This is a genomic window from Methylorubrum sp. POS3 (genome assembly GCF_043352485.1).
GTDB classification, from domain to species: Bacteria; Pseudomonadota; Alphaproteobacteria; order Rhizobiales; family Beijerinckiaceae; genus Methylobacterium; species Methylobacterium suomiense.
The window spans coordinates 3738410-3796080 of sequence record NZ_JAPRBT010000001.1 but is presented as its reverse complement, the minus strand read 5'-3'; the positions used below and the strand labels follow the sequence as shown (position 1 = coordinate 3796080).

Sequence of the window (57671 nt, the reverse complement as noted above, 5' to 3'; positions counted from 1 at the left end):
GAAGAGCCCCCATCCGCCGGGTTCGTTCCTGAACTACGACAAGGACGACCAGATGGAGGTGGTGGACGACAACACCATCCTCTTCAAGATGGCGAAGCCCGACGGCGCCGCGTTCATGAAGCTGCGCGGCATGCATGTCGGCTCGAACGCCTTCTGGGACAAGCTCGGCTTCGTGAGCCCCACGAAGCAGTCGGCTGAAGGCAACTGGTGAGTCATCGACGCTGCCGGTCCGTGGGGGACTGGTCCGTTTGTGCTCGCTTCTGGTGTCTCTCAGCTCGATAAGCGCTCACCCGAAGTGGTGATGGAGCCCAACACCAAGTATTGGAACAAGGATCGCATGCCGAGCGTGCGGATCGTGTTCGACAACATCATCTCCAAGTCCGACGCGCTCAAAGCGGTCGCGGCCGGTGACGGCAAGGTCGATGTCGTGACGATGGTGACGCCCTCGGAGGCCATGGCCTTCAAGAGCGACAACGCCAAGATCGTCATGGCCAAGGCCAAGACGGTGCTCGTCGGCGTGTTCAATCAGAACAAGCCGGATTCGCCCTGGAAGGACATCAAGGTCCGACAGGCGATGAACATGGCGATCGACCGCAAGGCGCTGATCGAGAAGGGGGAAGGCGGCCATGCCGAACTGATCCCGGCGATGATCCAGCCCGGCCGCTTCGGCTACAATGACAGCCTCAAGCCCTACGCCCTCGACGCATCCAAGGCGGGTGAGGTGCTCAAGGCCGCCAAGATCCCGGACGCCACGGTGGCGATCGGCGCCGGCGAGGACCAGAAGGCCCTCTTCGATGCGATGACCGAGCAGCTCGCCAAGGTCGGCCTCAAGACCAAGATGGTCGATCCGAAGGGCGACGACTTCGACGTGAAGCTGGTGTGGCACTTCGATTGGTCGCCGCAATTCCCGGTGGGCGTCGTCCACCGTGAGTTCTTCGGCAAGGACGGGGCCTTCCGCGCCATGCCGGAGGATCCGCAGTTCGACGCGATGTTCGCCAAGCTGCTGGCGACGCCGAAGCTCGAGGATCAGGAGCCGATCGTGCGCGACATCGAGAAGTACGTGTACGACCAGGCCAATGTCCTGTTCCTCTACTCGCCGCACACCCTGTACGCCGTGAGCAACCGGGTGAGTTTCCAGCCCTACGACACGTTCATGCTGGAACTGGCCGAGACGAAGATCGTCAAGGGCCAATAAGCGACGTACCGGCCAACCCGGCCGGCGAAAGGTGGAAGGCCCCGGAGAGGCATCTCCGGGGCCTTCGTCATGGGGTCGCCCCAGGCGACGGGCACTCGCTCTTGATCAGCGCACCGATCTCCGCCGGGTGATGGAAGATCAGGGTGTAGCGGTCGCCCTGCATGCCGCCGGGCAGGAGCGCGGGCTCGCCGGGTGCGGGCCCCTCGGCGGAGCTGTCGACCCGCAGGCGCAGGTTGCGCTCCCACAGAGGCAGGGTGACGCCGTTCTTGAGCGTCACCCGGAAGGTGTCGCGGCACAGCCGCACCGCCTCGACCCGGCTCGCGCGTCCGAGCGTCTTGAGGTCGAGGACGGTTGTCTGCGGGATGGCGAGGCCGTCCGTCCTGCCATCGTGCAGGGCCTTCAGGTAGGCGATCAGGTCGGCCCGCACGGTCGCGTCGGCGACGAGATAGGTCATGCGGCTGCCCGGCACGAGCGCGGACGGGTTCGCGAGCCACGCGTCGAGCCGTTGCGGCGTCCAATCGAAGCGCGATGCCGCCAGCGCCTCCGAGTAGCGGTCGAAGCCCGCGACCTTGCCGGCCGGCGCCCCGTAGATGCCCGACAGGCTCGGTCCCGTCATGTGGCGGCCGGGTTCGAGGGCGTGGCACGAGAGGCAGGCCCGGAAGGCGGTGGCGCCCGCAACCGGATCGCCCTCGGTCTTTGCACCCTCGGCCTTGGCGGCGGATGCGAGGAGCAGGAGCGCGGCGGCGAGCCGGACCGGGATCATCGTGGATCCGAAGAGATTGCGTTGGCGGAAGCGGATGGGAATCGAACCCACCGTACGCTGTTGGCGTACCGCTGGTTTTGAAGACCAGGAGGGCCACCAGACCCCGTTCGCCTCCACTCTTGGATGTAGCAGCGTCGGTTTCGAGGGGATAATCACGTTTCCTCGCGTGACGTGGACGCAGACCCAGCCAACGCATCGATCTGGGCGAGGAAGACGGCCTCGTTCTCGAGGGTGCGCAGGTCGAGGCGCAACGCCCCGTCGCTGACGCGTCCGATCACGGGCACCGGCATGGCCCGCAGGCGGGCCGCGAGCTGCTTCAACCACGCGCCGGCGCGACGCTCATCGGCCGGCGGGCGGAAGGCGAGACAGGCGCTCGGCAAGGTCTCGACCGGCAAGGCGCCCGACCCGATCTGGCTCGTGCAGGGCTCGACGCTGATCGCCGCCCGTCCGGCGAGGCGCTCCGACACGCCGGGAAGCAGCCGCTCGCCCTGCGCGCGGATTTCGGCCTCCGGCCGGGTCAGGAGCCGCAGGGTCGGAAGCCGCTCGCGCAGGGTCTCGGGGTGCAGGTAGAGGCGCAGGGTCGCTTCGAGGGCCGCGTAGGTCATCTTGTCGACCCGAAGGGCCCGCTTCAGCGGGTTCTTCCGCACGCGGTCGATCAGGTCGCGCCGCCCCGCGACGATGCCGCATTGCACGGCGCCGAGAAGCTTGTCGCCCGAGAAGGTGACGAGGTCGGCATTGGCCAGCGCCGCCTGCACGGTGGGTTCGGGCGGCAGGCCATAAGCGGCGAAATCGATAAGGTTGCCACTGCCGAGATCGACCGCGAAGGGGATGCCGCGCTCCCGGCAAAGCCGACCGAGATCGGCCTCGGCCGCCTCCGCGGTGAAGCCGTGGATCGCGTAATTGCTCGGATGCACCTTCATCACGAGGCCGGTCCGCGGGCCGATCGCCTCGGCGTAATCGGCCAGATGGGTGCGATTGGTGGTCCCGACCTCGCGCAGCCGGCAGCCCGCCCGCGCCATCACGTCCGGCACGCGAAACGAACCGCCGATCTCGACGAGTTCGCCGCGGGAGACGATGACCTCCTTGCGCATGGCCAGCGCGTTGAGCACGAGCAGGACGGCCGCCGCGTTGTTGTTGACGACGACCGCCGCTTCGGCCCCGGTGAGCCGCTGAACCAGCGCCTCGACATGGCTGTCGCGCTCGCCCCGTTCACCCCGTTCGAGGTCGAATTCGAGGTTCGATGCACCGGTCATCACGGCGGCAACCGCTCGGGCAGCCTCCGGCGGCAGAAGGGCGCGACCGAGATTGGTGTGCAGGACCGTCCCGGTCAGGTTGAGGACGGGGCGCAGCGAGATGCGCTGCTCGGCGTCGAGCCGTGTCTCGGCGCGCGCCAGGATCACGGATTCCGGCGCCATCTCCGCGCGACCCGATCGGATCGCGTCGAGTTCGGCCCGGATCGCCTCGGTCACCGCGGTGCGGCCGTAGGCTGCGAGCGGCGCAGCAGCTCTGTCATGCGTGAGCAGACGCTCGACCGAGGGCGGTCGCGGCCGCGCGGGCGGCGGCGTCTCGACGGCGGCGCCGACGGACGGACGGTTCGCGGATCGGTTCATGGCAGGGCCGGTCCCATGGCGGCGGCGCCCTCGCCGGGCGTGAAGATCGTTTGACGGTTGCCGGTGATGCGCCGGCCCTCGCCGAGGCGCGTCGTGAAACCGGCGGCGTCGAAATGCTCGAGGAGCGGCATCGTGATGTGGCGGTCGATCCCCGCCGCCGCCCGGAAATTGCCCACGGTCAGAAGGCCTTCCGGATGCTCGCCGGCGACCGTTTCGGCCACGCCGGCAAGGTCGGCCACCGCTTCGGGCAGAACGTAATAGGCCTTCGAGACGCGTCGCAGCCACCCGATCCGTCCGAGCTTGTCGAGAAGCGGCCGGATCTCGTCCGGCTCGTGGCCGAGCCGCTCGGCGAGGCGACTGAGCCGGTGCTGATCGCGGCCCGCCGCGCGCTGAATCGCGCAGATCTGCTCCCACAGCTCGACATCGACCGGGGCGAGGCGGACGACATGGCCCGGACGATGGTGGACGCTCCCGCGCCGCAGGACGCGCCCGGCGTCGAGTTCGGCCTGCAGGGCGGGGCGCAGGGCCGGGTGCAGCATCCGAGGGAGCGAGCCGAGCAATTCCTCGTAGGTCAGTCCCGGATTGTCCGGCTCGTCGCGGTGAAGCGCGTCGAGCCGGGTGCGCAGCTGGTCCGCCACGGCGTCGAGGCGCTGGCCCGAGAAGCCCAGCCGGCCCGACGGACCGGGCACGACGCGCAGATCCGCGGATGCGAACAGGGGGGCCTCGGCGGCAGGCGCCACGTTGCGAACATGGCGGAAATGGTCGAGGTCGATCCCGCCCTCGGCCCCGGCCAGGGCCTGCGACAGGGCTCGCGCATCGTCCGGTTCGGACAAAGCCTCGAGCAGCGCCCGACGATTCGGGCTCCGCAGCCCGCGGCGTGGGCCGAACGGATCCACGACACGGCCCCCACCCAGGGTGCGCCGGGCGGAGACGTCGCGCAGCACGTAACGGTCGCCGCCGAGGGCGCCGAGCGGCGCATCGAGGGTCAGTTGGGCCAGCCCCTCGGCGCCCGGCTCGAGCGATGTCCCATCGAGCAGAAGAACGCGGCCCGCGACCGCGGCCGCGCCGAGATGGACCTGCACGGGCGTCCGGTGGCGCAGCGGGCCGGGCTCGGAGGGCAGCAGGCGCAGGCGCACGTCGAGGCGCGTGGCCGGCCCGTGAAGGTCAGGGGCGACGAGCCAGTCGCCCCGGTGCACGTCCTCACGGGAGAGACGGGGACCGACGATGTTGAGGGCGCATCGCTCCCCCGCCCCGCCCCGCTCGGCGTCCCGGTCCTGCGCCCGGATCCCGCGCACCCGCACCTCCCGGCCGCCCGGCGAGAGCAGGAGCCGGTCGCCCACCGCCACCGTCCCGGCATGCACGGCGCCGGTGACCACGAGCCCGACGCCCGGCACCGTGAAGTGGCGGTCCACGGCGAGTCGGAAGCCGCGCTGCCGCGCCCCTTCCTCCGCCGGCCCGACGGTCTCGACGAGATGTGCTGAGAGCGCCGCGAGGCCGGCGCCGGTCCGGGACGAGCAGGGTAGGATCGGCGCGTCCGCCAGCGTCGTTCCGGCCAGGAGGGAGCGGACCTCCGCGGTCACTGCGGCGAGGCGGGTCGCGTCGACGCGGTCGCTCTTCGTGATCGCCACGACCCCGCGCCCGATCCCGAGCAGGTCGAGGATCGACAGATGCTCGCGGGTCTGTGGCATGACGCCGTCATCGGCCGCGACGACCAGGAGGGCCCCGTCGACCCCGGTGGCGCCCGCCACCATGGTGCGCACCAGCCGCTCGTGGCCCGGCACGTCCACGAAGCCGAGGGTCGTTCCGGTCCGGCTCCCCGCGTCGTGACGATAGGCGAAGCCGAGATCGAGGGTGATGCCGCGCGCCTTCTCCTCGGGGAGCCGGTCGGCGTCGATGCCGGTCAACGCCTTCACGAGGGAGGTCTTGCCGTGGTCGATGTGACCCGCGGTGGCGAGGATGATGGGGGCACTCATCTCAGGTTCCCCCGCTTGGGCCGAGCGGCCGCGACAGGCGGGTCGGCAGGTCGGCGATGCGCAGGGAGCGGCGCAATGCCCGCGACAGGGCATCGATCGCCATCGTCATCAGGGCGGTCGCGGCGATCAGGACGACGGCCACGTCGAGCCGCAGCTCCGAGATCGCCGCATCGATGTAGAAGCCGAGCGTCGCGACGCCCAGCATGCCGAGGATCGCGCTCTCGCGAAGGATGATTTCCCAGCGGTAGAGCAGGTAGGCCAGGAACTGGCCGTAGAGCCGGGGGACGGTCTCGTAGGCGTAGAGGTTCAGGCCTCTCGGCGCATCCGGGCGGTAGGCCAGATCGTCGGCGTGGCGGCCCAGAAGGAAGCCGACGATCCCCGCATTGTGGATCGAGAGGGCCAGGATGGCGGGCAGCATCGAAGGACCGAGCAGCAGCAGCGCGACGTAGGCCAGCATGTATTCGGGGGTCGAGCGCACGGTGACGAGCAGGATGCGGCCCAGGGGTTGGCCGATGCGCCCGGCGAAGCGGCGCGAGACGAGGGGAAACAGCGCGAGCGCGCCGAGCGCGGTGGCCACCAAGGCGATCTGCGCCAGCATCAGGGTCTGCAGGACGCCCGGCCCGATCTGATCCGTGAGGATCGGCCGCAGCCACGTCCAGAGGCGAAGCCACGTGTCCGGATCCGAGAATGCCGCGCCGCGCAAGGGGACCGGCACGATGTCGTGGCCGAGAATGCGGGCGAGGCTCGCCCCGATCGCCGGGCTGCCGATCGTGGCGGGTAGCGCCATCAGGCTCGCCACCGCGAGGAACGGCAGGGTGAGCGGGCGCAGCCACAGCCGGCGCGTGCCGATCAGGACGTAGAACACGAGGAGCAGGGCGCCGGCCTCGCCGTAGCGACCTTGGCGGAAGGCGGATTCGAGGTGGAAGCCCATGGTCGGGAGGCCGATGAAGCCGAGCACCAGGGTCGAGCGCAGGCCGCATTCGAGCCGGTAGAGGGTGTAGTGGCGAAGCTTGTCCGCCACGTCCGGCAGGCGGGCGTAGAAGAAGGCGGACGCCCCGCCGGTGCCGGGCGGCAGGACGCGAAGTGCTGCGAGGTCAGCCTCCTCAATGATCTCCGAATAGACCTTGGCGCAGATGCCCGCGTAGGGGAGCGCGATGGCGAGGATGCCGGTGGTCGCCGAGAGGCCGAAGACCTGGATCAGCAGAAGCGCCCAGAACAGCTCGTGCACCGACCGCAGGAACGCGCAGAGCCCGCGCACCGTCCGGGAGCGCGCGAAGGGGATCGCCAGCAGAAAGCCGGATCCCGCCCCGAGTCCGACGCCCAGCACGGCGAACGCGACCGTGTGCACGACGCTCAAGGCCTCGACCGACGGGAGGTCGGCTTGGACGAATCCTGCAAGCAGTCGACGCAGCTCGGCCCAGGGCTGCAGGCTCGACACGTGGAGATCGGCTGCCAGCAGGGCGGCGAGCGCCAAGGCCGCGAACCAGCGGCTGATCGCGGCGTAGCCCGAGAAGGGCGCGTGCGGGGAGAGGCGCCCGAGACCGCTCACGCTGTCCCCGCATAGTAGGGGGTGAGCCGCGCCGCATCGAGCTCGCGGGCGGGCGCGTCGAGGACGATGCGGCCCGCTTCCAGAACGACGATGCGGTCGGTCGCGGCGAGCGCCAGGGCGACGTCGTGCAGCGCCAGCACCAGCGTCTCGTGCGTGCGGGCCATCTCGGCCAGAACGCCCTCGCCTTGCACGCGGTCGAGCGCTGAGACCGGCTCGTCGGCGATCAGGATCGGGCCACCATTGTAGAGGGCGCGGGCGACCGAGACCCGCTGCTGCTGCCCGCCGGACAACGCTCCGGCACGGGCACGGATCGTCTCGGCGAGCCCGACGCGGGCCAGCACCGCCCCCACCTCGCGCAGGTCGGCCGCCGCCGGACGGACCAGGGTGCGCAGGTTGTGCAAGGTCGAGGTCCGGTCGAGCCGGCCCATATAGACGTTGTGGAACACCGACAGGGTGCGCACCAGCGCCGTGGTCTGGGGCACCAACGCGGTGCGCCCCGGGGCCTGTGCGTGCAGGAGGCCGAGCAGGGTCGATTTGCCCGCCCCCGAGCGGCCCAGCAACGCCACGCGCTCACCGGCCCGGATCGTCAGGTCGATGCCTTGCAGCACCACCCGTCCGCCATAGGCGGCCGAGGCATCCGACAGGGCGAGAGCGGGAATGGGCACGGGCGCCTCAGTCGAGCAGCCCGGTGGATTTGGCGACCGCGATCAGCGGGTCGTAGGCGGTGTCCGTCACGGGAACGAATTTCGAGCGTCCGAACGGCTCGAGGATCGCCGGGTCCTCGATCGCGACGAGTGCCGCGGTCAGACGCTCGGTGAAACCAGCACCGTAGACGGTGTCCACGTCGCCGCGGACGGTCCACTGATAGTCCGGATAGGTCGGGCTCTCCCAGATCACCGACACGGCGGAGGCATCGACCTTGCCGGCTTTGGTCTCGAGGTCCCACACCGTGTAATCGACCGCACCGACCTCGAAGGCGCCGGACTGGACGAGCTGTATCGTGCGCGAATGGTCCCCCGAATAGCCGACCCGTGAGAACACCTGATCCGGCGTCTGTCCCGGGAAGGCCTGGCGGATGAAATGTTCGGGCATGAGGCGGCCCGAAGTCGAGGTGCGGGCCCCGAAGGTGAAGGTTTTCCCCGCGATGGCCTTGGGGAACTCCTTCGACGGGACGAGGCCGGTCCGGACATTGGCGATGAGGTAGGTCTTGAAGGTTGCGTCCTCCGCGCCTTGCGCGATGGCACGGGCGCCGGATGCCGCCCTCCGCGCCTGCACGCCGGTGAAGCCGCCGAACCAGGCGAGCTGCACCTGCCCGTTGGTGAAGGCCGTGACTGCAGCCGGATAGTTCTTCACCGGAATGTAGCGCACGGGCACGCCGAGCTTGGCCTCCAGATAGGAGGCCACCTTGCCGAAGCGTTCGATCAAGCGCCGCTCGTCCTGATCGGGAATGCCCGTGAAGACGAAAGGCGGGTGATCCGCCGCTTGAGCGGCCGCGATGCCCAGCACGGTCTGAACGACGGCGAACAGCGCCGTGAGCAGGCGCGTCCGCAGAGGCCGAAGCCTTGCGTCGATCATCGGCGTCTCCCTCCCACCGGTCCTGTTTCGGACCTTCGTTGCGTGCGACCCGGCGCGGCGGACGTCGGGTCCCGTCAGATTGTCTCGTCCTGCAGCTCACCGCCCTGGGCCGCCACACGGTCGGCGAGGGCCTTCAACTCCTGTCGCAGGTCGGCGAGGCCTTCCTCGGTCAGCCCGGTGCGGCAGACGACGGCCTGCTGCGCCGCGGCGACCCTGTCCTCCAGACGACGGCCGGCTTCGGTCAAGGCGACGAGAACGACGCGGCGGTCGGCGGCACGGGCGCGGGTCACGAGACCGGCCGCTTCGAGCTTGTCGACCAGCGGCGTGATGGCACTGGCGCCGAGCTTCAGCCGTGCGGCCAACGCGTGGGCCGGCGCGGCCCCATCCTGCCAGAGCGCGAGCATCACGAGATATTGCGGATAGGTGAGGCCCAGATCACCGAGCAGGGGCCGGTAAGCCCGCACCACCGCGTTCGTCGCGGCATAGAGCGAGAAACAGAGCTGATCGTCCAGTCTGAGACGGCGGTTGCGGTCGACCATCGCTGCGATATCCTTCGAGCATGAATGGTTCATGCATGAAGGATTATGTCAAGCCGCCGCTCACGAGTGCTGCTTGGAGTCGAAGCGACGGCTGAAAACGCATCCATTCGAAATCAGCGGACAGCCAAGACTCGATCATGGTGCCGGCATCCTGCAGCGGTGGTGTTGCATGCCGGAGCTGAGCCACCATCGCTATCAGGGTAGAGGCGACCGCCTCATCCAACAGCCGCAAGGCGTTTCGTAACGCGGGCCACCTGCATCGGGTACCAACGGTTTCCGCGGGCCGAGGGGATACCGAGAGCGTTGAGCGTGTGGGCGACCTGCTCCAGCGTTTCGACGCCGGCCGCGCGAATTTCCGTGAGAAGCGGCGCCACGTCCCGTGCGCGTTCCCAGCTCCGCGACGTTCCGGACCGCTGGTCCTCGATCTGGAAACGCGTCTCGGATCCGCGGACAGACATGTGACCCGACCCGGTCGCTGCGCATTTGCGACGCTCGGCGGTGAAGCGGGCATAGAAGTCGCGGCGGCGGGCAACGATCTCGGGCGTGCGGATCACGTCGAACCGTTCCTCCGCTTCCGTCACCGCAGCCATGATGCCGAGGGTCAGCTCGCTGGCCTCCGGTCTGTCCAAGGCGACGAAGCGGAGATTCAGGCGACGCAGTTCGTAGCCCAGTTTGCGCAGGAAGGCGGACTCATCGCCCCAGATGCCGAGTTCGGCCATCAGCAACGTTGCGCCGTGCCGATGGCACAGGCTCATCGCCTCGCTCAGGTCCGGCTCAACCGCACAGGCCGTGTCACCGATGATCTCGGCAGCAAGGCGCCCGCGGCGACCGAGATGACGGGCGATCGCCGCACGCTGCAAGGCGAGGACATCCTCGGCATCAGCCTCGGCAGACTGGAGGTAGGAAACGAACAGGTCTGAGGACATCGGCGTTCGGCCTGTGTGCCCATCGGATGGTTTCGGCGACGCGTGTCGACGTGACCCGGGGCGTTATGTCGGTCGCATCATGGGCGCGGCCCCGAACGGGGCCGTCATGTTGTGAACGACTGTTTTGAGGCCATCAATATGAACCCATATTCCAGATTGGGTCAGGCTGTGATGGCGCTCGGCCCCAGGGGGCTGGTTCGGATCGGCAGGAACACGCTGTGGCTGATCTGACGATGATGTTCGAAGCGATGGGCCGGACGGGCTCGGTGCAGGGCTATTCCGACGCGCTCGGTGTGTCCTCCCGCGCCGCCTGGGCCCGTCTTGGGGCTATCGCGCTGCGCTGACGGAGCTCGGCGCACCCCTGGCCGAGATCTTCTCCGACGCCTCGTCCGGCCTCGAGCGCGAGACCCGCGGTGTCGAGCAACGCTTGCGCCGGCTTCTGCCCGGCCGGACCGGTGCGGTGACGCCCGTCGCGAGTGGCTCCCTGATGCCTCGCTACGCGACGATCTGATCGCCGCCCATCGCTCCGGCGGCGCGCTCCCCGGCGCGGGAGCTTTTGCGGTGGCGGGGTCGATGTTCGGCTCGTGCCACGAGGCGAGCGGATCCCTGCCTCAGTGCCTCAGCCTCAGGGGCGGAACGGCGGGCACGCGCGGGATCGGAGGCGCTTCGGCGAGGACCGCCCCGATTCCGAGCCAGCTCGTCCGCACGGCTCGCGTCAGGCCATCGAGATCCTGGCCATCGATGGTTGCCAACGGAAAGGAGTCGAGGCCGAGGGATGCGAAGACGTTGGCCCGCGCGTTCTGGACGGCAGCATGGGCGAGATCGAATTTGACCTCGGCGATCAGGGTGTTCATCTCCTCGCGGATCAGGGTCTGCTCGCTCGTCGAGAGCGCCGCAGCGGACGCCCGCATCTGCCCCACGATACGGCGCTGGACACGGCGGAAGGCGGCGGCTGTCTCGAATTCCTTCATCGCCAGCGCGTGGCGGATCCGGCTGACATGGACCTGGGTCATCACCGCCATGGTCACGGCCAGTGCACGCTTGTCGAGGAGCGCGTCCTGCGCATCGATGAGGCTGGTCCGCTCGGGGTAGCGGAACACGCTCATCAGGTTCCAGCTCGCGCGCGCGCCCCAGCCAACCCAGTTCGAATTGTAGAGCAGGCGGTTCGAATCGGCGTTGGCGCCGACGATGACGTTGAAACCGGGCAGCATTTCCAGCAGGGCGGCGGTCGCCTCCCGCCCGTTGATACGCTGGCGATAGGCGACCTCGCGGAGTTCCGACCGGTTCTCCAGGGCAACGCGAACGAGATCGGAATCGGCGACGCCGAGCTTCAAACCCGCCTCGACTCCCTCCATCTCGGCCAGCCGGAACGGCAGATCGGGGGGGAGGTTCATCAGCGACGCGAGCTGACTGCGGGCGACGAGCAGGTCTGCCTCGACGCGCTGGGCCTCACGCCTGATCTCGATCAGTTCACGCTCGTAGGTGAGGGCCGTGATCGGCGAGGTCTGGCGCTCGTTATAGAGCCGACGGGCGTCACTGATCGCGTTCTGAGCGCGGCCTTCGAGGGCGCGCAGGCGGCTCGCAAGGCGCTCACTCGTCAAAGCGCGCCAATAGGCGGTCCGCACATCCTCGATGATGCGGCTCACCACCCGGCGGCGATTCTCCTCGGCGATGAGAACGGCATCGGCGGCCTGCCGCGCGCGCACATACGACAGACCGAAATCGAGGATGTTCCAGCTCAGCGACAAGTCGCCGAAAACGAAGTTCCTGTCCTGGCTATAGGAGGGTTCGAGCGACTGGCGCTGGCTCAGCACCGAGATCGAAGAACTCGCAACGTAGTTGTCGCGCCCCGCATAGGCGCTGTTGGCGACGAAGTTCGGCAGCATCGAATAGCTGGCGAAGCTCAGCTCCCGAGCTCGCACGGCCGTCTGCATGATTTCGACGCGCTGATCGAGATTGTACTTCAGAGCGCGGGCGAAGGCCTCGTAGAGATCGATGCGCGGTCCCGGTAGCGGCTGATCGGAACCGACGCGGCGCAGCTTGTCCGCCGCATAGGCACCGATTTCGGCCTGCCCGAGCGGTTGGGGCGTCACGGTGCAGCCGGCCGTGGCCGTGGCCAGCAGCGTCGCTCCAAGCCACGCGGAACCGATCCGACGCCGGTACCTGCCGTCGCTTGGCCGAACCTGCGCCATGATCCCCGCTTCCCCTCCGGGCTTAAGCGCCCTCGGGAAGCCCCGGGAGCCCGCTCTCGCGCTCCCCCGTTCTTTCAATCGGCATGGTAAACGAACCGTCAAAATGAGGGTTTTGGCCGGTGCCACAAATCAGTGAGCGCGGGCGAGTGCCTTTTCGATCAAGGTGAAATCGGCACGTCCGTCCCGTTCAAGGGAGGCCAGTTGGGCCGTAAACATCGGCGCTTCGCTGCGAAGCCCGAGATCGGGGGTCTCGATAGCCTTCGAACCGGCACCGAGACGTGCAGGTTTGGTCGCCAGGATTTCCCCGGTCTCCGCATCGACGGTCATCGGCCAGCGGACGACGCGTCCATCCCGGAGCGCGACGTCCACCTCGATGGCGACGAGCCGGGTCCCGGCCGGGGGCCGACCCCAGAAGCCGCCCCTGCCATCTCCCTCGATCCAGGCCGGGCCGGGCGTGCCGTCCGGCCCGTAGATCCGGACGGTGCCGATGGACGCGACGTCGGGCGTCCGGTTGCGCAGGTTGATCACCAAGATGTCGGGCCGTCGGATCGCCTCGATCAACAGGTCGTTCCGGTGCGCAACGGTATCATCGACCGTCGACAGGGCGAGGGCGAGCGAACGGCCGAGATAGGGGCTCGGCGAGAACCAGGGCCCTTCGCTGTCCGAGGCGCCTTCGAACTGCTCCCAGGCGAGCGACGCGATCCGATCGCCCATATCGAGCACCACGTCACGGTCGGTGTCGATCACCGTACCGTGCAGGTCGTCGACGCCGTTGACCGCGGCGACGACCGCACCGTCGGCCAGGATCACCTTTCCGATGGAGCCGAGCGGGTCGATCGCGGCGACGGCCGGTAGGAGGAAGCCGTTGGCACTGATCCCCGCTTCCAAGGCCGGTGTCGGCCACGGGGCCGGCGCATGGAGGATCGGCTGGGCGCCGGGCAGCGGGAGACCGAGCCCGGGCGGCGGCACGAGATCCCGATTTGCCCCGACCGTGACAGCAATCGTGACGCGCGCGATCCCGCCGCTGCCGTCGCTGACCTCGACCGTGAAACGGTCGCGGCCGCTGAAGCCGGTTCCGGGCGTGTAGGAATACGACCCGTCTTCCGCCAGGAGGACCGTACCGTTCGCCGGGTTTCCGGCGAGACGGAAGCCGAGGGAATCACCATCGCGATCCGTCGCCACGACCCGTCCCCTGCCGACCTCGCCGGCCGATATCGCGAGATCGTCGGCATGGGCGTCCGGAGCGTCGTTGACCGTGGCGACGGTCACGGGAATCGTGACGAGGGTAAAGCCGCCGGCTTTGTCCGAGACCCGAACGCTGAAGCCGTCGCCGCCATGGAAGTCCGTGTCGGGGGTATAGGTGAAGCTGCCATCGGGACGGAGCGTGACCCGGCCGGAGGCAGGCGGCGCCTCGATCGAGAAGATCAGGGTTCCGTCCTCCCGGTCGTTCGCGACGACGCGGCCATCGACGGGTGTGTCCTCGCGCGTCGTGACCGGAGCCGCGGTCGCTGTGGGCGCGCTGTCCACGAACGCGACCGTGAGATGGACCGTGGCCGTCGAGCGGCCGCCATCGGAATCGATGACCGCGTAGGTGAAGGCGTCCTCGCCGTGAAAATCGGCGTCCGGCCTGTAGGTGAAGCTGCCATCCGCTCGCAGGTCGAGTCGTCCGTGCAGGGGACCGGCGACGGGCTTCGGGTCGACCCGGATGGCGTCGCCGTCGGGATCCGCATCGTTGTCGAGCACGTGGCCTTCAAGATGGGTGTTCTCGTCGAGGGTCGCGGCGTCGTCGAGGGCGATCGGAGCAGGATTCCCGACCGTGACCGTGAAGCGCGCCGTGGCTGAGGCGCCGCTGCGATCGGTGCCGGTGAGCATGACCGCGTAGACGCCGCCCGGCACCCGGGTCGACGCGTCGGGAGCGAGGGTGCCGGAGATCAGGCCGGTCGCGCGATCGAGGACGAGACCGGGGGGCAGGCCATTCGCCGAGAACGAGAGGACGTCGCCCTCGTCGATGTCCCTGAAGGCGCTTCCGGCCGGGATCGACACCCGTGCGGCATCCTGGGCCGACCAATCGGCGATGGCCGATGAGGTGGCATCGAAGACGGGTGCATCGTTGACCGGGTTCACGTCGATGGCCAAGGCGGCCGTGGCGAAGCCGCCATTGCCGTCGGTGACCGTGTAGACGATGGTGTCGGTACCGTTGAAATCCGGGTCGGGCGTGTAGCGCAGGCTGCCGTCCCGGTTGATGGTGACCGTTCCGTGATGGGCCGTGACCGAACCGGCGACCACCGAGAGCGGATCGCCGTCGGGATCGTGGTCGTTGCCGGTCACATCGATGTCGACCGGGGTATCCTCGTCGGTGGTGAGGACGTCGTCCGAGGCCGAGGGCGCGGGATTCGTGACCGTCCAGGCGAACTTACGCGAGACCGTGAGGCCATTCGGATCGGTGGCGGTGAGCGTCACCACGTAGGTGGCCTGCCCGCTCGAACCCGAGGCGTCGCGGTTGATCGTCCCGCTGATCTCGCCGGTTGTCGGATCGATCGCCAGGCCCGGCGGCAGGCCGGTCGCGGTGTAGGCGAGGCGCGCTCCCTCGGGGTCGACGACGAGATGTCCGAACGGCACGCGCACGCTCTCCCCATCGACCGCGTTTCGGGCCGAGAAGGTATCGGGGGCGACCGGGCGCAGGTTCTCGGGCGTCACCGTGACGGTGAGGAGCCCGGTCGCCCGCAGGCCCTGCGCCGTCTCGACCGTGTAGACGACGGTGTCCGTCCCGGAAAATCCGTCGTCCGGCACGTAGGTGAGCAGACCCGTCGCGGGATCGACCGAGACGGTGCCGTGGGCGGCACTCGTCGCGCCGGGTGCGTCGACGAGACGGACGGCGCTGCCATCGGCGGCGGAATCGTTCGCCGTGACCGCGACGAGGACAGGGGTGCCGGCGCGGGTGGTGGCTTGGTCCGGCCCGGCCGTTGCTGTGTCGCTCACCGTCCAAGTGAAGCTGCGGGCAATGCTCGCGCCGACCGCGTCGGTCGCCGTGACGGTCACGGTGTAATCGGTGGCTGCGGCCGATCCGGCCGGCAGGGAGCCCGTGATCAGTCCGGTCGCCGGATCGATGGAAAGGCCCGGCGGCAGACCCGTCGCGGTGAAGCGGAGCCCGTCGCCGCTCGGGGCGGATGCCGATCGATCCGCGTCGGGATCGCGAAAGCGCGTGGCGATGTCGTAGACCACGGACGCGCCGCCGCGGCCGGCCTGATCGGGCAGGGTGACGGCACGCGGCCCATCATTGACCGGGGTGACAATCACCGTGACCGAGGCGGTGCTGGTGCCGCCGTTCCCGTCGACGATGGCGTAGGTGATCGTATCCGTGCCGTTGAAATCCGCATCCGGCGTGTAGACGAGCTTGCCGTCCGCGATCGCCACCCGGCCGTGTCCGGCGCGCGGAGCGGCATCGCCCGTGGCGACGATCGCGAGGACGTCCCCGTCGGGGTCCCGGTCGTTTGCCAGGACATCCACCACGACCGGTCTGTCCTCGGGCGTGGTCGCCCCGTCGTCTATCGCCTGCGGGGCGGAGTTGGTGACCCGGAGGGTGAAGCGTGTTTCGGTCTGCGTGCCGCCCGGATCGGTCGCCGTGACCGTAACTTGGTAATCGGCGAGGCCGGTGGGGCCGGAAGCGGCCCGGTCGATCGTCCCCCGGATGGTTCCCGTGGCCGGATCGATGGCGAGGCCGAGCGGCAGGCCGGTGGCGCTGTAGCGCGAGGCCGCGCCGTCTGGACCCTGAGATGGGTTGCCATAGGGCAGGACCACGGTCCCGCCGTCACCGGCGGCGCGGTCGCCCGGTGCCAGGGATGCCGGGGCATCGGTGAGGCCTACGACCGTCACGGTGAGGGTCGCCGTCGCGGTGCCGCTATCGCCGTCGCTGATCGTGTAGTCGATATGCGTCGTGCGGGTCTGGCCTGCCGTGAGACCGTCGAAATCCGTGCCGGGATCGAACCGGTAGCTGCCGTCGGCGCGCACGGTGAAACGGCCGCCGTTCGAGCCCGTCACCGCCTGTCCGACGCCGGCCGCCGCGCCGTTGACGGCTGCCACGGTGAGGGGGTCGCCGTCCGGATCGCTGTCGGCCCCGTTGCCGTTATCGGCGAGCACGGAGCCGAGGGCCGACATGCGCGCGTCGGTGAGCGCGCCGTCATTCCGCGCGATCGGTGCCGGATCGACCACGCGCCACGTGAAGCTGCGGCGCGTGGTGCCGCCGTGGCCGTCATCGGCCGTGACCGTGACGGTGTAGTCGCCGTTCGCTCCACCCCGCGACGCGGAGCGGTCGATCGTGCCGTGGACAGAACCGGTGGCGCTGTCGAAGGTGAGCCCGGTCGGCAGCCCGGCGACGCCGAAGGTGAGCGTCTCGCCCTCGACGTCGGAGAAAAAGCGGCCGAGATCCAGTCCTGCGACGCTGTCCCCATCGAGGCTGCCGACGGCCGGAAGCGTCCCGGCCCGCGGGGCGTCGTTCACCGGTGAGACCGTCAGCGCCAGCGTATCGGTGTCGCTCTTGGCTCCGCCCGAGCCGGTGTTGCCGCCGTCGTCGGTGACGATCGTGAGCGTCTCGTTCCCGTTGTAGTCGGCGTCCGGGCGATAGGTCGTGCCGTCAAGGGCGGCGTTGATCGCCGCGACGGTGCCGGTCAGCGTGACCGTCCTGGTCCCGTCGTTCGCCACGGTGACGCCGGTGCGCGACCCGAGGCTCAGCGCGCCATGCGCAACGCTGAGCGTGGCCGTGAGATTGCCCGTTCCGACATCCGGATCCGAGACGGTGATGGCGTTTCCGTTGCCCGATGAGAAGACGAGCCCGGTATCCTCGGCCGTCGTCTGGGCCGCCGGCACTGCGTTGAGGGGGGCATCGTTCACCGCCGTGACGTCCACGGTCGCGGTGGCGACGTCCGAGCGCAGCGCGCCGTCGCTGACGCTGACGTCGATGCGGCGGGTGACGGTGGAGAGATCGCGCTCGGACGAGGAGAACCGCACGCGGCTCAGCGCCGTCTGGTAGTCGGCGCTCGTGGCCGCTCCGGTCAGCGTCAGCGTGTAGGTCGCGGCGTCGAAGCGGGCCACGATGCCGGCGGGCAGCGGCCCCTCGACGGCGAGCGTATCGCCCGTCTGCCCGTTGGTGATGACGGCCGTGGCCGAGGCCATGCTGGCGCTGTCGACATCGCTCACCGACACGTCCGCATCGACGATCGCCACGCCCGAGGCGCCTTCGTTGTAGCGGGTGGCGTAGCCGTGTGTGGCGGAGAGGTCGAGAACCGGGGCGTCGTTGATCGGGCGCATCGTCACCGTCACGGTGGCGGTTTCGGTCGTCCCACCCGCCGTCACCGTATAGGTGAAGCGGTCGGTTCCGTCGAAATCCGCGTCGGGCGTGTAGATGAGGAGGCCGTCGGGCCGGAAGGTGACGCTGCCATGCGCGCCTTGCGAGACGGCGGTCACGGCACGGGCGGGATCCTCGAAATTGTCCGCGGTGCCGCCGTCCATGCCCGTGACGGCGTTGAAGGTGACCGCGGTGTCCTCGTCCGTCGTGACCGTATCCGGCTCGATGTCGGCGACCGGTATGATGTTGGCGCCGATGGTGCTGGTTGCCGTCGCCCCCGTCGGATCGACGGTGACGAGCGAGATCTGCACGGCCCCGTTGCGGTCAGCGGCCGGATCGAAGCGAAGTCCTTCGAGAGCGGCGTTGATGTCGGCGACGGTGCCTGAGAAGCGCATCGACCCGTCGCCGGTGCCGGTGCCCTGCTCGAAGGTAAGGCCGGTCGTCCTCGGCAGGGTGAGCTGGCCCTGCGCCGAACTCAGCGTCACGGTGAGCGTTCCGCCGTCCGCATCGGCCACGCGGATGCCGTTGCCCCCGCCGGTCGAGAAGATCAGCGGCGTATCCTCGTCCAGCGTCTGCGTCGCGGCCGGTACGGCGTTGGTCGGCGCGTCGCCGACCGGATTGACGGTAAGGCCGACGGTGTCGGTGTCGCTCTCGGCTCCGCCCGCGCCGGTGTTGCCGCCGTCGTCGGTGATGACCGTAAGGGTTTCGCTCCCGTTGTAGTCGGCGTCCGGGCGATAGGTCGTGCCGTCGAGGGCGGCATTGATCGCTGCGACGGTGCCGGTCAGCGTGACCGTGCCGGTCCCGTCGTTCGCCACGGTGACGCCGGTGCGCGACCCGAGCGTCAGCGTGCCGTGCTGGACCTGAAGCGTGGTGGTCACGCGACCGCTACCGGCATCGAGGTCCGAGACGGTGATGGCGTTGCCCGCTGCCGCCGAGAAGACGAGGCTCGCGTCCTCGTCCACGACCTGCGGGCCAGGGACGCCGTTCACGGGCGCGTCGTTCACGGCGGTGACGGAGATCGAGACGGTATCGGTGTCGCTCTTGGCACCGTCCGTGCCGGTATTGCCGCCGTCGTCGGTGACGACCGCGAGGGTCTCGGTCCCATTGTAGTCGGCGTCCGGGCGATAGACCGTGCCGTCGAGGGCGGCGTTGATCGCCGCGACGGTGCCGGTCAGCGTGACCGTCCCGGTCCCGTCGTTCGTCACGGTGACGCCGGTGCGCGACCCGAGGGTCAGCGTGCCATGCGCAACGCTGAGTGTGGTGGTGAGAGTGCCGGTGCCCGCATCCGGGTCCGCGACGGTGATGGCGTTGCCGCTGCTCGACGAGAAGACGAGCTCGGTGTCCTCGGCCGTCGTCTGGGCCGTCGGCAATCCGTTCACGGGGGCGTCGTTGATCGGGCGCACCGTCACCGTCACCGTCGCGGTTTCGGTCGTCCCGCCCGAGGTCACCGTGTAGGTGAAGTGGTCGGTTCCGTTGAAATCCGCGTCGGGCGTATAGGTGAGGGTGCCGTCGGGCCGGAAGGTGACGCTGCCATGCGCGCCCTGCGAGACGGCGGTCACGGCACGGGCGGGATCCTCGAAATTGTCCGCGGCGCCGCCATCCGTACCCGTGACGGCGTTGAAGGTGACGGCGTTGTCCTCGTTCGTTGTGACCGTATCCGGCACGATGTCGGCGACGGGATCGATGGTGACATCGACGGTGCTCGCGGTCACGAAGCCTTGCTCGATCCGGATGCCGTCGATGAAGTTGCCGACGCTTTGCGAGCCGCCGGCCGCGCTGATCGAGCGAAATTCGAAGCGCAGCTTGTTGCCGCTGGCGGTTTCCCCGATCGTCTCTCGATAGGCGCCCCAGGCCGTATTGCCGTCGGAATAGCTTTTGTCGAAGAGCGTGCGATCGTCGGCCGTACCGGCGATGCCGTCGGCACCGAGATCCGTGACCCTGACCTGCATGGTGTCGACGCCCTCGCGCCCGCGATGGGCGAAGTCGAGGGTGATGGTCGAGCCGGCCGTCGCATCGAACGTCTGAAAGAGCGCCGCCACCTGATTGGCATTGATCTCAGCGAACTGGTTGCCCTCGTAGGCTGGCACGCCGTTATAGCCGGAACTCCAGATCTCGATCTGGTGGTCGGTGGCATCCGTCTTCCAGCCCGGAACCGACGATTCCGACACGATCGCGTAGCTGCCGCCGGGGATCGTCGGGTTCTCGAACGAGCCGTTGGTGAAGTTGTCGGCGGCGCGAACGGGATCCCGCGTCACGAGGGAGATCCGGGCGCTGCCGTTGTAATCGGCCCGGGGGGTGAAACGCAGACCGTCGAGCGCGGCGTTGATGTCGGCGATCGCGCCGGAGAACGTCATGGTGGCATCGTCCGCACCATCGCCCGCCGTGAAGGTCAGGCCGGTGACGCGCGATAGGCTCAACAGCCCCTGATCCGCCGAGAGGGTGACCGTGAGCGGGCCGCCGTCCGGATCATCGACGCGAACCGCGTTGCCTGTCGCCGACGAGAAGACGAGGTTGGTGTCCTCGGCGAGGGTCTGGCTGGCTGGGAAGGTATTGACCGGGGGGTCGCCGACCGCCGTGACCGTGATGGCGATGTCGTCGCTGTCCCTCAGGGGGCCGCCGGTCCCGGTATTGCCGTTGTCGTCGGTGACGAATGTGAGCGTCTCGCTCCCGTTGTAGTTGGCGTCTGGCCGGTAGGACGTGCCTTCGAGGGCGTCGTTGATCGCCGCGACGGTGCCGGTGACGCTCACCGTGCCGGTCCCGTTGCCGCTCACCGTTACGCCGGTGATCGAGCCGAGGGTGACCGTGCCATGAAGGACGCTGAGCGTCGTGGTAAGATTGCCGCCGCGGGCGTCGGCGTCCGACACGCTGAGGGCATTGCCGTTGCCCGAGGAGAACACGAGTTTGGTGTCCTCGTTCACGGTTTGCGCGCGCGGAATTCCGTTCACGGGCGCATCGTCGAGGGCCGTGAAGGCGATCGTGGCCGTCGCCGTGTTCGAGTCGATCGTTCCGTCATGGACCGTCACCGCGATGGTGCGGGTCGTCGTCGCGGGATCGTGGTCGGCGGACGCGAACCGGATCTGTTGCAGGGCGGTCTGGTAGGTGGCGAGGCTCTCCGAGCCGGTCAGCGTCAGCGTGTAGGTCGCCGCGTCGTAGGCGGCGCTGATGCCTGCAGGCAGATTCCCCTCGATGCTAAGGGTATCCGCGCCGCTGCCGTTGGTGATGACGGCCTTCGCCGACGTGATGGTCGTGCTGGCGACGTCGTGAATCGAGGCATCGCCGTCGACGATGGCGACGCCCGCCGCCCGCTCGGTGTAGTTGGTGGTGTAGCCGGTTCCTGCGGCCGAGTCGTCGAGGTCCAGCACGATGGCGGGATTGTAGCCGAAATCCGGGCCGGCCAGCGTCGCGCCGACCCTGGTGTCGGTGAGGGCGCCCGATGTCGCCGTCGTCGCCGTCGCCGTGGTGAGGCGGCCCTCGGTGTCGGTCACGCGCACGACGAATTGGCCGGGGAGGAGCCCGGTGAAACTGTAGCTGCCGTCGGCCGCGGACGTGTCCGTGGCCAGGACGCGCTCGCCGGCATCGACATGCCCATTGCCGTTGACGTCGTCGACGAGCTCGACCGTCACGCCGCGGATGCCGTTCTCGCCGCTGTCGGACATCCCGTTCTTGTTCGCGTCGCCGAACACCCGCCCGCCGATCGTCGAGGTCGGCGGTGTCCAGGCGGCGGCGTCATTGATGCCGGTGAGCGCGGTCGAGCCGTCCGTGGTGATGGCCTTGCCGCTGCCGATGGCGGCTCCGGTATTCGGATCGATCCGGGTGATGTTCGTCCCGAGGGTGTAGAGGAAGCCACCGGAATCGACGCCGGTCTGGACCTCGGTCCGGGTCACCGTCTCGTCGTGGAGTACCTCGCTCCCGTCGCTGAGATTGAAGCGTGCGAAGGAGTTCCCCGTCACACTGATAAGCTGTCCGCCGGCCTGATCGATCGAGATGTCGCCCCAGTCGTAATTGTGGTTCGACTGATTACCGAAGGTCGAGCCCGATGCTACGGCCTGGCCCGCTCCTGAGAAGGTGAGCTTGTAGATCTGATCGGTATTGCCGGAGACGTTCTCCACGGCCAGGTAGAGAACACCGTTGGAGAAGGCGGCACCGGCTCCACCCAGGCCCCGAGCGCCGGTCGTAATGCCTTTGGTCGATAGATCGGAATCGATCACGATGTGCCGATCATTCCTGAAATCGTAGGCGAACAGGGCGTTCTTGTCGGCGGCATTCGGGCTGTTGTTGTCGACATAGTAGATCAACCCGTTCGTCTGATCGACGGCGAGTGAATTGAGGGACGCGCCCAACGTGATCCCACCGACGCTGTCGAGCGCCCGCGTGAGTTCGGTCGCCTTTCCGGTCGCGATATCGACGCTGTAGATCGCGCGGCCCGAGACCGCGAGCAGGGCCCCGCGGCCGTTATCGGCGGCTGCCAGGAGATGATGCCAGTCACGTTGCGCCGCCTCATCGACGATGACACCGGTCTCGATGGCGCCCCGGTGCATCTCGAGGTTCCAATCGCCGCCGAGCTCGGTCGCGCCGGTGGCATCGTCCGATGCGGCGATGTCGGCCCCGGTGGCGGAGGCCAGGAGTGCCACGGCACGGGCGCCGACGGCGCCGGCGGCGAAGTCGCAGCCGTAGATCAGAAGATCGCCGGTGGCGGTGAGCGCGTTGCCGATGACGGCAAGGTCGGCGGCGTAGCGGCTCTGGATCGTCTCGGCCGTCAGTTCTCCCGTTCCGAGATGCAGGTCGCCGGCGGAGCCGTGCGAGAGGATATGGATGGCATCGATGCCGCTGCGCCCCGCGAGCGCGTCGGCGAGTTGATCGAAGCCGTCCCTGGCAGAATCGATCAGGATGATTTCGGCCGAGGACGGCATGCCGGCCAGGAGGGTCGCCAAGTCGGCGGCGCCCTTGTCGATCACTACGATCTCGTGCCGGCCGCTCGCGGTGGCGGTCTCCTGCGTCGTCGGCGCCACCGCTGCCGCTGCACGGGCATCGGCTGGTTCGGCATGCGCTGCATGCCCGTCTGGCTCGGGCCTCTCCCCGGGGGCCTCATTGCCATGCGATTGCGTGGCGGCCGCGTCCGAATGCGCCTGCGCGGCGGCCGGAGCCGCGGCACCATCGAAGACGAAGCGGGGTTCCAGCGCGCGGATTGTCGGTGTCCGCGCACCCGTCGCGGCCCGCGGATCGGAGCCGGCCCGCGTCTTGCTCCGGAAACGTTCGAACATCGACACCGCTCAGCCTGCGACGGAACGCGTGGCGCGTCCACGCGGGCGAGGCTAAGGCGGCATGGTTAACGAAGGATGGGGTGGGGGCCGTCCCTCGCGGTGTTCAGAAGCCGCTCTCGCGAATGAGAACGGCGACGATGCGCCGAAGCGCGTGCGTGGCGATGCTCTCGCGACGACCGGAGACCGCGACCACGCCGCGCAGCACGGTGGGCGTACCCGACAGGCGCATCTCGTCGTCGGGCCGGTTCAGGACGACCGTATACTGGGCCTCGACGGGCACCGGACCGACGTTCTTCTCCTCGCGCACGGCGACCGGCCCACCGAGCGTCGATAGGAGCGACGGGATCTCGACGATGGCAACCGCCGCGTCGGACACCGAACGGACGGTGACCGGTATCGAGCCCGTGGTGAGATCGTCCGGCACGAAGGTGCCGGAGGCGCCGCCATAGAGCCGTGCCATGGCGGTCTCGGGCACGAGGCCGCGCACCTGACGGCGTCCGTTGGAGACCAACGTCCCGAGTTCCTCACCCTTGCCGACCCAGCGGCCGGGCTGCAGATCGGGTTCGATCTCGGCGACGACGCCGTCGAAGGCTGCGCGGATCACGAGTTCGTCGTGGCGCCGCTCCAATCCTCGCACGGCTTCGCGCCGCGCATCGTGCTCGCCTTCGAGGACGAGGCTGCCGGCCCGGTCCTGCGGATCGGCGGCACGGCGGTCCTGCTTCAGCGCGACGAGGGCGAGCCGGATCCGCGCGGTGTCGAGGTCGTGGTCGAGGGCGGGGGAGCGCAGCCGCATCAGAACCTGTCCGGCGCTGACGGCGTCGCCCGGTTCGACCTCCACGGCCTCGATCCGTGCCGGGGCCACGGCCGTGAGGCGCTCGGTCCGCTCCGGTTCGGCGATCGCCGGAATCTCGACTCGGCCGGAGAGGGGCAGGAAGAGCAGCATCAGCACCGCGGCGAGCGCCGCCCCGGTGAAGCGCACGCGTCCACCGGGGGCGATGCGGCCACGGTTCGTCCACCAGAACGATGCCTCGCGGGTGATCGGTCGCAGGACGAACACGCCGATCTCGACGGCGAAGAGCAGCAGGCCGAGGAGCTTGAAAGCGAGGGTGTAGACCATCACGGCGATGCCGGTGAACAGCACCAGCCGGTAGATCCAGACCGCGACACCGTAGGCGATCACGCCCAAGCGCCGTCGTGCGCTCCAGTTCTCCGGGCAGGGATCTCCGAGCCCGAACAGGATCTCGCGCAGGGCCCAGGTGGTGAGCGCGAAGGCGCGGGGCTGGAGGTTCGATACGCCGAACAGGTCGGCGGCGATGTAGTAGCCGTCGAAGCGCATCAGCGGGCTGAGGTTGATCGCGACGCTCATCACCCAGCCCGTCGTGGCGAGGAAGAAGGCGATCGAGCGCGCCGTCCCCTCGGGCAGGAAGGACCAAGCCAGCGTCGCGATGGCCGCCACGGCGAGTTCCACCGCAACTCCGGCGCCGTCGATGGCGATGCGCTTTCGGCGATCGCGCAGGCGCCAGGCATCGGTGGTGTCCGTGTAGAGCACCGGCACCAGCACCATGAAGGCGAGGCCCATGCTGGGGACGCGGCAGCCGTAATGGATGGCGACGTAGGCGTGACCGAGCTCGTGCAGCGCTTTCACGGCGACGAGGGCCGCGAGATAGCCGATCAGACCTTCCGGCGTGAGGAATTGCAGGAATGTCGCGCAGAACGCGTCCCATTGCTGCAGGACGAGATAGAGACCGAGCAACCCGACGAGCGCGATTGCCGTCAGGCTGCGCCGATCGGCAAGCCGGCGGGCGAGGGGCAGCGTGCGATCGAGAAAGGCCTGCGGGCGCACCAAGGGAATGCGGATGAAGAGGTAGTTGTGCAGCAGCCACGCGCCGAGCCCGTGTTTGCGAGCCGCCGCCTGCCGCGCCAGGGCCTGCCACCCCCCTCGATGCGCGATGAGGCTGTTGGCCTCGCAGAACCCTCGGAACGCCGCGACCTCGGCCAGCCGGATGGCTCGCCCAATGGCCGTGCCGGCGGCCTCGGCGAGCTCGGCCGGCGTGATGCCCGCCCGCCAAGCCCTCAGGAAGGCGAGACCGGTCCCGTCGATCTCGTAGTAGCGGTGCGCGAGGGGATCGTAGAGGAGCCAGGGGGCGGAACCGCCATCGCCCGGCATCGCCCCGCGCTCGATCCGCAGATCCTCGCGCAGGGCCGTGAGCGGCAGGCCGTCCACCGGATCCGCCCCGAAACTCACAGGCCAACCTTCTGGCGCAGGAACGCCAGCGGTTTGCGAAAGAGGGTGAAGCCGAACGGCACGCTCGACCCGTAGAGCTGTGCCGTCCCGCGGGCACCGAGCCGTGGTGCCGACGCGCCGGCGGGCAACTTCGCGACGACGCGATGGGCGAGCACGCCGGCCTCCGTCATCCGGGCGACCGGCGTCACCTGATCCACCTGTGCGTCCAGGGCGTTGAGGGGATCGGCGTCGAGGAAGACCCGCACCCGGCCGCCCACCGCGAGGGCGATGGCATCGGAGACCGGAAGGTCGATGCGGACTTCCACCGTCTTCGGGTCGGCGATCTCCAGGATGCGCTGCCCGGCGGCGACGGGTTTGCCGTACCATTCCTTGCGATCGGCGTAGACGGCGACACCGGCCCGCTCGGCGCGGACCTGCGTCTTGGCGAAGGTGTCACGGGCGAAATCCCGTTCGGCCACTTTCAGGGCGAGCTCGGCGCGGGCCTGCCCGATCTCGCGCCGGGCGCGTTCCTCGGCATAGGCCCCCAGCGTCACCTGCCGGAGCTTCGCGTCGGCGACCTGGACTTCGCGCTCAGCCACCGAGAGGGCGTTGCGTTGGGCGGTGTCGACGTAACGGAGGACGAGGTCACCCACGGCGACAGACGCGTTCGGCGCAGGCGCGATCTCCTCGATGATGCCCTCGATCGGCGCCGCGACCACGAAGGGCCGGTCCGCCGTGATCGTGGCCGGGGCCAGGACCGTCATCGATACGGGCCAAGCGAGCCCGGCCAAGACGAGGCCGGCCATCACGAGGGCAGGTTTGCGCAGATCGCCCGACAGGCGCGGCAGAAACGGCGACCGCAGGGCGAGGAGGGCATGGGCACCCGTCTCCGCGAGCCGTCCGGCCAGGGCCGTGTCGGCCTCGTCGAAAGCCCGCTCGCGCGTCAGCAACAAGCCGCCGACAGGCCGCCCGGACCGATCCAGCAGGGGGACCCAGAGGCCGTGGCGGAAGGGATAGGTCCGGGCTTCCTCGCCGTCCAGAACCGAGAGGTCGATGTTGCGGGGCGCGGCGCGCGCGGCCTTCGGGATCGCGGTGACGGCCGCCTCGACGAAGGCGAGGAGGGGCGCATTCCGCTCGACCTGGATCGTGCCGGACACCCGTTCGACCACGAGACCGCCGACGCGATCCGTCCGCAGCAGGAAGCCCTGGCGAGCCCGCACCAGCTTGACGCACTCGTTGGCGAGGGCGATGCCGAGCGCATCGCGATCCGAGGCTCTGCGGAAGACCGCCTCGACGGCAAGGAGCTGGCGCAAGCCGGCGCTCGCGTCGTCCACCTCCACTTGCCCCGGCCCCGGCGGGATCGTCCCGCCCAATGGGTTGACGCGGACACGGCGCCCCCCGGCCTCGGCCTTCGGCTGCGGCGCGGCCATGTCAGTGGGTCGGACGTTCGAAAGCGGCGTCGAGGCTCATGCCGGGCAGCACCGCCGAGATGTCGCCGGGGGCGAAGGCCGCCGTGATCCTGATCGTCTGGGAGACCGGATCGACGGCGGCCGCGGTGCGGATCACCTTTGCCGCATAGGTCTTTCCGGTCTCGTCGACCTTCACTTGGAGGGGAGCAGCGGTCCGCAGCCAGGCGAGCCAGGCCGAGGGAACGATCAGGTCGATTTCCAGGGCGGTGGTATCGACGATCCGAAGGAGGGGCTGGCCGGCCACCGGCATCTCATGCTCGCGGGCGCGCATCTCGGCGACGCGGCCGGTGAACGGCGCGACGATCCGGCAATCGCGAACCCTGACGCGCAGGGCATCGGCGGAGGCCTGCGCCTTCTCCCATCGCGCTTTGGCCGCCTGAACCTCGACGCGCCCGATGGCGTGACGACGGTCGAGCAACTGCGCATTGTCGAAGGCGATGCGGTTGATCGCGGTCTCGGCCTCGGCCGCACGCGATTCCGCCTCGGTTCGATCGCAATCGAAGGTGACGAGCGTATCGCCGGCATTGAAGGACGCACCCTCGCGGAACGGCAGCGTGAGGATGCGGGCATTGAGATCCGTCGCGACGCTGGCATCCCGGATCGCGCGCACGACGCCACGAATCGGTGGTTCGGATTGAGCGAGCGCGGGCAAGGCTGCCAGGGCGAGGACGATGACCGTTGCCGCGCGCACGAAACACCCCTGACCCATGAAGGCGAAAGCGGCCGGATCGTAGGTCGACATGGTTAAGGCATCGTAAGAAAGGGTTTGGATCGAGCGGAGCGGACTGGTGAGATGCACGCTTGGGGGCCGGCTCCCACGCCTCGCAGAAGGTTGCCGCTGCTGTCCCGATCGAACCAGGGCCTGCTGCAGCGGCAGCGCCAGGGACTCTGCTCGTGAATCCGCAGCGCGCTCTAGGCCGTAGTTAGGTATTTACTATCTGAGCCATATGGCGATAGCGGCGAGATTGACGAAGCCCATGAAGTTGGCGAGCAGCTTGTCGTAGCACGTGCCGACGCGGCGTAACTGATTGATCTTGTTAAAGAAACGCTCAATCCTGTTGCGCACCTTGTAGAGGTCGCGGTCGTACACGCGCGGGCTCGTGCGGTTTCCGCATTGGGCGGAATGACGACCTCGGCTCCGCTCGTTGCGATCGCCTCCGCCAGGAGATCGGCATCGTAGCCCTTGTCAGCCAGGACCGCTTCGGGCTCGAAGCCTGCGATCAGATTATGCACCAACGCGATGTCGTTGCGCTGGCCTGGACTGGCGAGCAAGCGCAGGGGATGACCCAGCGCTTCGCCCGCCGCATGGATCCTGGTGTTCAGGCCGCCGTGCGATCGACCCAGGCCTTAGGCATCCGCGCCCCTTTGAGCTTACGCGCGCCCGCCGCATGCTGGTGGGCGCGCACGATCGTCGAATCGATCATCAACCACACCAGATCGGCTTCGCGGGCCGAGTCCGCCAGCATTTGATCCAGTACGCCGCGCGCGATCCAGTCGTAGTAGCGCCGCTTGACCGTCTGGTAATCGCCCAGGCGCTCCGGCAGATCCTTCCAGCGTCCGCCTGAAAGGGCCATCCACAACAGTGCATCGAGGAATCGACGGTTGTCCGTCTGCGGGCCGCGCTTCCCCTTCGCGCCGCTTGGAACGAAGCCCCTCACGCGGTCCCACTGGTCGTCGCGCGGACCATCGACCTCAACCGACATGACCAGACCCTACCGGCCCAGGTCTCCCAAAGCAGCCTTGCCTCTGACTGACTTCCTTAATTCCTCACCACGGCCCTGGGCAGCGGACACGGCACGGCAGGCCGTGAGCGCGTGCCGCAGCGCGAACTGGATTGGTTGGAAGCGTTCTCGGCGCCGTTTGCTCGTCAGTGCAGACGGCTGGGAACAACTGGCATAGACATCGGCAAATGATAGGATAATCTGATAAAAATTCACATATATAATGATAATAATCAATAATATTTATCTGCACTTGTTTATTATATGAAAGAAATTTGCCGAGAATTACAAATCTTACAAATTTATTGTATTTTAGTATCGCGAATCGCGTATAGAATTTTTGCAAGGTGCGGCTCGTGATGACCCCTAAGTTGTGGAACAGACGCATTCGCAAAAATATTGGCCTTTCGTTGGACGGGCAGATGACATTGAGTGTTCCAGTGTGTGATAATTGTGCGTCTGATCTAATGATCGATGTCGCAGGCTTGTCTCCCGGGGCAACAGCGTCTGGAGGCATGATGCTCCCCTGCACCATAACATCGGCGGCCAAGGATCTGTCTATCGGGTTGCGCCGTCTCAAAATTTTTTATCCTGGTCTGATATTAGAAAATGGATTATTGGGAGTTAGGTTTTTTATTTAAGGATTTCCAACCAGGGAAGGGATGAAAGACCGTAGGAGTATTAGCACCTGACTGGAATCAATGTGGGGAACCTCGTTCTAGCGGCGATTAGGTGGAGAATATTTGATGGCAGAATGTAAAACGTTGAATTATGGACCGGAGAATAAAGCAGATCGATATGTTTCCGTGTATCCAGGCGGCAATTTTAGCATATCGATCTCTTGAGCAGATGAACTGCCGAATCTGCTAGGTCGTTTTTAAGGTTGTAAATTCAAAGCATCCAATAAATCCCAAATCAATAGGTTTTGGAATGAGCATATTCAGTTTATCAGATTGGTCCAATACATCGATCGGAGCTGTAAATCATTATATACAGCAAGGGGGGAAGCATGTCGTTCTTGAGGCAAATACCCCCAAAGGATTGCCGCCTATCGATTTCCCGCCTGATGTTTTGGTCACCGATCTGCGGTATGGGGGAACTACATTCATTCGGGGCAAGCATCCGCGGTATGAAGGCTTCTGGACTGCATATGGGGGCCTCGCAACCGGACTCGCTCGCAATGTCACATTTACTCAAACAATCAATGATGACACGCCTATCGAGAATTCACGCTCGGAGCCTTATGAGATGCAGCGCGCGCCGGTCGGAGCTATGGCTTCGGAAGAGTATCGGCACATGCACAATCACCATCAGAACCTTCATGCTGAGGTTTTCAATTTTTCCAAGGATTTGAACGGGGTCGCCATATGGGGGGATAGTGGCGCTCTTGCGCCAGGCGCTAAATCTTGGGGGGGCTTCTTCAGCGCCAGATCCTGGCCTGTTAAATGGAGTGGCTATACGCCTAAGAACTGCTTCCAGTACGATGAGAAGACCGAATTTGACGCGGCCATCATCGGGGTGGAAGTAGACGTTCTCAACGGCGGTCGCCATTGGGGCGAGATAGCACCAAACCTTGGACAGCCTTATGCAAAGGTAGGCATCCAGATCGTTGGCTTCGGTCAACGAAACACTGCCGCGGTTGAGATCAGGACGGAAGACTCGGATGATCACACGAGAGGCCCTGCCGAACGTCGTGGCGCATGGAATTGGGGCATCATCATGCGCAATTCACTGCATGAGAATAGCACAGTTCTCTTTTCTGAAAATGGGCAGGTGCGTCGGGGGATAGATTTCGAGAAGACGACCTTCACTGATGGAGCAATGCGGATCACGGGGGTGGGAAGGTCAAGTGGAATAATATTTGATGATGGCGGTTCGGGCGAGATTTACTCGGGTAGTGGCGCTACCAACATCCGCATCGGCTCTAATGGGCTGAAAATATGGAATGCAGAGGGAACCGAGATACTAATGGAGATTAACCAGCATGGAGTTCATATCCGCAATCATGCTGGTTTCTTAGAACGTCTAGGGGGTAGATAAATCGGCTGATTCACAATTAGATTGATACCACCACAATAAAGCCAAGGAAGCTGTCGGCGATCTTGCCTTATCGGATGAATAGGTATGTGTTCCTAGTATGGGGTGTGATGGATCGAGTCTGAAGTGTTCGGGCTCTTTCGTCCGAGCCTGATGGACATGCTCGTAGGGCGTGAGCCCCCGCAGGGTCTTCAGCCCACGGGCATGGTTGTAGGCGTCCACGAACAGCTGCAGGTGCGCGGGGAGCTGCTCGTGTATTTCGTAATGGTAGCGCTTGGCGGTCGCGTCCTTGATGGTCCGGTTCATCCGCTCGACCTGACCGTTGGTCCACGGATGGTTAAGCTTGGTCAGACGATACTCGATACCGACTCATGGCAGACGCGATCGAACATGTGCCGGCTGTAGAGGGCTGGCGGGCTTAAGCGGTTGCGCGGGGCATGGCAGAACTAAACATTGTTGTCGGTGAGAGCCGTATGGATCTGGTAGGGCGCGAACGCGACCAGTGTACGTAAAAAGTCCGATGCGGTATAGCGCTTGGCCTCCGCCTTAAGTCTGGCGTAGGCTAGCTTCAAAGTTCGATCAATGGCCACAAAGAGATAGAGCTTGCCCTCTTCTGTCCTGACCTCGGCGATATCGATGTGCATGTAGCCGATGGCGTAATCGGCAAAGCGCTTACTCTTGGGCTTGTCGCCTTTCATCTCTGGTAGGCGGCTGATGCCGTGCCGCTCCAGACAGCGGTGCAGCGACGAGCGGGGCTGGTGCGGGATCGTAGGGTGTAGACTGTAGAGGCAGTCGTCCAGCGGCAGGAGGGTGTGCCGCCGGAAGTCAACGACGACCGCCTCTTCCTCTGGCGTAAGGACCGTCGAGCGCGGCTGTTTTGGCCCCATGACGGCATCGGCTGTCGTCTACCGCGCCCGCCACTTCTGGATTGTCGTCGGGCTGATGCCGTAGCGTCTGGCAGCGGCCCTCACGCTCTTTTGGCGTAGCTGTATTGCGCGACGGATCGCCTCCGTCGTGCGGGCGCTGCTGTGAAGAATTTGGCTCCTAGCGTATCCCTCGCAGCATGATTATCAACCGTACCACCACAATGCGGAATCAAACACCTGAGGCCGTCATATCGGTCGTTCAAACGGCATGCTCGCGTCGCGTGCTTTTTACATTTGAAGCCGTGCCGGAGCTGTGCCCCTGTGGGGGCAGGCGCTGCCGGTTCGGCGCTGGCTTCGCAAGCCTCACCGTTTAAAACTTCCGATCCAACCTGTAATTGGGTCGAGTACGTAGGCGGCAACTGAGGCTGCCCAGTCGCGTGCCCGTAGGGGAAGCGAAATGTCTCCCCCGCCCCTGCCATCAATTTCGGCGGCCATGCTGGCGGCCACATAGGCACGCTCCTGCTCCTCACACTCATCGAGGGCGTTGCGCTGATTACCAGCCCGGCTCTGGCCCGCTGGCTGATGCGTATAAGCCTGGCGCAGGCAGCGATACCACGCCTGCTCCAGCCGCTGCAATTTGTTTTAGGAGGCTGAGGCTGCCGCGGCTCCAGCAGAATGCGGAGCCATGACCAAGATGGCGAAGGGGAGGCTGAGGACCAGCGAGCGCATATGGCCTTTTCGCTCAAGTGGCCTGCGACTCGCTAGAACGAAAAGGCAACAGCAACCGCTCGAGCAATTGGCTGACGGCCGCCGCATCTCATTGAGATGTGTTCCATCCGTGTTGCACGAAGCCGGCGACGCCCAAACGTAACCCGTTGTAAAACCGCAACCAACGTTGCGGCGTGTTGTACGTCCTCCGGAACGCATTACAGACAACAAAAAACCCGCCAAGTCACTGACCGGGCGGGCTAAAACGAGTGGCTGGGGGACCTGGATTCGAACCAGGACTAGCGGAGTCAGAGGCCCCTATTAAATGATATAAATTAATGAGTTAGTTGATTCAGCTCCGTCTAACGGTTTGCAAGGCCATTTGAGAATTCGTAGAAATGTCTAACCGCTGATGCAAAAAAAAGCCCCGGCTGAAGCCGGGGCGGTAGGTAGCTCAGGATGTGGATTTAAGGCAGATGTAAGCCTTAGAACCTATCCCGGTAGGGCTTGTTGAGCGGCGATGATCCCGCAGGCGAAGTGGACGAGGGCTCGGTAGTTCCGGGGCTTTTTGGGCCAGCGGATGAGGATGCCACGGAAGCGGTTGAGCCAAGCGTGGGCGCGCTCGACGACCCATCTGCGCGCCTTGGCCCCGCGGTGGCGTTTGGCGTGGATCTCTTCGCCTCGGCGGCGCAGGTGGAGGGTGAAGCCGCGCTCCTCGACCAAGGTCCGGGAGGTGGCGTAGTCGTATCCCTTGTCGAGGCACAGGTGCAGGGGCGAGCGTCTGGTCGGTTTGGGCCGAGCGACGGGTACGGCGTCCAAGGTCTCACCCATGAGAAGATGGTCGTTGACGTTGGCGCCCGCGATGACGACGCTGATCGGGACGCCGCGTCCGTCAGTGAGCACCGAGCGCTTGACCCCGCGCTTGCCGCGGTCGGTCGGGTTGGGGCCGGTTTTTTCCCCCACCCAGGGGCGCCTTGCCCATAGCTGCATCCAGCGACAACCACGTCCAGTCGATCCCGACCAGATCGTCGTAGGCCAGCAGGCCCTCCCGCCAGAACGCCTCGAACACCCCGGCCTGCGTCCACTCCTGGAACCGGCGATGGGCCGAGGACGAGGTGCAGATCCCGGTGGCGGTCAGGGCGTTCCACTGGCATCCGGTGCGCAGCACGAACAGGATCGCGTCCATCGCCTTGCGATCGGGCGTCCGCGGGTTGTGACAGCCCAGAGGATGAGGCGGACGTGCAGGCAGCAAGCGCTCCATCCGCGCCCACAGATCGTCCGGCAGGCGATAGCCGTCGTCCAGAACTGACGGCTTGCTCGGGCGGCGCTTGCGAGGCTCGGTCATCCCGACAAACTAGGGCGCCGAGCCTCAGCGCCTACCGAGATAGGTTCTAAGGGTGTTCCTATAGGTGATCCCAAGTGGTGTTAGACCCCCCTATGAGAGGGACAGGACAAGCCCCTCCCTCGACCTCCCCCGAGGCCCCCGCCCGCCAGCCCAGCGCCGGCGAAAATTCTCAACCAACGGCGCGAGGACACAAAGGACCGTCAGCGATGGAAGGCGCATTATGATCGCGCTCTCGTCAGTCTCGCGGCTGGCGATGCGCTCGGACAGCAGGCAGCCCGCTTGACCTGAAGCGAAGACGTTAGCTTGCAACCCCCGCAGCCACATCGAGAAGGCTTCGGGTTTCGATCCCTGCCACATCGTCGTCTTGCCATCGCATCCGGCCGGGCTTGCCAACACATGCGGTTCGGTGGTCCTTTGACCGTCTTTCAGTCCGGTTTAGTTGCCATACGGCACGTGAACGAGGGTGAGCCCATTGCTGAGTGCAATCCTGAACGGGAAGGGACGGCGCCTACCGGCATCCCTTCCTGCCGGCGCCTCGCTCCGAATGGCCTTCATCCGATCCGAGGATATTCTGACCTCGACGGTCTTCGAGCGCCTCGCCTATCTCGACGGCCCGACACTCTGGGCGCTTCTCAGCGCGACCTTCCGACCTCGCATTCTTCCCGACCGCAGGGTCGCTGAGTTGGCGCACATTGAGTTCTGGCCAACTTGGGGCCAGGCGAAGGAAACGTTGAACAAGGCGGTCGAACCGGATGTCGTCCTGCGGTTCTCGGTCGGCGATCCGCCCCAAGAGATCGTGCTCATCGTCGAGTGCAAGCTGGGGGGCCTGCAATATCCTGAACAATGGGCGCAGGAATGGATCGCGTATCGAGCCGAGAACGCCTCCGAGGATGGGGCGGCTGAAACCTGCCTCCTCGCGCTCGGCGGCCTCACCGCGAATGCCGAGGCGATGGTCGAGGCCTTCGGCGATCGACTACGCGAGACGCACGGCATCGCAGTGAAGGCGGCCGCAGCCGATTGGCACGACTTGCTCAAGGCCCTCGATAAGATCGAGGTCACCCGCGCTGCCGACAGGCGCGTCGTTGCAGACGTGCGCGCGGCCCTCGCACTCCATGGCTACCGCCAATTCACGCCGATGTTCGGTCTCGCTGCCATCGCGTCGGAGCATCGCATCGATCCCCGTGGGATGGCCCGGCTTCGTTGGGCTGAGGACGTTCCGGCCCCAGGAAGGGCACGAGAAATTCCCGACCAAGCCCCTCCTAGCGATCCGCTACGCGGCTGGGTCGAGCGCGTCGAGCCCCATCGCCCCATCCGAGATTGCCCAGCCGTCCTGCGGAGCCTTGCCGATGCCTGATGACCTGCCTCTGGCCGACGCCCTCGCGGACGTGCGGAAGGCCTATCGACTCCTATGGTGCTACCAAAAACGCGTCTTCGACATTGTGAAGCTCATCGTCGACGAGTTTGACGACATGGGCTTCTATAACTGGCGCGTCCTACATTCCGACCGTCCCTGCAACTCGGGCACGAACCCAATGGGAAGCCGCTGGACCTGGGACATGCTGCCCATGGTTCATGCCTCTTACCTTTTCCTGCCCAGCGGGACCAACCCGAACGCCACTCTGCCGGGCCAGTGGATGCTGGAGGTCTTCGTCCAATCCGACAGCGGTTTCCAGGATCCCAAGGACAGCTCAGAGCCAGATCCTGCCGACTTCGAGGCCGCCGAGGACAGTACGTCGCGCATCTCGATCTTCGCTTGGTATTGCCGGGGCGAGACGGCCCGCAACTGGTACGGAGGCGTCTGGAACGCATTGGCATGGCCCGAGGACGATGGCGGACTGATCGAGAACACCGATCCACCGATCGCCGTGTTCCGGCGCGATTTCGACCTTGCCACACTGGGCGACCGCGAAGCCGTCATCGCCGCCGCGAATTCTTTCAAGTCATCGGCTGGAGAAGCGCTTCAAGTCACCCTGGCATAGTCTGAGATAGGCTTGGGACGTGATGACAGTGATACGGTCGGTTCCATAACAGACAGATCGCAGGCGCGATCTGTCTGTGTGAGCGCAATCTCAAAGGCGTGGTGAAACGTCCTCGCTTGGCACAACCAATTCAGGCCGGCGGCGTCAAACTTGTTTGAACTCCGGTGAATGAGGGCACGATCCCACCGCGCAATTAGTTGCGCCGCTCGCCGTGGTCTCCAGCTTGACTGTAAGCCGTCGCCTGCCAACGTTTTAGGCGGCAACGCTGAACCACACGGGGCCTCGCGATCTGCATGCATCAAGCGGAGCTGAAGCCGATCTTCCACGATCCTGAGAAGGCCGTGGATCCCCGAGCTGCGCTCGCAGCCTTGGCCTCCCACCTGCCGATCCTTACCGCACCGGGCCTCGTGTTCGGGACCGCAACGCCTGCGCGGTTGGTCGGCGATGGCGTGACCGAGATGGGCTACTTCAGCCTCGGCCCCGAGGCAGCTGCCTTCATAGACGACGTCTACGCCTACGGCTGGGTACGGGACTTCGACTGGATGAGTTGGTTGCACACCCTGGAAGGGCAGTACCTGCTTCACGATCCGGCCGCGTTGGAGGCCGCCAACGAGGAGCGCCTCGCTCGGGTCCTGACCGTGTGCATGCGCGAAGCCCATTGGGGCTCCGAGGCGCTCGATTATCGCTTCCGAGAAGGCTTGCTCACCCGCCTCATGGAACGAGCGAGGGCGCTGCTTAGGTCGCGCAATTAATTGCGCGTCGTAGGCTCGCTCTCACCCATTCATCCGCTCACCGCTCCATCCTGCCGTCGTGCAGGACCGCGTACACCCGTCCATTCTGGCGCCTGCTGGTCCTGGCTGACACGCAGCCGGCGCCATTCGAGGCCCGCAAACGCGGCATCGAACGAAGTGTCCGCCCCAATCGGCAACGCAGCCCGCGCCTCTGCCCAGAACCGCTCCGCAAGCCCTTGTTCGGAGTCCCACGCTGCACGCCACCATGTCAGAATGGGCTCGCGCGCTTGGGCCAGCACCAGAGCCGACGGCAGGCGATCACGCTTCTCATGCTGATTCACCCGACGGGAGGCTGGAAACAGGTTCCACAGGTCGCCGCACGGCCACGCCGACCACGGAAGCGCGTGATCGATGTCGAGGGCGTCGAGACGCAGCGGCAGACCGGACCAGACGCAGACCGGCGGTGTCCCCGCCTGGGCTAGCCGACCGGCGACGAGACGAGCCAGGCCGGTATCACGGGCCGGCTCCTGCCAGACGAGATGTCCCTCGATGACGCCGGGCTCCCACGCGCGCCCCATGCGCACCGCGTAGCCCCGGATCAGCCGCGCCCACTCGGACACTAGCACCGGCTCGACCCATGCGCCGAGCCGCAGCAGCGTGCGCCACAGTGGGCCTGGCACCGACAGGTGGCCCCAGGCTTTCAGTGTCTCGGGCATGAGCGTCACCGGACCGGTCACGCGTACGGGTCGCCCCACGCCCTGGAACACTGGGCCGTCCGCGTTCGGGTAGGTCGTGTAACGCACTGGCATCGCCAGGATCGTGCGCCGTGCCTCGCCGAGCGCCGCGACGAGCGCGTCGGCCCGCGGACCTGCGAAGCGCATGCCGAGACGCAGATCCCCAGCCGTGATCCCAAGTGCCAACAATGCGCGAAAGCCGGTGCCGGCGAACCCGAGGCCGTCCGGCCCGGAGTTGCCCGGCGCCTGCGGTAGACCAGCGGCGACGAGCGGCAGGTAGGCGCGCAGCCAGTGCAGAGCAACGCACCCCATCGGTACGAGCACCCGGTCGCTCTCGTCTGCGGCCGGCACCGCGAGCGACGGGGCGGCGTCGGCGATCTTGGCGACCGCACGCAGCAGCCCGAGCTTGTAGGTCGATGACTTCTCGTCGTTGAGCACGATGCCCCGGATTAGCGGCAGGCTGAGACTGCCGTCGTCAGGCAGGCGCAGCACCACGCTCGTCCACACAACACCGGTCCTGCCGAGGCGGTCGGGTTCGTCGAGGGCGCGCAGGACGGCCAGGCCGTGCTCCCGCGCCAATCCCTCGATTTCTCCCAGTGAGGTCGGATGCATCGCGCGCTCCGGATCGCCGGGACCATTGCGCAAGGTCACAACCAGTACGCCGCCGGGCTTGAGCAGCGTCACCAACTTACGAAAGGCACGTGGTCGCTCGACTAGGGCCAGGTGCATCCACACGGCCGAGAGCAGCACGAGATCATAGCTCAAACCCAGCCGATGCACGGCTGTCAGTGCGGGCAACCGATCGTCGACCCAGCGGAGCCCCGGATGCAGCCGTCTGCCCTCCGCCCGCATCCCACCAGCCGGCTCGGCGGCCACGACCTCGTAGCCCAAGCCGACCAGCCACGCGGCGTCGCGGCCTGAGCCTGCACCTACATCGAGGGCAAGGCGACCGGCACCGGTCGGCAACAGATCTTTGAGCGGCCCCCACAGTGCCTCGGCGCTCAAGGATTCGTAGCCTGCTGTGAACGCAGCTGCGCCGCGATCGTAGGCGGCAATGGTCTCGTCGACGACGCTCATGCGGCCTACGGAGCGGACACGCCAATCTGATCGGCGGTAAAGGGATCGGGGCGTTCTGCTTCGACGCGGACGCATCATCAAGTCTGTTGGCCGGCGATACTGTCGTGGCCTTGCCAAGCGCGCGGCACTCCACCACGCTCAACCGATGGTTCGCCTGTTCGTCGCGATCACCGACCGAGACTGGTTCGACGCGCTGTCCAGACAGGCGCCGGACGAAGTAAACTTCTGGCAGCCGAGTGGCCGCTTCACCTTCCGCGCCTTGCAGCCGGGTGAACTTCTGCTGTTCAAGCTGCACGCACCCGACGACTTCATTGTCGGCGGGGGTGTTTTCTCTCACGGCTCGCTCGCACCGCTGTCGCTTGCCTGGGACGCCTTCGCGACCCGCAACGGCGCAACCAGCCTCGCCGAAATGCGGCGGCGGATCGCACGCTATCGGCGTGAGGCGAGCCCCCTCGACCCCCGCAGCGATCCGACGATCGGCTGCCGCATCCTGACACAGCCGTTCTTCTGGCCTCGCGAGCAGTGGATGCCGGCTCCGGCGAGCTTCGCCAAGGCCATCGTGCAGGGCAAGGGCTACCGCACCGACGAACCCGAGGGACGCGCGCTCTGGGAGGCTGTGACTGAGCGCCTCTCCTCGGGTTCGGCGTCCGAGGCGGCATCACCTGCCGTGAAGCTACCTCGCTACGGCCCTCCCGTCCTGGTGCGGCCACGTCTCGGTCAAGGAGCTTTCCGGCTCACGGTGACGGACAGCTACGAGCGGCGCTGTGCCGTCACGGGCGAGCGGACGCTACCAATCCTCGATGCCGCCCACATACGCGCCTTCGCCGATGGCGGTGCGCACGATCTCGCCAACGGCCTGCTCCTACGCACCGATATCCACCGGCTGTTCGACCTCGGTTACGTCACCGTCTCGCCGGATCACCGGTTCGAGGTCAGCACCCGGCTGAAGGCCGACTTCGACAATGGTCGTCACTACTACGACCTGCACGGGACATCGGTTCGTTTGCCGCGCGGAAGCGTACCTTCGCCCGACGCGCTGCGCTGGCACCGCGAGGAGCGCTATCGCGGATGACGGCCGACGCGCTCACCGACGCGGCGATGCGTGCGGCCGCTGTCGAGCAGCTCCGCCGCCGTGCGGTCGCGGGTGTGCTCACGTCGGATGATCTCGCGGCTGGCTTCGCCTACGCAGGTGAGCGCGTGCCGCTGATCAACCCCCAGCGCGGCATCTTCCGCCCGCGACTGATGCGCTACCTGCTCACCGTGCGCACGGTCTTCCCGAGCACGGGCCGCAAGATCTGGTACGACGACCAGCGCCAGGTTCATCGCCAGATCCTGGCCGGCGATGAGTTGGTGGATTACGCCTTTATGGTCGGCGGCCCCGACATGCCGGAGAACCGTCACCTCCGCGAGGCGATGCGGGAGGCAGTGCCGATCCTGTACTTCCTCGGGGTGGCACCGGGGCGCTATACGTTGGTGTACCCGACTTTCGTCGTCGACTGGTCGGGGGACGCGTTGACGGCGCGGCTCGCATTCGGGATGCCAGGCAGCGTGTCTGAGATCGTGCACGGTGAGCGCTCCCGGGACATGCCGACAGCGGCGGAGCGGCGCTACGGCCTGCGGCTGGTACGACAGCGCCTGCATCAAGCCACGTTCCGAGAGGCGGTGCTGGCGGCCTATGGGGGGCGATGCGCGATCACGGGGCTTCCGGAGCCGCGCCTTCTCGACGCCGCGCACATCGCACCCGACCATGACGAAGCGTTCGGTCAGCCGATCGTGCCAAATGGCCTGCCCCTATCCAAGGTGCACCACGCCGCCTTCGATGCGCACCTCATCGGCATCGACCCGGACTTCCGGGTACACGTCAGCCCGCAACTCCTGGCGATCGACGACGGTCCGATGCTGGAGCAAGGCATCAAGGCGATGGCAGGACGGACGATCCGCCTCCCCGGCCGTCGTGCCGATCAACCGGATCGCGAACGGCTCAGCGCACGGTTCACCGAGTTCCAAGGCCGAAACTGATCCGTTCCGGTCGTAAATCATTGCCCACCAAGCGATCGGGAAGCTGACCTTCCGAGACTCGGCAAGGCGTTGTAAGCGGGCCCCAGTAGCTCGTGGCGGTGGGCATCACCTTGCGCAATTAATTGCGCGCTACGTCCTCGGCCTCAGGATGGCGTCGAGGGTGCCCTTCACTCACCGTAGGCCTCGTGCATCCGCCTTTGCACCGTCATGGGAAAGGTCAAAACTGCCACCCACAGCTGTCACCGTACCGCCTCGATCGCCTCTCGAGCGTCGCGATAATCCTCTGTCGTCGCCTCGGGCGTCTCCTGCTTGGCCGGGGCATACGGAGCCCGACACACTTCAACCCAGATCGGGAAATGGTCGGATCCCACGTTACTCAAGCGCTCCATGCCGCTGAGCAGAAAATGCTCGCTGTAGAACACGTGGTCGAGGGGCCAGCGCGCGAACGGATACCGCGCGTGGAAGGTGGAGAACAGACCGCGTCCCTGACGGGGGTCGAGCAACCCGCTGATGTTCTGGAAAAGCGCATTGGTACGCGACCAAGCCACGTCGTTCAGGTCGCCCGCCACGATCGTCGGGCCCCTCGTCTCGGCGACCTCGCGCGCGACCATCACGAGTTCAGCGTCCCGCGGCGCGCTGCTATGCCCGGGATGGGGAGGACGCGGATGCAATCCGTGGAAGGTTATGGCCTCGCCATCGGGCAGGACGATCGCCGTGCGGAGCGAGGGGACATCCTCCTGTAGCAGGTACCGGACCGTGGGATCGCGGAGCGGGAAGCGTGAGTAAAATAGGAGGCCGTAGGTGTTGTCCTGCGGCTGCTCGACCCGTTCGGGGTATCGCTCCCGCAGAGGAGCCATCGCCTCTCGCCAGCCCTTGTCCGTCTCCAGCAGCAGAACGAGGTCGGGTGACCTCGAAGCGACGAGTTCTAGGGCTGCGCCGTAGTCCCGGTTCGATTGGAGGACGTTGAGGACGAGAAGGCTTATCCGCTTGCCGGAATCACACGATCGAGCGGCCTTCGCCTGAGTGGCCCAGATCGGGGTGAACGGCAGGATATGGCTCGCCTGCATGACAAGGGCGCCTGCCATCGTTGCGGCTAGGATCAGTGCGCCGGCATCACGTTCGAGCGACAGAAGCCCGACGATGCAGGCGAGCAGCGCGATCGCGAACTGGAGCCGAGGGAAATCGAGTGTGCGGACGGAGCCGAGGTTCGTCGGGACGAGGGGAAGCAAGGTCGCCGCGATCAGCATCACCGCGAACGCCTTCAGGACGATGGGTAAGTAGCTCAAGTCCACTCCCATCCTCGGGCTTCAGGGGCGTTCGTCAGGGCCACCGGATCCGTCAACCGTCGAGGACGACGCGCAGCTTCTCCGCCATTTGGTCGATCCCGAACGGCTTCGGCAGCAAGTGCGTTCCGGCATCAAGCACGCCGTTATGGATGACGGCACTGCGATACGCTCGCGCCGATACGACACTCGCCTCAGGTCGGTCGCACCCGCCAAATCGTCCTGAGGCATTCCCCTGCGCTGCCGATGCAGGGCCACGCACAACGAGGGCTCCCAGGACACGATTTCAGGACACGCGGGAGGGGGCGAAAAACACCCCCATTTCGAGGGTCTCGTGGGTGTTGACCGGCAAACCTCGATTGTGGGGGAAACATCATAAACCCCAATCACTTAACTATGGTGCTCACCTAGGTACACAATAGGTTGATACAGAGGCTCCCCCTGAGGGTCCTCCAATCTGGGATGATGCCCCCTAAGTGAAGGGACATCCCAAGCCCCCTCCCCGACCCGAGAGCGCCCCGCCCGCCGGCCGCGCGCCCGCGAATTGAAGCTGGGCCCCGTCTTCTCCGGCTAGACCACCCACCCCTCAGCTGCCGCACTCGGTTCGGCGCTGCTCAGACTGCGCAATTAATTGCTCAAGCCAATCGACGGCATGAGGGCTGAACTGCCTGTCGCTAGAAACTCGGTCGCAGACAAGACCAGCCTCGGCGGCAGATACGACGGCTCACCTTAACCGCGATTTCGCCGCGGCAATCCGCGCCGCGAGGTCCGTAAGGTTTGGATGCGGGCTGTCCTCCCTCACCGCTGCGCTCGGCAAGTACGAGCGTTTCGACTGGCTAAAGCCGTACTCTACAAGCAGGTCGTCGACCGTCTCCAGCTGGCTGTGATGCATCAGAATGACGCCGGTCGACGCAGCCAGTTCCTGTGCGGAGCGCGTGAAGCCGGCATTCGTTACAACGGCCGACGCGCGGGCTGCATAATGCCTTTGCGCTGAGTATGCTTCTTGAACCGCCTTGTTTCCCACCGGAGCTGAGTAGAGCTTGCATTGTATGACCAAGCTTTTCCCATCCTTCTCGGCGACAATATCGGCGCCCTGGTCACCTGTAGTTTTTGTCGTTCGAACCTGCCATCCCAGTTCTTTAAGAACCTGAGAACACCACAGCTCAAATTCAAGCGGTGTTAGACATTCGACTTGTCGTGCGGCACGAAATTTATCTGCCCCTGCTGAAGCTGCTTCATTGATAAGACCGATCAGCAGCTGACGGTGATTCGGGTCCAATTGTCCAAGTTTGGGCGTCACAACCTTGTTTATAAAGTAGTCCACTTCGGCGGTCCAAGCCGACCGATCTTCGATACCATAATCATCTTTTTTGACAGAAATCATATGCTTCCGCGCCAGTGTCGATGCATGCTCCTGCACAAGGTCAGTTAATGACGCTATTTTATCCTGCTCTAGCTTGATACGAAGATTTTCTATGCGTTGTGCGGCTTCAGGATCTGGCGTGGCCGTTGTCGATGTCCGGCCTTCAAGCAAAGTAAGGACGCACACTACAACCGACGCCGCCCAGAAGGCCAACACAAACCAAAAACCGAGAGAGTCTTTTTTAAATTCATACGTAGGGAGAATAATCAGCGTTGACACAACAATATAAAATATTCTCTTCATATTTCTTACGATCTTATTTTGCGCCGAATTACGAGCAAGAAATACGATTTCTCAATCGTCGCCATACTGCGTTCATAAAGTGTGGGGCAAGCCCCTCTCTGAAGCTTTGTAACAGGAAGCGTACTCGGGAGCTTCGACCGCTTCCGGTTGGACGCGGGGGCCCGCCGCGCTGGTAAGGGAATCGGCCCTCGTTTACGCCCATCTCGCTGATGCACCGGCTGTAATCGCCCAACCACGTCGTACGACGCCGTGGGCTTAAGCACGCCTTGTGCAATTAATTGCGTGCTACGTCCTCGGCTTCAGAATAGCGTCGAGGATGCCCTTCACCCAGCGAAGCTCGGCATCCGACAGAGGCGCCAAGCTCTGGGCGAGTTCGGTCAACGGTCCACCTTCGCGCGCGCTCACACCACCAGGCGCCAAAAATAGCTCACCCGGATCAACATCGAGTGCTGCTGCCAAGCGCTCGATCACGGGGAAATGCACACCCGTGCTTCCGCGCTCGATCTTCGAGATCATATCGACGCTGAGTTCGGCCGCGGCCGCTAGACCGTCCTGCGTCAAACCTCTGCGCCGTCTGAATGCGGCGACCTGCGTCCCAAACCGCCTTCGAAGCCCGTCCATCCTGCTCTCCGAGCAAGACGGGTAGGGCATCACAACGCTTCGCAGCAGAGATCATCAGTACGTCTTTTTCTATAATCCGCCATACCATTGCGGATTATCCGCCTTTGTCGTACGATTTTTGACACGGGACTCGTAATGCACGTCGCAGTTCCAGCGACAGCTTCGGGCTCGTCCACCTCATGAAGCTCACTCACTCGGTCGCACTCCTGTGCGGCCTCTTGTTCGTCGCCTGTCAGAACCCTCCAGCATCTCATCGTTACGAGGCCCCAAATGTGGACATCGAACTACGAGCCCTTCTCCGTTGACGTGCCTGCCACCGTGACGCTCGGCGACGCACTGGAGATGCTGGCTGCTTACCTGCCGGATTTCAGACGTCCGGGCTTCGCACTGGGCCGTTGGGTTGAACCCCTGGATGAGGGCCTGAACGAGTATGTGATGCTTACCCAACGTGGCGAGCAGTTTGTCCGCGAGCTGCACACCCACCGCTGGATCCGCAAGACCGAGCTGGAGGGTTGGGGCGAGACTGCACGCGCGCACGCGCTTGAAGCCGAAGATGATCCTTACGCACTCGACGATGCGACGCCTGAGGAACTATCGAATCTTCTGACGACATGCTTGGCTCTCGACACCCTGATGGAGGGCCAGCACCTCCTTGCCTGTTGCGAAAACGGCTGGTTCCTCCGGGTCGTCCGGCGGGCGGATGCCTTGCTCCGGGAGCTACCGCCTGAGGATCGGGCGACGCTGATGCCCTAAGAGTACGAGAGCGCTTTGGCTTGGCCGGTGTGCTGCCCATTCTATTACCGAACAGAGGCGGGCAACCGGTCATTCGCCCCTACCGGAAGTGATATGCGCTTCCGCCAATGCGCCGAGGCACGGTGAGCCGAGCACCTTCCGCAATTAATTGCGGGAGCTTCAGGATGCCCGGGCCACTCCTTTCGATCACCCTCTCGGCGCCCGCCAGCCGGAGGCCAGTTCGGTAGAAACGGGACATGCAGGCGAGGGCACGGTTGATCCCCAGCTAACCCATCCCCGCCATGTTGATGGGGAGCTACGTTGCGTATCGGCTCTTCGTCGTGTGGACATGACACCGCCCCGCCAGCTCGTGAGCAGATCGAGCGGCGGGGCCGCTTATTGATCGCGATGGGTAGCATCCCCATCTCACGAACATGCCGATCGCGACCCTGTCGCTCGATCGGACGCGGCCACGATGCCGAGTTGGGGTGACGCCGGATGTACGCGCATCTCCGCTCTGGCTCCCGTGGCCGTTCTTGTTTCGATGTCTGCTCGTGTTCAGGGGGCTGTTGGTCTGCTGCGGCGACATCCGTTCCCTATCGCGGCGGTCGAGCCATCGGGCTCCCGTGCGCGAGCGCGCCGGCTGCCACGTGCGCCCCGTTTGTGCGCGGCCGGCGCGTCCTCTCAGCCGTAGGGACCACGAAACAGGTCACCCAAGGCCTTCCGCCGGAACATGGTGAGCCAGCGTCGTCGAACGTGCTCCGGGCGGTCGTGGAGCATGTGGCAGCGCTGGCACCAGGCCGCGAGGTTGGCAGGCGTGTTGTCGGCCGTATCGTGGTTCCGGTGCGCAGTGGCGAGCACCACCCGCGTCGTTCGAACAGTCGCGAGCACGTCATCAGCGCCAATCGCATGACAGACGATCCCGCCGGCGCCGTCCCGCCAGGACGAGGCGTCCTCGTCCCACCACCGACCGTCACCTAGGCAGAACACTGTCCGGCCATGGGGGCGCCGGCAGTTCTCACACCGACCCTTGGCTCGGCCGAACCGGATCACCACCGACAGCTCGCGCCAGTCGATCGGATAGAAGAAGCGGTGCTCGCGCCGGATCGGCATGGTGGGGATCGTGGGACGGGCAATAGCGAAGCTCTTGCCTAAGCCTCACCGTCCCGCTTGTCACCCGTAGGCGATCCGCCTGAGTGGACCACGAGCGCTGGGTTAATCCGCAATTAATTGCGCAGACTGATCCCTCGCCCCGAAACGCCCAGAGGTGCACATACGAAGACGGCGGAGCTTACGCCCCGCCGTAGGATTATCAGACTGTCAGTCTCAGAGGCCGAGCAGTACGTTGGCCGAGCCCACCACGGTCATGGCGACGCCGCTCACGAAGACCCCGATCATACCGTAGGAGAACACCTTCAGAATACGACCTTCCATCTCTCAGCCGCCAATTAACAGCGGTAGCCGCCAGAGACCTGACCGTACTGCTTAGTCGGGAAGTGCTGCTGGTTGGCGTTACCCTCGGCTGCCGAACTCATCGGGCAGCGATCGTAGAGGGGGCCATCGGAGCTGTTGATCGAGCCCGTCGTCGTCACATCGTAGGGCATGGTCGACACGTAGCGCCCCCCAGGAGCGTCGTAGCCGAAGGCCAGAGCGGACGAGGCCGGAGCAGCAACGCCAAGAGCAATGGCGGTGATGGCGGCGGCAACACGGGTCATCATGGTGATCTCACATCTCCTCAACGCAGCGTGCCCGGGTCATCCTGGGCTTCATCGTCTTGCGTGACCTTGATGTGGGGATCGGTTTGCCGGCGTGACGTGCCAACGCACACGCTTCGCAAGGGAACGATCCCGAACCGGGCTCGGCCGTATCGAGACATGGGGGCTCGACGCCGGGCGCCAGCCGGTCAGCCTACTAGGATGAGAGACTGCAAAGGGTGGGAAGCGGTCCCTACCCCGCTGCCCGAAAGCGGACATCCCGCGTGTCGCCGAGGGCGGATTGCTGACGGTCCGCTGCGGGGTAGATCCTGTTGCAAAACGGACCTCGCACCCAGAGCCATTCACAACCCTTCCAGATAGTTGGAAAGTTCGATCCTGAGTGAACTCCGCAAGCCCGGACTACCACTCGCAAAGCCGAAGAGATCCTGAGTTGGACCCGGCGTTCGCTCGCCGCGTTGGCCATTGTGGTCACTCGCATCAACCGAACGGCTCGAGTGGTCAGGTCTGCCAAACAGACATTGAGCCAAGAACGGCGAACACGAGGCATTAAACGATGTCAGGGAACCGGCGACTTTTCGAGGACGGGTTACATCTGCTCCACGAAGCGCATCGGCAGGGGGCGGCACAGGCGGCACGCAACGACAAGACGTCGACGCTGCCAAAGCTCAAACAGATGCTGGAGGCGGGATCCAAGCAGAATATCGTTCAGCAGAAGCGGTTGGACGAAGTATTTGATCTGATCGGCATCAGGCCCGATCCCAGAAAAGATCTAGCGATGCAGGGTATTTGTGATCTCAACGAAGCAGAAATAGCCAAACACAGGAACGCCGCCGACCGCGATCTCATTAACATTGAGTACGGTCAGGTCGCGGCGCATTTCTATATCGCCCGGTATGGGACGCTACGTAGCGCTGCACACTCGCTCGGACACGCCAAAGCCGCCAAACTTTTAGATCGTACGCTTGTCGAGACCCGCGCGATCGACCAGGCCTTCACACAGCTCTACGATCATCTACTGGCACGCCGCACCTCGACCCGCTATCCGCACGAGACCGCGCTCGCCACCACGGCGTACATGCACCCCCGCCTTACGGTTGGGCTCGCGCTTGGCGGTATCTTGGTCGCGGTCGCGCTTTCGGAAGCCGGGCGATCCAAGCGACGCTGAAGGGCGGACGCAGCGTGGCTCATATGTGGGGCCTGCTGCCGTCTGCTTCAGGGGACGGGCGAATATATCTCGAATGGCCGGGTTGGGTCGAGAGCGGTCCCTGATAGCTCCCGGCGGTGGGCATCAGGCGCGCAATTAATTGCGCAGAAATCGCGGGCGCTCAGCCAGCCGGCATCGCCCACACACGCTGTAGGCGTGAGCGTTGGCCTCCGAGTGAGGAGCCTTCCTTCCGTCCGTCTTACCGAACTGCGGTTTGCACCCGCCTCATGGCTCGGCCCGGCCTACCGGGCTCCACGATTCTGCTTGGTTCGCCTCGTCTGAGGTCGCCCGCTGCCCTTCGGCAGCCCTCGCGACGGCTCCGTTGCCCTCGGAATCCACAGATCTAGAACTTTAGTAAGCGTGCCCTTCGCGGATTTGCACCCTCCCCCCTTCGGGAGAGCATCCGTCACAGCACCATCTTCAGACTTCCGCCTGCGGGTAAGCCGCAGCCAAGCAACCCACTCGACCGAGACAATTCGAATGATGTTGGTGTCGTTGCGCCAGCCGGTGAGACGGCGCTCCTCGACCGTGAGCATTCCAAGTTTCCCTGCCTCGCGGATCGCGTTGCGCACGGTGGTCTCAGATACGCCTGCGATGGCGGCCATTCCACCCACAGGCAGACGGCAATCCTTCCGGCGTACGATCTCGTTGGCAATGAGAGAGAGAACCGACTGCTCGGCGAGGGTGAACCGCGCGGCCAGGGCCGGCGGGAGTCGCCCGGAAGCCGCCCAGCGGCGGCGGCGCTCCATCGATGCATCCGTGCGCGGCCTGGACCCTACGGAGATCCGTGACTTGGCAGGCGACGGGGGATCAGCCTGCCGCGCTTCGATCAGGCCGGACAGGACTTCGGCCTCGGCCTCTGTCACCTGTCCCTCGCCATAGGCGCGCCAGAGCTGCGCCGCGACAGCGGACAGGGTGATACGCGGTGCCGCCTCGATGGCGGTCCGCAGATGGTCTGCAAACATAGCTCCGCACCCCTGATCGCAAGACCAGCCGCAAGGAGCGCGGATGCGTGCAGGCAAAGCTCCGCCGTGGAGGAAAACGGGTGTTTTCCTCTTGTCAGGAGCAGCGATTTCGGGGAAGATGATGACGCCAATCGATCATCTGTCCCCGGCCTCGGCCGGCATGTCTCCCGCCCTCGTGGCGGGTTTCGTGTTTCTAGCTACCTCTCGATCGGCCAACTGACTCGGCCGTATGGGTCACCATGCGTCGGCAACGCTTCGATCGCAAGCCCCGATCGAACGTGCAAATTCCGCAAAATCAGATTGATTTCTGTAGAATTTTAAAATAACGGGCTGCACATAAGCAGTCTTCTGTAATTTGCGCAATTAATTGCAATACGGCTTAGCTCGGACTGAGCTTTTGAATGTCCGGTACTTTCTTGAAAGGCAGACTTTTTCTGAGCGCTTACGCACGGTCCACTGACTCCATCGGCGCCAGCCTCTCAGGAACGGCAGAAGGGCGCGCGCGGAAAATCACTAATTGTGTCAACGAGGTACATCCTCCACACCATGGACGGGTCGGACGATGTAGTGGGCACCCACAGCAGACACAGAAACTCATTCGATCGTAGGCACGAGTTTCGACCCATATGCGCCTGGTCTTCTGCTCCCTTGCCCAGATGCCCTTTTAATCCGATACCCTCCTCTACCGTTGGCCAATCGGGCTTTGGGCCAGATGGCCAAGAACCCAAAGGGGCATTTGCCAGTTGGGGCGTACGGGTTAAGGGCCTATTGACCTTCAGCCCATCATCTCATTCGGGCGCGCGGGCTGTCGCGCAAGTGGGAGCTAGGGCAATGGCGGTTATCTCCGTTTGCTCGACGAAGGGCGGGGTCGGGAAAACGACCCTCGTGATCTGTCTGGCTGATGCCTTCGCGCGGCAGGGCGGGAGCGTGGCGATCATCGATGCCGATCCGAACGGGCACGTCGCCTCGTGGCGCGAGCGGGCCGGCGAAGATTGCGGCGTCGACGTGATCGCCGATGTCACCGAGAAGACGGTGTTGGACCGGATCGCCGATGCGGCCTGCCGGTACTCCCTCGTGTTCGTCGATCTTGAGGGTGCGGCTTCGCAGTCGGTCACATACGCGATCGCTGAGAGCGATCTCGTGGTCATCCCGAGCAAGGTATCGGGCATGGACCTCCAGGAGGTGTTCCGGACCTACGAGGTGGTCCAACGCGCTGAGAAGATGCTCAGACGCTCGATCCCGGCTCGGGTGGTGCTGACTCAGATGTCACCCCTCCAGAGCCGCGTCGCGCAGCACGCACGCCACGAGATCCAGAGCGCGAGCATTCCGGTACTAAAGACCGAGATTATCCAGCGTGCGGCCTACCAAGCCATCCATTTCACCGGGGCGACCCCGGCGCACCCTGACGGGGACCCAAAGGCCCTTAACGAGGTCGCCGGCACTCTCGGTGAACTCCTAGAGGTTCTGGCGTCTCAGCAGATAGAGGCAGCGTGAGCGAACCGATGAAGCCCACCTTTCAGCCTGCCCCTCGCCCACGTCCTCGCACCTCCGCGGAAGAGGCGCATCAGCTTGCAGCGGCAACAGGAGATCTTGGGTTCACGCGCCCATCGTCCGCACCCCAGACACGAGCCGAGCCTCCGGAAACGCCTCTGCCAATTGCCCAAGCACCCAAAGCCCCCATTGCCCCTGTGAAAGGGACTGCTCTCAAGTTCGAAGTCCCAGACGCGGTCTGGACGGCCCTACGACAGGAAGCGCTCAATCGGCGCGTGACCGTGAAGTATCTCGTCCTCGAAGCCCTCGCCGCAAAGGGATACAGCGTCGACCTATCCGCTGTGCCTGAGGATGGCCGGCGGATCAGATAGGACTAGCTTCACTTGAACGTGCAATTGATTGCGGAATGCCAGGGGGCAAAGCGGCGCCCAAAATGCACTCTGAAACACACGCTGCTGAAGGATCGAGGAAGACACGTGCGTACTTGCGCCATAGCCGTTGCGTTTCTAATTGCTGTTACCAACGCCCAGGCAGCCCCCGAACCGCTCGATGAATTCGAGATCCTGTCAATCGTGGAGGACGTGCGGTTCAACTTCCTACCTATCTGCTGCAGATACCTAATTTCGTCCCAAGGGATCACCAAACCCGTCCGGAACCTGCCGGGCGTTGGTGACGTGGTCTGCGTACGGTTCACCTGGCGTCCGGAGCGTAATGAGCCTGCTCGCTACACGACACGCGCTTACGTGAGGAACATGAACGGCATCGGCAACCGTATGAAGCTGGTCGACCCTGCCCTAGCGGATTGCGCTAACCCTGAGCTGTATTACATGGGTTTTTCGAAGCAATTACCGGGTATTGATAACTGACGCCTAAAATCCAGAAAATGTAATAAATAATCCTTTTTTGGTCTGTCAATAACATCTTCCTCAATATGGTAGGACATCACTGAATAAGAGATATTTCTCGGATTATTGTAATTTTGATCGGCATTCAAAAGAGGTTCACTCGCGTCCTTTTGGATCAATTACCAGGACTGCTGATTGGATCAGAAGGTACACCCTGTGAGCTAGGGTGCAGCAAAGCCTTCAGAGATGGGTCAAAAGCGTTGATTTGTTCTGAGCCACCGGTCATGTCTTGAGCCACCCTTTGAGCCAAGACGGGCAGGATGTCGACAATTGGGTACGTCAGGGTCAGCACGGGCGACCAGAGCGTCGAGGCTCAGCGGCACAGCATCGAGCAGCGCCACAAGGTTGAGGAGTGGTTCGCCGATGAGGGCGTATCCGGGGCCGTGCGTGCCCTGGAGCGACCGGGCTTCTCGGACCTGTTCAAGTACGTCCGCAGGAGTGACACCCTAATCGTCGGTGCCATCGACCGTCTCGGGCGTAACACCCTCGATGTTCTCGCAACCGTAGAAGCGCTTCAAGCGAAGGGCGTGGCGATCGTTAGCCTACGCGAAGGCTTCGATCTCTCCACCCCGATCGGCAAGGCCATGCTTACGATGCTGGCTGCCGTGGCCGAGCTGGAACGTGCTAACAGCAAGGCTCGGCAGCTGGCCGGCATTCAGCGTGCGAAAGCCGAAGGCATGGCACTCGGGCTGAAGAAAACGATCGATGACTTCTCCGTGGCCACGTGGCGTCAGGAGCATGGTGCCACCATCGCGGCTACGGCCACGCACTTTGGGATCTCGACGGCCAGCGTGAAGCGCGCCTGCCGACGCTATCCCTCCCCCTCCTAACCGTCTTTGCTGCGCCGGTTCGTCAGCCGAAGGCCCTCGTGGATGACGGCGACATCGGCAATGTCGAGGGGGAGAGTTAGGAGCGGCGAAGAAAGGCGTCGAAGCCAGCAGTGGAGAGCAAGAGAGCAGCACCCTAAGGCCTGGAAATGTTATTGCGGATGAGCAGACCAGGTTAGCGCGCGTGTCCAAGACCCACCCAACATTGCTCCCGATCGGGAGCGAACCTAATTAGATCGCTCCCGAGCAGGAGCATAAATCGTCTCTGTCATGATACCGATCGGGTGCATTCGCTTGCTGAAACGCCTGAAATCGCATATATGCACCCGATCGGTATCAACACGCAGTTCTGTTTTATGAAAAAAGAGTCAGATGTCCGCTCTTCGAATTTGCTATCGTGCAAGAGGCTGAAGCACCACGTTGAGAGTGTCGAATTTCAAGCGGCCAGCTCGCAGATTGATGCGCGCGTCCTCGCCCGCGCGCTTGCGCGCGGCGTCGTGAATGCAGTAGATATTTCTACAGGTACTATAAGTGCAGAGGCACTCAGGGAAGCAATCAAATCAGCCAGAATTTCTGTTAATTCAAACATATCTTCCCAAACAATTCCATCGTGTAAAATATCAGCTCATACAATTAACCAGGACATATGCTCAAATCCTCTATTAGAAACAGTCCGTATAACGCAACAAGGCGCTATCTCGGCTAATTCTATAAATTCAAATTTGCTAACAGAGGCAACCCAAAAGAACGTTGATTTGGCTCACTCGATTAATTCAGGATCCGCCGCAAGTAAATTCCAATTAGATAGTCGTGCAAGGTTTAGCATTGCTCCTTTATCCGAAAGCCAAGTCACTCCTACGGGGCAGATCACTTCTAGCGAGCATAATACCAATGCGCGACAGATCCATAATATTCAGCAAGAAAATTCTAATTTGGCTCACAATACTCAGTCGTCCAGAGCGATTGAGCCTAGTAAGCATATCAGCACTGTGAATAAACTAGGTTTTTTGGTGCGAAATGCCAGAGAGTCTATGGGGATGAATCAACAGCGGTTCGCTGATTTATGTGGCGTCGGCAGGCGATTTATCTCAGAATTAGAAAATGGAAAAAACACACTTGAACTAGGTAAAGTAATAGAGGTTTGCTCAGCCGCTGGTATAGATCTATACGCGATGTACAGGTAGATATAAAAATGTCTAGCCTAGTTCTAGAAATATATATCGATGGTTTTGTAGATCTTATTGGCTATCTTGTGAGAGACGAAAATCTAAATTGTAGTTTTATTTATTCGGAAGAATACTATTCTTATGGAACCACGCCAATTTCTCTTGCTTTGCCATTGTCTAGTGAGCCGTACCCCGATCAAGTGACAAGAAATTTTTTCTCAAATCTTCTTCAAGAAAATGATCAGTTACAAACGGTTATCGATCGGGAGGGTTTGGAACGGAACGACGTAGTTGGCATTTTGTACCATTTAGGAGCCGATTGTCCAGGAGCAATATCTTGTCTACCCGCTGGTTCTGGTCCGTTAAAAGTACCAGGATTGCTCAGAGAAGATTATGAGCCTCTCTCGGTTACCATCTTATCAGAAATTGTGAACCGATTAGCGGATCGCGACCCCTTGCCGACTGTTTTGAGGGACCCTTCACCTATTGCTGGGGTTCAGAGAAAGATTGCAATTACAGTGCTACCTAACGGTCAGTATGCTCTTCCCAAGGAAGGACGCCAAGTACCAACAACTCACATACTAAAAGTTCCACGTCGCAATCAGGCTCGAGAAGCTAGGCTTGAATTCGCTCTAGCTCTAATGGCTGCAAGGTGTGGCATGCCAACGGCTATTCCAGAAGTAGTTGAAATCGACGGCGTCACAGGAATTCTCATTGAAAGATTTGACAGATTTATTGACCAAGATGGATATATCCATAGACTACATCAGGAAGACTTTGCCCAAGCTCTCGGTTTACCAGCTACCATGAAATATGAGAAATATGGATCTGCTGATAGATGCTACAAATCTAAGAATATTTCTAGACTACTTAGCAAGACGTCCGATCCAATTGTATCAACATTTTTGTTTATAAGATCAGCAATATTCAATCTTGTCGTTGGAAATACAGATAACCACGCAAAAAATTATGCGCTACTTTACACAGGTGGTAGGTCCCCTTCACTCGCACCGTTTTACGATATGGTTCCAACTAAGCTCGACCGGACAGTTTCTCATGAACTGTCCTTTTCGATCGGAAAAGCCAAATTATTCGAAGAAATAAATAAAGAAGATGTAGAAATTTTTCTCGGTGAATTTGGACTGTCTGGAGCCCGATTGAAGAGATTTTTGCAATCCGAAGTGGTAGATCTTTTGAATAACATTGATATTTTATCTGAAAATCTTATTAGAGGCGGTCTTAAAGAACTTCATGATTTAATTGGAGGAAATTTGATGCGAATTAACGAGGTTATGCAATTAGGCCTAGATATAAAAGTTAAAGATTTTTATGACAACAGCGGTGGGGGTTGGAGTATGGGAAGCTAGTAGTTCCCCTGATAATATAGGAAAATTATTTTGAATTACGTGTGCTAACTAAAATCATAGGCTCACGTCAGCAATGACGTTGCAGGCGAACAGTTCGCCCTTGCGGATGTGGCGACGCAGGATTGCGGTGGAGCGATGGCAAATGGTCTAGGTAAAAGACTCATTTAGTTCCAGGCTACTGGACTAGCCTAGGCAAGCGCGACCAGCCTACTCCCCTCAATCTCCGCCGGTATCACATCATCAACTATAGTCAAGAGCTTACGATCGCAGTATTGTTCAGCTTTCAGAGCAGTTTCAAACATTGAAACGCTAATTGAGATCGGCTTCGGGACCTCACTAACGGGGATTTCAGCCTTAATGCGTAGAAAGTCCCCTTCTTCGGATGCAGCAAGCCTGAGTCGTGTCATCTTCCCATCAGCCATCTTTAATCGTGCACCATGCATGATGTTCAATGCATAAAGGCTCAAAAAAATTGAGACGGGCTCAAAAGCGAGACTACTATCCTCCTCTAGCGATCCTTCTTTTACAAGTAGATCCACAAAATCACGCCAAAGAGTTTTATCGTTAAATGCAAACTGCCACATCAAGCTAAGGCCAAATACTTTTAGTAGATGAATCTCTCTTTCCTTAAGTGGTCTATTTTCTCTGAATTTTCTGATAGCTTTGTTAAAAGATTGCTCAGCTGTCTGGCGTGAAATACCGAATTGCTCTCTTATTCGCTGATCCGGCATAATTTTGAGATTAGCGCGTCCCGCTTGTTCCAAATGTTCAGCGGTTGGTTTGACCCCATTTAACTGGGAATACCAGAGCTTGGTACTAACCTGGATGTTGTTGGCACGCTCTAAGGTGATGCCTGTATCCCTTTCATCGCGGTGGGCGGCGAAGTGTCCAATTTCCTGAACACTTGTGCGACCCGGCCGATGCAAACGGAGGTCGGAGAAGAGACGATGAAGGTCGTCAATCTTGCGCTCTCCGCGGAGAAGGCGTGCAACGCGACGCTTGTGATCCTCAAGTAACATAACTGATTTCGCGCTCTTCCAAAATCGAGTTTTGCACCGGACTTTTTGGACCACGCGGGGCGCCTGTGCGTAACCTTTATGCATATGGCCCCGCACACTGATTACCTAGACCGTGCAATTAATTGCACGAGGGTAATGCTCGTGCTGCCACGCCCTATCAGGCACCCTGGAGACGAAGCTGGTCTCTAGCCGAGAGCGGATAGACGCGGTCGAAAGGCTGATACGAGCCGATCGCTCGTCTGCGCCAACCATGCGAGCTGAGCCTCTTCGTCAGTCGACACGAGGGCGTCCACGCTCATGGTTCCGCTGTCCACGTCATCCTTCCAGGAAGCTCCGATACGCATTCCGGTTTCAGCCTCGATGTCCGGCAGTTCCGCACACAAAGTGTCGTAAGCGGCCCGGCCAGCTTCGCCCCGTAGCCTGAGGAACATGCCGCATCGGCTGCTAGGGCCCTGGGGGCCTTTTTCACGGTAGAGCGTCATACTCGCGGACGGCAGAGCGAGGCGCACCCAGTTGTTACCTCCATGGCTCGGGGGCGGCTGGTCGGGATGTGAGAACTTAGCCTTGGCGATAAAGTGATCCCAGAATTGCCGGTTCGCTGAAGCCGTGGGAGCCGCCGAGGGTGCAAGGGCTTCACGCGGCATGTCCCGTGAGACCGGAGCCGCAGCCACTGTAGGAAGAGGACTGGCGGTGTAGGGGAGAGCTTGCTGCTCGATCACCTTCGTTCGCAGAGCGATTTGGGGCGTAAGGAGGATCTGCCCGGATGGATTGGTCCACGCCGCAACTTCGACCAGGGCGAGGCGCGACCGCAAACCGGCAGCGGCTTCAAGGAAACCGCGAACGGCCTCAATCTCCGAGCGGATGCCGTCCCCGAGCACCACGAGGTCGAATGCGCCAGCGCTCAAGCTGTCACTGACGGCATCAACGAATGCCGCCTCATCGGTGAGGCTCAGCCGATCGCGGGCGAGTTCCCAAAGCAGGTTCGAGGCCTGTCGGCCGATGCGTGTGGCCACGAGGGCGGAGAGGTCGCCGTAGCTTAGCCTGCGCATCAGGCCGGCATATTCGAGCACCTGCCCGATCACCTCTCGCCGCGCCTGCGGATTGCGCCAGAGCTTGCACTCTACGAGCACGAGGCGCCCGCGGCGGGTGACCCCCAACATATCGAGGAAGACAGGCCCGGTTTGGCCACGCAGCGTGAGTTCGCGGCAGAGGGGGGCAACAGCCCCTGCACCGGGATCAATCTCCTCGATTGGGATGACATCGGGATGCTCATAGGCAAGCCGCTGGAGCTGGTGCTCCCGGCCGAAAGCTTCCGCGGAAGCCATGGCTCGAGTGAGGATCAGGGGTTCACTCGCCAAGCCCTCGGGAAACAGCAGAGCGCGTGTCATTGAAGCATCCGAGGGCATTAGTAGAGCGCCTCTACTAAGGGTTGCCGCTTACCGCGCAATTAATTGTTGAGGCCGAACGGCCGTCCTGAAGGCTCCTACGCAAGCTCTCGCGGGTTCCCGCGGGGGCTTTTTGCCGTCCCCATCCCGACCGAGACGCCATGACCCCCTCCGACAGCCCCTTCGCGCGCTGCTACGACCTATGCGAGGACCACCTCGCGGCCATCGTCTTCGAGCGCCTGACCTACTGGTGGCGCCGGGGCACCCGTGTGTTCAAGGGCGTCGAGTGGCGGGCGAAGCCGCGGGCCCAACTTGAGCGCGAATGCCGCATGTCGCCCACGCTGTGCCGGCGCGCGCTGGAGAAGCTGAAGGCCAAGCAGCTCGTGGAGACGAGCCAACACCGTTTCGGAACCGTAGGCCCCGTGCTGCATTACCGGATCTTGCCCCGGGGATTGGCCTTTTTCGCCCCCCGGAATGAGCCGGTTTCGGGAGACCCCGTGTTGGTCGAAAATGCCCAACACCTAGTACACAATGGGGGTATGGTTTCTAAGAACCCTTACGGGTTATCTAACGATAACCCTCCAGAGTTCTTAGATGCGGATTTCCCCTCCTCTAGCGGGATTTCGGGCAAAGAGGGTGGGACGTATCCAGGGGATCAATCTGTCCCGAAAAAGAGTGACAACGCGCCGGCCGAGGAGTGCCCGAAATTGACCCCGAAGAAGAACACCCCCAAAGCCCCCTCGCCGGCCAAGACCGCGATTAAGGCCAAGCTCGGGATGAGCGCGTCCGCGATCCTCGGGGCGAAAAAGGTCGACGGGGTGTTCCTGGAAGTTTGCCGCTGAAAGGGTACAGGGCGGTCCGAGGATAACCCCTAGAATTGACTCAGAAGGCCCAAGAGCGGCCGACAGTACCTGTCCCGCCACCAGACAGCGTACATCGCCTCAACTGCCCTCACGGGCCCGTTAATCGCATTTATCGAATTTCAGATTTTTCAGAGGCCCGTACCACGGAGGGTTCACCCACTCGTGTGCCGGTGGTTAAGCGCGCAGGTACATGCTGAAACGCTTTCCGAGACCGTTGGCTTAAGCATTCCCGTGGAAAGTGCCTTCTCGTGCAATTAATTGCACGGAAGCGTACCTCCTGCGCCTGATCACCATCCTCCAGAGACTGCCGGCTTACGAGGCGTAAGGATCACCTCTGCTGCTTCTGATTTTTAGATGTCCTGAACTTAAAAACGCCTTTCCCGGCGGCCCCCAGGGACAAGCTCCAGGGACAAAAAATTCAGCGCTAAAAAGTACCCTCTCGGGGGTCCTTGTGGGTGGTGCCGGGCAAACCTCGATTGTGGGGGAAACCTCATAAACCCCAAGCACTTAGTCATGGTGCTCATGGGAGTGAATAGAAGGTAGATCCTAAGAACCTATCCCGGTAGGGCTTGTTGAGCGGCGATGATCCCGCAGGCGAAGTGGACGAGGGCTCGGTAGTTCCGGGGCT

General features: G+C 63.9%; 38 protein-coding genes, 1 tRNA gene and 3 pseudogenes (1 of these 42 cut by a window edge). 16 read left to right on the top strand and 26 right to left on the bottom strand.

Annotation, left to right across the window (positions count from 1 at the left end; all coding sequences use genetic code 11):
• Positions 1 to 1195, top strand: a pseudogene (locus OWC43_RS17500) (ABC transporter substrate-binding protein); it begins 359 nt to the left of the window's first position.
• Positions 1196 to 1262: 67 nt separating this feature from the next.
• Here OWC43_RS17500 and OWC43_RS17495 read toward each other — a convergent pair.
• The 9 genes from OWC43_RS17495 to OWC43_RS17455 form a co-directional block, all read right to left on the bottom strand.
• Positions 1263 to 1958 (bottom strand): c-type cytochrome, encoded by a 696-nt coding sequence (locus OWC43_RS17495; RefSeq protein WP_393957604.1) that lies wholly within the window; start codon positions 1956 to 1958, stop codon positions 1263 to 1265.
• Positions 1959 to 1980: 22 nt separating this feature from the next.
• Positions 1981 to 2073, bottom strand: a tRNA-Sec gene (locus OWC43_RS17490).
• A 37-nt stretch (positions 2074 to 2110) separates the two neighbouring features.
• Positions 2111 to 3568, bottom strand: coding sequence for an L-seryl-tRNA(Sec) selenium transferase (gene selA, locus OWC43_RS17485; protein ID WP_393957603.1), 1458 nt, complete (start codon positions 3566 to 3568; stop codon positions 2111 to 2113).
• Positions 3565 to 5541, bottom strand: a complete 1977-nt coding sequence (gene selB, locus OWC43_RS17480; RefSeq protein ID WP_393957602.1) for a selenocysteine-specific translation elongation factor — start codon at positions 5539 to 5541, stop codon at positions 3565 to 3567. The genes selA and selB overlap by 4 nt, the downstream gene beginning before the upstream one ends.
• 1 nt (position 5542) lies before the next feature.
• Positions 5543 to 7090, bottom strand: coding sequence for a PhnE/PtxC family ABC transporter permease (locus tag OWC43_RS17475; RefSeq protein ID WP_393957601.1), 1548 nt, complete (start codon positions 7088 to 7090; stop codon positions 5543 to 5545).
• A complete protein-coding gene (locus tag OWC43_RS17470) occupies positions 7087 to 7755 on the bottom strand; it encodes an ATP-binding cassette domain-containing protein (protein ID WP_393957600.1) in 669 nt (222 codons plus the stop codon). Before OWC43_RS17470 ends, OWC43_RS17475 begins: the two co-directional genes overlap by 4 nt.
• 7 nt (positions 7756 to 7762) lie before the next feature.
• Positions 7763 to 8665, bottom strand: coding sequence for a putative selenate ABC transporter substrate-binding protein (locus tag OWC43_RS17465; RefSeq protein WP_393957599.1), 903 nt, complete (start codon positions 8663 to 8665; stop codon positions 7763 to 7765).
• Between the two features lie 74 nt (positions 8666 to 8739).
• Entirely contained in the window at positions 8740 to 9204 is a 465-nt protein-coding gene (locus OWC43_RS17460; protein ID WP_393957598.1) for a MarR family winged helix-turn-helix transcriptional regulator, read from the bottom strand.
• 215 nt (positions 9205 to 9419) lie between these two features.
• Entirely contained in the window at positions 9420 to 10130 is a 711-nt protein-coding gene (locus tag OWC43_RS17455) for a resolvase (protein ID WP_393957597.1), read from the bottom strand.
• Between the two features lie 218 nt (positions 10131 to 10348).
• Between OWC43_RS17455 and OWC43_RS17450 the strand changes: the two genes are divergently transcribed.
• A complete protein-coding gene (locus OWC43_RS17450) occupies positions 10349 to 10474 on the top strand; it encodes a hypothetical protein (protein WP_393957595.1) in 126 nt (41 codons plus the stop codon).
• A gap of 267 nt (positions 10475 to 10741) precedes the next feature.
• Here OWC43_RS17450 and OWC43_RS17445 read toward each other — a convergent pair whose 3' ends face one another.
• The 6 genes and pseudogenes from OWC43_RS17445 to OWC43_RS17420 form a co-directional block, all read right to left on the bottom strand.
• Positions 10742 to 12322, bottom strand: coding sequence for a TolC family protein (locus OWC43_RS17445; protein ID WP_393957594.1), 1581 nt, complete (start codon positions 12320 to 12322; stop codon positions 10742 to 10744).
• A 129-nt stretch (positions 12323 to 12451) separates the two neighbouring features.
• The gene (locus OWC43_RS17440; protein WP_393957593.1) at positions 12452 to 22924 is read right to left on the bottom strand and encodes an Ig-like domain-containing protein; all 10473 of its coding nucleotides are present in this window, start codon (positions 22922 to 22924) and stop codon (positions 12452 to 12454) included.
• Positions 22925 to 23027: 103 nt separating this feature from the next.
• Complete coding sequence (locus OWC43_RS17435) at positions 23028 to 25169, bottom strand: HlyD family efflux transporter periplasmic adaptor subunit (RefSeq protein WP_393957592.1); 2142 nt, start codon at positions 25167 to 25169, stop codon at positions 23028 to 23030.
• Complete coding sequence (locus OWC43_RS17430) at positions 25166 to 26578, bottom strand: efflux RND transporter periplasmic adaptor subunit (RefSeq protein ID WP_393957591.1); 1413 nt, start codon at positions 26576 to 26578, stop codon at positions 25166 to 25168. The genes OWC43_RS17435 and OWC43_RS17430 overlap by 4 nt, the downstream gene beginning before the upstream one ends.
• A 1-nt stretch (position 26579) precedes the next feature.
• The gene (locus OWC43_RS17425) at positions 26580 to 27359 is read right to left on the bottom strand and encodes an efflux RND transporter periplasmic adaptor subunit (RefSeq protein ID WP_393957590.1); all 780 of its coding nucleotides are present in this window, start codon (positions 27357 to 27359) and stop codon (positions 26580 to 26582) included.
• A 192-nt stretch (positions 27360 to 27551) separates the two neighbouring features.
• Positions 27552 to 28320, bottom strand: a pseudogene (locus OWC43_RS17420) (IS5 family transposase).
• 948 nt (positions 28321 to 29268) lie between these two features.
• Between OWC43_RS17420 and OWC43_RS17415 the strand changes: the two are divergent.
• Entirely contained in the window at positions 29269 to 30378 is a 1110-nt protein-coding gene (locus tag OWC43_RS17415; RefSeq protein ID WP_393957589.1) for a hypothetical protein, read from the top strand.
• On the opposite strand, the pseudogene OWC43_RS17410 reads toward OWC43_RS17415, so the two are convergent.
• A pseudogene (locus tag OWC43_RS17410) lies at positions 30364 to 31379 on the bottom strand (IS481 family transposase). The gene OWC43_RS17415 and the pseudogene OWC43_RS17410 overlap by 15 nt on opposite strands.
• A gap of 1062 nt (positions 31380 to 32441) precedes the next feature.
• Positions 32442 to 33210, bottom strand: a protein-coding gene (locus OWC43_RS17405) for an IS5 family transposase (RefSeq protein ID WP_393958583.1) whose coding sequence is annotated in 2 segments (ribosomal slippage) — positions 32442 to 32912 and positions 32914 to 33210 — 768 coding nt in all. Because the reading frame shifts where the segments join, the coding sequence is not laid out codon by codon here.
• A gap of 628 nt (positions 33211 to 33838) precedes the next feature.
• Here OWC43_RS17405 and OWC43_RS17400 point away from each other — a divergent pair.
• From OWC43_RS17400 to OWC43_RS17390, 3 genes are all read left to right on the top strand, one after another.
• Positions 33839 to 34648 carry a hypothetical protein gene (locus OWC43_RS17400; protein WP_393957588.1) on the top strand — a complete coding sequence of 270 codons (810 nt, stop codon included), beginning with the start codon at positions 33839 to 33841 and terminating at the stop codon, positions 34646 to 34648.
• Positions 34641 to 35273, top strand: a complete 633-nt coding sequence (locus tag OWC43_RS17395) for a hypothetical protein (RefSeq protein WP_393957587.1) — start codon at positions 34641 to 34643, stop codon at positions 35271 to 35273. The genes OWC43_RS17400 and OWC43_RS17395 overlap by 8 nt, the downstream gene beginning before the upstream one ends.
• 293 nt (positions 35274 to 35566) lie before the next feature.
• Complete coding sequence (locus OWC43_RS17390) at positions 35567 to 36025, top strand: DUF6508 domain-containing protein (protein ID WP_393957586.1); 459 nt, start codon at positions 35567 to 35569, stop codon at positions 36023 to 36025.
• A 29-nt stretch (positions 36026 to 36054) separates the two neighbouring features.
• On the opposite strand, the gene OWC43_RS17385 is transcribed toward OWC43_RS17390, so the two are convergent.
• Positions 36055 to 37815 (bottom strand): methyltransferase domain-containing protein, encoded by a 1761-nt coding sequence (locus tag OWC43_RS17385; protein ID WP_393957584.1) that lies wholly within the window; start codon positions 37813 to 37815, stop codon positions 36055 to 36057.
• A gap of 145 nt (positions 37816 to 37960) precedes the next feature.
• On the opposite strand from OWC43_RS17385, the gene OWC43_RS17380 reads away from it, so the two are divergent.
• Positions 37961 to 38887, top strand: coding sequence for an HNH endonuclease (locus OWC43_RS17380; protein WP_393957583.1), 927 nt, complete (start codon positions 37961 to 37963; stop codon positions 38885 to 38887).
• Positions 38884 to 39834 (top strand): HNH endonuclease, encoded by a 951-nt coding sequence (locus tag OWC43_RS17375; protein ID WP_393957582.1) that lies wholly within the window; start codon positions 38884 to 38886, stop codon positions 39832 to 39834. The genes OWC43_RS17380 and OWC43_RS17375 overlap by 4 nt, the downstream gene beginning before the upstream one ends.
• Positions 39835 to 40073: 239 nt before the next feature.
• On the opposite strand, the gene OWC43_RS17370 is transcribed toward OWC43_RS17375, so the two are convergent.
• The 3 genes from OWC43_RS17370 to OWC43_RS17360 all read right to left on the bottom strand — a co-directional run bounded on the left by OWC43_RS17370 (position 40074) and on the right by OWC43_RS17360 (position 43404).
• On the bottom strand, positions 40074 to 41132 hold the full coding sequence (locus OWC43_RS17370; RefSeq protein WP_393957581.1) for an endonuclease/exonuclease/phosphatase family protein: 1059 nt from the start codon (positions 41130 to 41132) through the stop codon (positions 40074 to 40076).
• A 709-nt stretch (positions 41133 to 41841) separates the two neighbouring features.
• Positions 41842 to 42783, bottom strand: a complete 942-nt coding sequence (locus OWC43_RS17365) for a restriction endonuclease (RefSeq protein WP_393957580.1) — start codon at positions 42781 to 42783, stop codon at positions 41842 to 41844.
• 285 nt (positions 42784 to 43068) lie between these two features.
• On the bottom strand, positions 43069 to 43404 hold the full coding sequence (locus OWC43_RS17360; RefSeq protein WP_393957578.1) for a helix-turn-helix domain-containing protein: 336 nt from the start codon (positions 43402 to 43404) through the stop codon (positions 43069 to 43071).
• 270 nt (positions 43405 to 43674) lie between these two features.
• Between OWC43_RS17360 and OWC43_RS17355 the strand changes: the two genes are divergently transcribed.
• Positions 43675 to 44157: a DUF6508 domain-containing protein gene (locus OWC43_RS17355; RefSeq protein WP_393957577.1), complete on the top strand. Its 483-nt coding sequence runs from the start codon at positions 43675 to 43677 to the stop codon at positions 44155 to 44157.
• Between the two features lie 663 nt (positions 44158 to 44820).
• Here OWC43_RS17355 and OWC43_RS17350 read toward each other — a convergent pair.
• Together OWC43_RS17350 and OWC43_RS17345 are read right to left on the bottom strand one after the other, a co-directional pair.
• A complete protein-coding gene (locus OWC43_RS17350) occupies positions 44821 to 45249 on the bottom strand; it encodes a hypothetical protein (RefSeq protein WP_393957576.1) in 429 nt (142 codons plus the stop codon).
• Positions 45250 to 45584: 335 nt separating this feature from the next.
• On the bottom strand, positions 45585 to 45854 hold the full coding sequence (locus tag OWC43_RS17345) for a hypothetical protein (protein WP_393957574.1): 270 nt from the start codon (positions 45852 to 45854) through the stop codon (positions 45585 to 45587).
• Between the two features lie 550 nt (positions 45855 to 46404).
• Here OWC43_RS17345 and OWC43_RS17340 point away from each other — a divergent pair.
• Positions 46405 to 47016 (top strand): DUF892 family protein, encoded by a 612-nt coding sequence (locus tag OWC43_RS17340; RefSeq protein WP_393957573.1) that lies wholly within the window; start codon positions 46405 to 46407, stop codon positions 47014 to 47016.
• A gap of 281 nt (positions 47017 to 47297) precedes the next feature.
• On the opposite strand, the gene OWC43_RS17335 is transcribed toward OWC43_RS17340, so the two are convergent.
• On the bottom strand, positions 47298 to 48020 hold the full coding sequence (locus OWC43_RS17335; protein ID WP_393957572.1) for a helix-turn-helix domain-containing protein: 723 nt from the start codon (positions 48018 to 48020) through the stop codon (positions 47298 to 47300).
• Between the two features lie 831 nt (positions 48021 to 48851).
• Here OWC43_RS17335 and OWC43_RS17330 point away from each other — a divergent pair.
• The 5 genes from OWC43_RS17330 to OWC43_RS17310 all read left to right on the top strand — a co-directional run bounded on the left by OWC43_RS17330 (position 48852) and on the right by OWC43_RS17310 (position 53776).
• Positions 48852 to 49514 (top strand): AAA family ATPase, encoded by a 663-nt coding sequence (locus OWC43_RS17330; RefSeq protein WP_393957571.1) that lies wholly within the window; start codon positions 48852 to 48854, stop codon positions 49512 to 49514.
• Between the two features lie 380 nt (positions 49515 to 49894).
• Positions 49895 to 50377: a hypothetical protein gene (locus OWC43_RS17325; protein ID WP_393957570.1), complete on the top strand. Its 483-nt coding sequence runs from the start codon at positions 49895 to 49897 to the stop codon at positions 50375 to 50377.
• A gap of 299 nt (positions 50378 to 50676) precedes the next feature.
• The gene (locus tag OWC43_RS17320) at positions 50677 to 51246 is read left to right on the top strand and encodes a recombinase family protein (protein WP_393957569.1); all 570 of its coding nucleotides are present in this window, start codon (positions 50677 to 50679) and stop codon (positions 51244 to 51246) included.
• Positions 51247 to 51527: 281 nt separating this feature from the next.
• Positions 51528 to 52427, top strand: coding sequence for a helix-turn-helix transcriptional regulator (locus OWC43_RS17315; protein WP_393957567.1), 900 nt, complete (start codon positions 51528 to 51530; stop codon positions 52425 to 52427).
• An 8-nt stretch (positions 52428 to 52435) separates the two neighbouring features.
• Positions 52436 to 53776: a type II toxin-antitoxin system HipA family toxin gene (locus tag OWC43_RS17310; protein ID WP_393957566.1), complete on the top strand. Its 1341-nt coding sequence runs from the start codon at positions 52436 to 52438 to the stop codon at positions 53774 to 53776.
• Between the two features lie 188 nt (positions 53777 to 53964).
• Here the strand turns inward: OWC43_RS17310 and OWC43_RS17305 are convergent, their stop codons facing one another.
• Positions 53965 to 54795 carry a hypothetical protein gene (locus OWC43_RS17305; RefSeq protein WP_393957565.1) on the bottom strand — a complete coding sequence of 277 codons (831 nt, stop codon included), beginning with the start codon at positions 54793 to 54795 and terminating at the stop codon, positions 53965 to 53967.
• A 185-nt stretch (positions 54796 to 54980) separates the two neighbouring features.
• Complete coding sequence (locus OWC43_RS17300; protein ID WP_393957563.1) at positions 54981 to 56183, bottom strand: hypothetical protein; 1203 nt, start codon at positions 56181 to 56183, stop codon at positions 54981 to 54983.
• A 158-nt stretch (positions 56184 to 56341) separates the two neighbouring features.
• On the opposite strand from OWC43_RS17300, the gene OWC43_RS17295 reads away from it, so the two are divergent.
• Complete coding sequence (locus OWC43_RS17295) at positions 56342 to 57022, top strand: hypothetical protein (RefSeq protein WP_393957562.1); 681 nt, start codon at positions 56342 to 56344, stop codon at positions 57020 to 57022.
• Positions 57023 to 57671 lie beyond the last annotated feature (649 nt).

Coding starts and splice junctions, on each gene's coding strand:
- OWC43_RS17495 (WP_393957604.1), bottom strand. CDS start 1,958: ATGATCCCGGTCCGGCTCGCCGCCGCGCTCCTGCTCCTCGCATCCGCC.
- selA (WP_393957603.1), bottom strand. CDS start 3,568: ATGAACCGATCCGCGAACCGTCCGTCCGTCGGCGCCGCCGTCGAGACG.
- selB (WP_393957602.1), bottom strand. CDS start 5,541: ATGAGTGCCCCCATCATCCTCGCCACCGCGGGTCACATCGACCACGGC.
- OWC43_RS17465 (WP_393957599.1), bottom strand. CDS start 8,665: ATGATCGACGCAAGGCTTCGGCCTCTGCGGACGCGCCTGCTCACGGCG.
- OWC43_RS17460 (WP_393957598.1), bottom strand. CDS start 9,204: ATGGTCGACCGCAACCGCCGTCTCAGACTGGACGATCAGCTCTGTTTC.
- OWC43_RS17455 (WP_393957597.1), bottom strand. CDS start 10,130: ATGTCCTCAGACCTGTTCGTTTCCTACCTCCAGTCTGCCGAGGCTGAT.
- OWC43_RS17445 (WP_393957594.1), bottom strand. CDS start 12,322: ATGGCGCAGGTTCGGCCAAGCGACGGCAGGTACCGGCGTCGGATCGGT.
- OWC43_RS17440 (WP_393957593.1), bottom strand. CDS start 22,924: ATGTTCGAACGTTTCCGGAGCAAGACGCGGGCCGGCTCCGATCCGCGG.
- OWC43_RS17430 (WP_393957591.1), bottom strand. CDS start 26,578: ATGGCCGCGCCGCAGCCGAAGGCCGAGGCCGGGGGGCGCCGTGTCCGC.
- OWC43_RS17425 (WP_393957590.1), bottom strand. CDS start 27,359: ATGTCGACCTACGATCCGGCCGCTTTCGCCTTCATGGGTCAGGGGTGT.
- OWC43_RS17415 (WP_393957589.1), top strand. CDS start 29,269: ATGAGCATATTCAGTTTATCAGATTGGTCCAATACATCGATCGGAGCT.
- OWC43_RS17400 (WP_393957588.1), top strand. CDS start 33,839: ATGGCCTTCATCCGATCCGAGGATATTCTGACCTCGACGGTCTTCGAG.
- OWC43_RS17395 (WP_393957587.1), top strand. CDS start 34,641: ATGCCTGATGACCTGCCTCTGGCCGACGCCCTCGCGGACGTGCGGAAG.
- OWC43_RS17390 (WP_393957586.1), top strand. CDS start 35,567: ATGCATCAAGCGGAGCTGAAGCCGATCTTCCACGATCCTGAGAAGGCC.
- OWC43_RS17385 (WP_393957584.1), bottom strand. CDS start 37,815: ATGAGCGTCGTCGACGAGACCATTGCCGCCTACGATCGCGGCGCAGCT.
- OWC43_RS17380 (WP_393957583.1), top strand. CDS start 37,961: ATGGTTCGCCTGTTCGTCGCGATCACCGACCGAGACTGGTTCGACGCG.
- OWC43_RS17375 (WP_393957582.1), top strand. CDS start 38,884: ATGACGGCCGACGCGCTCACCGACGCGGCGATGCGTGCGGCCGCTGTC.
- OWC43_RS17370 (WP_393957581.1), bottom strand. CDS start 41,132: ATGGGAGTGGACTTGAGCTACTTACCCATCGTCCTGAAGGCGTTCGCG.
- OWC43_RS17365 (WP_393957580.1), bottom strand. CDS start 42,783: ATGAAGAGAATATTTTATATTGTTGTGTCAACGCTGATTATTCTCCCT.
- OWC43_RS17360 (WP_393957578.1), bottom strand. CDS start 43,404: ATGGACGGGCTTCGAAGGCGGTTTGGGACGCAGGTCGCCGCATTCAGA.
- OWC43_RS17355 (WP_393957577.1), top strand. CDS start 43,675: ATGTGGACATCGAACTACGAGCCCTTCTCCGTTGACGTGCCTGCCACC.
- OWC43_RS17350 (WP_393957576.1), bottom strand. CDS start 45,249: ATGCCGATCCGGCGCGAGCACCGCTTCTTCTATCCGATCGACTGGCGC.
- OWC43_RS17345 (WP_393957574.1), bottom strand. CDS start 45,854: ATGATGACCCGTGTTGCCGCCGCCATCACCGCCATTGCTCTTGGCGTT.
- OWC43_RS17340 (WP_393957573.1), top strand. CDS start 46,405: ATGTCAGGGAACCGGCGACTTTTCGAGGACGGGTTACATCTGCTCCAC.
- OWC43_RS17335 (WP_393957572.1), bottom strand. CDS start 48,020: ATGTTTGCAGACCATCTGCGGACCGCCATCGAGGCGGCACCGCGTATC.
- OWC43_RS17330 (WP_393957571.1), top strand. CDS start 48,852: ATGGCGGTTATCTCCGTTTGCTCGACGAAGGGCGGGGTCGGGAAAACG.
- OWC43_RS17320 (WP_393957569.1), top strand. CDS start 50,677: ATGTCGACAATTGGGTACGTCAGGGTCAGCACGGGCGACCAGAGCGTC.
- OWC43_RS17310 (WP_393957566.1), top strand. CDS start 52,436: ATGTCTAGCCTAGTTCTAGAAATATATATCGATGGTTTTGTAGATCTT.
- OWC43_RS17305 (WP_393957565.1), bottom strand. CDS start 54,795: ATGTTACTTGAGGATCACAAGCGTCGCGTTGCACGCCTTCTCCGCGGA.
- OWC43_RS17300 (WP_393957563.1), bottom strand. CDS start 56,183: ATGACACGCGCTCTGCTGTTTCCCGAGGGCTTGGCGAGTGAACCCCTG.
- OWC43_RS17295 (WP_393957562.1), top strand. CDS start 56,342: ATGACCCCCTCCGACAGCCCCTTCGCGCGCTGCTACGACCTATGCGAG.